The organism is Sphingobium sp. JS3065 (assembly GCF_026427355.1).
Classification (GTDB): domain Bacteria; phylum Pseudomonadota; class Alphaproteobacteria; order Sphingomonadales; family Sphingomonadaceae; genus Sphingobium.
Genome location: NZ_CP102664.1, coordinates 794,930 through 851,420, shown reverse-complemented (window position 1 = coordinate 851,420; position 56,491 = coordinate 794,930). Strand labels below are relative to the sequence as shown.

Genomic DNA, 56,491 nt, shown 5'->3' with positions numbered 1-56,491 from the left:
GATCGCGACCTTGTTTTCCAACTCCATGTCCTGCTCCTGAAATGTCGTGCTAGAAATTGCGGGTGTTGAACGGCACATAATTGTCCGAAAGGCACTGGCGGCTGATAATCAGCTTCATGATTTCGGAACTGCCGGCGTAGATCGTAGCGATGCGTGCATCGGTGAACTGGCGGCTGATGGGATATTCATCCATGTAGCCGGCACCGCCGTGAAGCTGCACGCCGAGATCGGCGGATTCCACCGCAAGCTCGCTCGTGGTCAGCTTGGCGCGCGCGGCGTCCTCGGTGGAGAGGACGCCGGCATTGAACGACCTGACGCACTGATCGACATAGATCTGCGCGATGTCGAGACGCGTGCGCATTTCGGCCATCTTGAACTGCGTGTTCTGCATATCCGACAGCGGCTGGCCGAAGACCTTGCGGTCCTTGACGAAATCCCTGGTCAGATCCCACGACAGCTGCGCGGTCGAAAGATAGCCCACCGACCCGATCAGCCGTTCCTCGGCAAGTCCGTGCATGAGATGCTTGAAGCCTTTGCCGACCTCGCCGAGCACATTCTCTTTGGGAACCTTCACGTCGTTGAAGTAGAGTTCCGCCGTATCCTGGGCCATCTTGCCCATCTTCTTGAGCTTGCGGCCGCGCTCGAAGCCTTCCATGCCGCGTTCGACCACGAACAGCGTCATGTTGTGACGCTCCTCGGGCCCTCCCGTTTTTGCGGCGACGATCACGACATCGGCATTGATGCCGTTGGATATATAGGTCTTCGCTCCGTTGAGGAGCCAGTGATCGCCCTTGTCCACAGCGCGGGTCTTGATGCCGGCAAGATCACTACCGGCGGCCGGTTCGGACATGGCAATCGCAAGAATTTTCCTACCGGCGACGAAATCGGGGAAGAAGCGGTCGATCAGCTCCTGGTTGCCGAACCGCGTGAAATAGGGTGCTGCAAGGCGCGAATGCAGCGTGCAATACCAGTCGCTTGTTCGGGCATAGGCATTTTCTTCGATGATGATCTGCTCAAAGCGAAAATCGCTGTCGCCGATGCCGCCATATTTCTCGTCCGGCCAGACCATCAGCAGGCCCTGCTCGCCGGCCTTCAGAAATGCGGCGCGATCGACAATCCCCTCTTCGCGCCAGGCTTCCATGTGCGGCACGATCTCGGCGGCCAGAAAGCGTCGATATGTCTCGCGGAACTGCTGATGTTCTTCCGTGAATTCGCGTGGCAGCATCTTTTGCCTCTCCCAATCTGCCGAGAATATCTGTTTGGCGGGCAGTATCGGCCAGTTGCCCTCCCCAACAACAGCCCTGGCTGACAAAAAAATGGGCTGCGGGCGACCGCGCGGCTCTCCAGCTGTCTGGGGAACATCGCATAAGAGCATCTTAAACAGGATTGCGACAAACGACAAGTATGGTATTTTGTCGCCGATTGATGATGCTGCAAAGGCGGCATGTTGGAGGATGACCTATGAATGCGATCACTCTGCCTCGCCCCGCCGGGCTCGATGTTCCGGCCGATCTGTGCCCCGGACGCGCCCTCGGCCGGACCGTCAATTATGAGGAAGCCATCAGCCGATTCGGCCGGGACGCGGTCGAGGTGATCGTGGAGGACTTCAAGACCGGCGACGAGCTGGGCTATGCGGCCTATAAGGCTCTGGTCGAGGGAGAGGGCGGAGCCGCCCGCGCCAAGGAAATTTTCGAGCAGGCGGTGAACCATGGAATCGGATCGGTGGACAATCCGCCAGCCGAGCTGATCGCGCTCTTCACGGATGTCGACAATCCCCCTTCATGGGTCGACTGGGATCAGCTTCATCGCGGGAGCATCGCCTACTGGCGGTCTGGTAAGCTGGTTGTCATGGCGTTGGCCTATGGTGCGATCGGAGCAGGCTTTCGCACCTATGGCGGATCCAGGCCCCTGGTGCTGAGCCGCCGTCTGATCGAGCGCAGCCAAGCCGGACAGCGCCTCGTCGAGACACTGCGCTGGGCGGCAAGCTCCTCCAAGCCCGACGGTATGCGCCGTAACGGCGACGGTTTCCGCATAACGATGAATGTGCGCTGGATCCATGCCGCGGTGCGCTACCATCTCTCGCGCAGCCCGCATTGGGACTGGGCGGACTGGGGAATGGTCGTCAGCAATACCGACTCCGTCTACACCATGGGCTGTCTGTTCTGCGAGGCGGTGGTGAACGCGCTCCGCAAGGTCGGCGTCGGCCTGAGCGCGCAGGAGATCGAAGACATCACCGCCCTATGGCGTTATATCGGGCATATCATGGGCATTCCCGAAGCAGCGAACTTCACCGATTGGCAGGACCTGCAAGCCAAGTCGGCACTGATCCGGCTGCTCGAGCATCCGGCGGACGAAGGGTGCCGCGCATTGATGAAGGCGTTGAGCGACTATATGTGCGAGGAGGAAATCGAGGGATATGAGGTTATTCCCGCATTCATCGCGAAGCACATGACCGTGAATCAGAAGAAGAGGCTCACCTATGGCCTGATGCGGGCCTGGGCCGGGGACGATATCTGCGAGCAGCTTGCGATACCCAATAACCGGCTGCGGTATCTCGTGCCGGCGGCGCGCCCCTTCGTCGCTCTGTTTGACCGGGCATCGCTCCTGACCGGGCGGAACGATGAGGAAAAGGCGTTGCGCGCGCTCGATGCCTTCGGGGCGGCGACCCGGCTGCGCAAGGGCGAGACGGAAGTTGCCGATCCGGAAGACGTCATCCACGGCATGAAGAAATTCGAATCCCGCGCGAAAGAGATTCTCGTCCACCCATGAGCCGGCAGATTACCACCCTTGTCGATCGATCGGTGCCCGAAACCTCCGGTAACGCCCCGGCGCTTCGGGCGCAGATGTGCGATCGGATCCTCCAGGCCGCATTGCCCGTAATCCAGCGCTTCACCGTCGCCAAATTCAGCATGGATGATGTCGCGCGGGCGGCGGGCATCGCGCGGCAGACCATCTACAAATATTTCCGCAGCAAGGATGCTCTCCTGGTCGGCGTCTATGTGCGTCATATCGAGCAGCTGCATCCCGACGCGATGCGCGAGGCTGTCGCCCGCGCGCCGTCCGCGGCTGTTCTCACCGACATCTTCATGGCACAGCTTCGCGCCGCCAGGTCGTTCCCGCTCTTCGATGAGGCCCTCGATCCCAGGGTCGCGCCCTATATGGCGGAACTCACCCTGAATTCTTCCGACCTCATCGCTACGCTGGAGGCGATCTGGATGCCGATCCTGGAGCGCTACCGCGATGCCGGAATCATACGTCCCGACCTGGAATTCCATGGCGCAGTGCGCTGGATTACCTATCAGCAATTCTGGCTACTAACGCATCCCAATGCGCTGGCCACCGACGATGCGCAACGTAGCGCCTATATCAGTGATTTCATGATTCCGGCGCTTCTCGCATGAGGCCAGCAGGCGACTGTGACCACCGCTTGCCCAACGACATGCCGTGTAAGTCAAGGTCGATGATTTTGTAATCGACAACGGTTGTTCCAACCTCCCTTGGTCGGCAGATCGACTTCAGATCGATAGCGCCACTCACTCGCTCTTTTGCAAAGCGACCGAAAGAATCGGCGGTGATCGACAGAAAGAGGAGAGGTTAAAATGCGCCACAATGTACGGATTGCGCTGCTCGCATCTGTGTTTTCGGTTTGCTGGAGCGGCTCGGCGGCGGCGCAGGACCAGGACGCCGGACACCCGGCCACCCCGGCAACCACTGCAGAAACCGATGGCGCAATAGCCGATATCATGGTGACCGCGCGGCGGCGCGACGAGAGCCTGTCACGCACCCCGGTCGCTGTCGCCGCAGTTTCCGGGGACACGCTCGCAAAGGCGAATATCGTTTCCGAATATGACCTGCGCCAGGCCACACCGGGGCTGCAGGTTCGCGGCGGCGTGTCGTCCAATCAGCTCTACTTCTCGCTGCGCGGGCAATCCCAGGATCCCTTCAGCAACAGCCGCCCGGGCGTCCTTCCTTATATCAATGAAGTGCAGATCGGCTCGCTCGCCGGGGCTTCGACTTTCTATGACCTGGCGTCGGTCCAGGTGCTCAAGGGGCCGCAAGGCACGCTGTTCGGCCGTAGTGCAACGGGCGGCGCCCTGCTCTATGCGACGCAGAAGCCGACGGACGAATTTGGTGGCTATGTCAGCGCGCTCTACGGCAACTATGATCAGTACAAGCTCGAAGGCGCGATCAACGCACCGCTATCAGCCGATCAAGTGATGCTGCGCGTGGCCGGCTTCTATCGCGGGCGTGACGGGTTCCAGCGCAACCTCCTGACCGGCGGCAGCGAAGGCGACCAGGAAAGCTATGGCTTCCGCCCCAGCCTCTCCATAAAGCTAGGTCCGAACATCACGAACGAACTCGTTGCCGATTACACGCATATCGACAGCGAGAATACCGAGGCGGTCATTTCCGGCCTGATGCCGTTCACGGGCACGGACGCACCCTTCATTCCCGCGCAGTTTCTCTATGCCGGCACCGCCAATCCGATCGCTGCCCTCACCGGCCAATGCACGCTCCAGGGTTTCGCCCAATTTCCCGGTGGCTGTCCGCCGGTCAATCCCATGGTCGCTTCCTTCTACAATGCCTATTTCGCCAATCCGGCGCATCCGGCTGGCGGAATCAGTCAGGTGCTCGCCGAACAAAACGCCCGCGGTCCCTTCAGGGTGGCGCAGGACGGCGCGAATTTCTATCGATCGCGCAATACGGTAGTCACCAACACCACGCGGTTCGATATCGCCGATGATATCGCGATCAAGAACATTATCGGTTACGTCAATATCAAGTCGAAGAATGCCACCGATTCCGATGGTACACCCTACGGCCTGTCGGTTACCGGATCGGAAGCCGCACCGCAGATAAGCGATATCGAGCAGTTCTCGGCGGAGATGCAGCTTCTCGGTAAAGCCCTCGAAGGGCGTCTCGAATATGTATTCGGCGGCTTTTACTCATATGAGTCTACCTATTTCGACCAGACCTCGACCTTCTTCGATGTCGTCTTCGGCGGCGTCCAGCAGCGCAACGCCACCAAGAACGCGAACCGTACCTATGCCGGATATGCCCAGGGCACCTACCATTTGGGAGAGAGCGGCATCGCGCTGACCGCCGGCGGACGCTATACGCGCGAAACCGCCGCCAAGCATGTCAAGCCGCAGGATTCCTTCCGAGTTGCGCTGGGCGATCCGGCCCCGGCCGGTTTCGACTATGACCAGAGCCGGACTTTCGAGAATTTCAGCTGGACCCTGGGCGTCCAGTATCAGGCGGACCCAAGCCTGCTGATCTATGCCAATAGCCGCAGGGCCTACAAAAGCGGCGGGTTCAACGCTGCCGTCGCTCCCATTGTCGGCAGCGCCCAGGTCGGCGGTGACAGCTATGACGCCGAGCGCGTGACAGATGCCGAGCTCGGCACCAAGTTCAATGGACGGATCGGCGGGCGGCCGGTTCGCGCCAGCCTTGCACTGTTCTACAACTGGATCGCGAACAGCCAGCGTGCGGGCTTCGCGCTCGTCAACAACGGCCCGGCAGCATTGACCGTCAATGTTCCCCAGGCGCGCACCTACGGAGCCGAGGTCGACGCGCAGGTCAAGCCGCTGCAGTGGCTCTCGCTTGGAGGCAGTTTCAACTACACTGAAGCGGAGTTCACCAACGGCAATGTGACCCTACTGGGCAGGCCTGTATTGTATGATCGCGTGCCCAACACGCCGAAATATAATGGATCGGCTTTTGCCGACGTGACCGTGCCCTTGGGCAGCAGCAACCTGGCGTTCACGCTGCATGGCGACGTCTATTACCAATCCGAAAGCTTTACCTCGCCCCGCTCGGCGAACTCGGCGGGCACGCGGATGGCTCCTTATACGCTCGCGAATTTCCGTGTCGGCGTGGAGGATGAAACCGCCGGCTGGTCGCTTACCGCAAACCTGAAGAACGCCTTCAACAAAGTCTATTATACCGGCGGGCTTCAGGTTGGCGAAATCTATCAGGTGAATACGCTGATCCCGGGAGATCCGCGCACCTATATGCTCGAGCTGCGCTATAAGTTCTGAGGAAGGACAAAACTTTGTCGTCCCGGGCGCGCGTTTCCCCATCGGCCTGAGACTCACGGCAAGGAATGGACGCATACGGACGAAAGAGTCCTCTTAATCAGCGGGTCCTAGGTTCGAGCCCTAGTGCGTCCACCACGATCACCCATAAATTCAAGCGGCGAGCGTTGCGGCGCGCCCCTCACCTCCCCTCCCCGCTTCGGTGGGAAAATGAGTTGCAGACCGCTACACCGGCAGGGCGGTAGTGAATTTCGTCATGGACAGGGCGAAGTGCGAGGCGGCCCCCGCAACCGAGGGGTGTCCCAGCAGGGTCATCATCAGGAAGCGGTTATAATCCGCGACATCCGCCACCACGACGCGCAGCAGATAGTCCCATTCCCCCGACATGGAGAAACATTCCACGATTTCCGGCCTGCCGTCGACGAACTGTTCGAAGGCGCGGCGGGCCTCCTGCGCGTGGCTGCGCATGCGGATGTTGCAAAGGACGTTGACCCCGCGCCCGACCTTTTCCGGATCGACCAGCCGGACCGTGCCAGCGAGGATGCCCGCCGCCTCCAGCGCCTTGATCCGGCGCCAGCAGGAGGCGCTGGAGGCCCCTACCCGCTCGCCCAGATCGGCATGGCTGAGCGTTGCATCCTCCTGCAAGGCCGCGATGATCTTTCGGTCGATCGTGTCGATCTGTCGATCCTGTTTCATGATCGGCAGGATATCATGCCAGGCATTTCATCCAAGCGCCTATTGGAATGATCCGCCCCCGGATGCTTTTGCCACAGCTGAATGCCCCAAATTGGCTTTCCTTTTCGGCCAGTCGAGCTATTCTGTCGACAGATCGCGTTGCGATGAGCGGGGTGAATAGATGATCGACCTTTCTCCCCAACCGCAAGACAAGGGCGGCGTTGCGAAAGTGCCGCCATCCGTCGCTCGCCCCGATCCGGTTCATCCGGAGCGGGGGAAGAAGGGCAATGGGCGGGTCCGCTGGAATTTTCCTCATGACGAAGCAGAAGTGGCGATCCAGCGGATATCGCGCTGGGCAGGGCCTGTTGCGCTTCTCCTGGCGCTTTGTTTGCTGGGCTGGTGGATAATTCGCTGATCCCGCTCATGATTCGGGGCGTGCAGGCCGGCCAGAGATCGATCCACGCTGCGGTTGCGGCACAGTGACTTTTCAGGTCGTCTCAAATCTGGGGCGGAACGTCCTTCAGGACAAACGGATCATCGGAAAAGCGGGTCCGCGCACCCCAGGCCCGATTGTAAGCCCTCCGCATTTATGTCCTGTTGCCATGCAGCATAAAACAAAAGGCTGCGGATGTCTGATGGTTAACGCGCTGCCTGCAGGCGGCACCCCGTTTGACGTCAAGACATAAAAAGGGTTGCAGATGTCGAAAATTGATCTGGCGATCGAAGGTGTTCCCAGTCGCCAGCCTGCCACGGCCGCGGGGCAACGGAATGCGCGGCTTTGGCTGTGCCTGTTGTTGCTTGTCGCCGATCTGGTCGCGCTTGCTACAGGCTTTGCCTTCGGGTTGCGCGCGGCCGGCATGCCATGGCTGTCGGACGGGCAATGGCAGGCCCTGACGGGCGGCATGATCGTCTATGCGGTCCTGGCCTTCCACAATCAGGCCTATAATCCCCATTGCCTGACCCGCATGACGCAGTCCTGCCGCAGCGCGACCATGGCGTTCGCAGGTACATTACTGATCTTCCTGCTCGTACTGTTCTCTCTGAAGGCGACGGGACAATTGTCACGCCTGGGGATTTCGGGCGGAATCTTGTGCAGCGCGACTTTGCTCGTGCTGCAACGGTTGATGATCGTGCAGACGGTTCGCCGGAACTTTCCCGATGGGCTGTTCGCGCAGTTGCTGATCATCGACGACGGCGCCATTCCCCGCGACGTCAGTGGCATGGTGATCGTGGATGCAGGAGCCATCGGGCTTCGGGCGGATCTGGACGATCCCTATATGCTGCATCGGCTGGGGACGCTGCTGCGCGATTATGATCGCGCCGTCATCTCCTGCCCGGCGGAACGCAAGGCCGACTGGGCGCAAATGCTGAAAGGCGGCAATATATTGGGTGAGATCATCGTGCCGGAACTGGACCCGATGGCGCCGCTCGCCGTGCAGACCTATCGCGGGACGCCGACCCTGGTGGTGTCGCGGGGCCCGCTGAACCTGGCCAACCGGGCGAAGAAGCGGCTGCTGGACATCGCCCTGACGGTTCCGGTGCTGATCGCGCTGGCCCCGCTGATGGCGGTGGTGGCGATCCTGATCAAGCTGGACTCGCCGGGACCGATCTTTTTCCGGCAGGAAAGGATCGGGCGCGGCAACATGCTGTTCCATATCCTGAAATTCCGCAGCATGAAGGTGGAGCAATGCGACGCCGCGGGGGCCACATCCACCCAGCGGGACGACAACCGGATCACGCGGATCGGCGCCTTCATCCGCAAGACCAGCATCGATGAACTGCCGCAACTGATCAACGTCCTGCTGGGCGAGATGAGCCTGGTCGGGCCACGCCCCCATGCACTGGGTTCGACGGCGGAGGAGCAGCTCTTCTGGCAGGTCGACCGCCAATATTGGCATCGCCATGCGTTGAAGCCGGGAATTACCGGGCTGGCGCAAATCCGCGGCTTTCGCGGCGCGACGGAAACGCGGCGGGATATATTGAACCGTGTCGAGGCCGATCTGGAATATCTGCACGGATGGAGCCTGATGCGGGATATCGCGATCCTGTTCGGGACGCTCAACGTGCTGGTGCATAGAAATGCTTATTGAGGCTGGCGCCGATGTCGGTGCGTATTTCCACCGCCCCGACCGTCGATGGAAGGACTTGGGAAAGGACGACTCGGAAGGGCCGCTAACACTCCGAGGAAGAAAAAAGGTTCCCCGCTGAAAACCAAATTTGCGATGAACCGTTGATTTCCGATGGCCGGCCGCACAATTCGGCGCATATTCGCCGTCATATGCGACAAACAGAGGCCCGCGGCCCCCTCGCCCCAACTATTTGTTAACCGCAAAATCGGATATTAGCGTCGTTCACAAATCGGGCGGCGGGAATATCGACGTGGCGGAAGAATTTGCAGCAGTTGCAGGCGCACCTTCGTTAATCGAAACGGCGGAAACCCGTCGTGACGTTCCGGCCTATGCCGGGTCCGTCACCATGGCCGATCGGGCCGAACGCGGTGTGCAGTTCGTCTCGCGCTGGGCGGGCATATTGGCCTTTGTCGGCGCGGTGGCGGCGATTGCCTGGCTGATCGTCTGAGCGGAATCGCTCTACCTTAAGCTTTCTCTCAGATTAACGGCTTCAGGGCGCGGCAGGATGACCTGCCGCGCCCTCTTTTGCGATGAACTGAGTCGTTGTTTTGGCGCGACAAGCTGTTTTTCAGGCAGTGGTGTTACGGCGAAATCCTACTAGCATGCCCTGATTGCTGCAATGCAATAAGGGTCGATAAGATTGATAATATGCAATGAACCGCGCTTATGGGGCCGCTTTCGTGCGTCCTGCAAAGATGAATTCCAATGGTCGCGCGTCATGATGATCATGATGTTGGGCGGCGTATCAGTTGTCGTGACCACGCCTGACGTCCTTCATGCGCAGGAAAATAATGGCATGACGGGCCAAAAGCGAGTTCAGTCCGCCGATGAGCAAAAGCGCCTTCGGGAATATGGGCTTCACCTGACGGCTGGGCTTGATCTTTTGTATGACGACAATGTCTATCGTGTCGATGACAGGGTCGAAAATCCGAAAGACGATCTGATCGTCACGCCATCGCTGGAGGCGACTTACGGCATGCCCGTTGGACGCCACGACATCCTTCTGCGCGGCAAGATAGGCTATGACCGTTTCGTCTCCGAAAACCAGCGCAGCAAACTGCGGCTGGACACGGCGGCGAAGGCGAATATCCGCTTCGGCGCGACCTGCCTCATCACGCCTCATGCGGCCTATCGCCAGCAGCGGGCCGATTATGGCGACCTCAATTCGGCCACCGAAAACCTTCAGAAATTCGGCACTCTCGGCGCGGATTTCACTTGCGAGCGGCCGGGGCTGTTCCCGGTGGCGAGCTATGAGCGGAACACCACGCGCAACGCCGACCAGTTCGATTATGCCGACCAGACTAGCGACAGCTTCATGGGTGGCGTGGGCTATAGCAAGCCCAGCCTGGGTACGTTGACCGCCTATTATGAGCGGGTGAACAGCAAGCGCGACGCGCTGGGGATAGAGAACCGCATCAACAGCTATGGCCTGCGTTTCCAGCGGTCCGTCAGCCCGATCACGCAGATCGACGCCGATGTCCGCTGGCTGGACGTGAGCAGCGACAGCGCGGCGGTGGGCGAATATAACGGCCTGGGATGGAAGGTTGCGCTTTCGACCACCGCCATTCCGCGCCTGAAGCTGACCGCGATGACGGAGCGGGCCATCATCAACGACAGCCTGATCGCGAGCGGTTTCGCGATAGACACCAGTTATCGCATCCAGGGCGAATTCTCGATCTCCGATCTGACATCCGCGGGACTTTATGCGGAGTGGGACCGGCGCAAGTTTCGGCAGGACGCGGCGCTTCGTCCCTATTCGATCACGGCTGATCGCAATCGTCGCTTTGGCGCACTGGTGACCAGGAAACTTTCGGACCGTTTCGATCTTTCGCTCGATGTCCAGCATTATATCCGCAGAACCGATACCGGCGTCTCCAACTATAGCGGCACGCAAGTGACGTTGGGTACGGCCCTGCATTTTTGATCCTCACAATTTTGGGAGCCAATGGCTGTGAAAGCTGCAACTCTCTTCAAAAGTCTGTCCGCCCTGCTGATGATTGCAGGCCCGGTGGCCGCGACTGCACAGAATGCCGCGGGCGCCGCCTCGACGACTGGCTATCAACTCGGTCCGAACGATGAACTGAAGATATCCGTCTTCGGTCAGCCCGACCTGTCGACCACCACCCGCATCAAGGAGGACGGCACCGTCGTCCTGGCGCTGGTCGGTCCCATGCCGGCAAAGGGCAAGACGACATCGCAACTCGCGCAGGATATAGAGGCGGGTTATGCCAGCGGCGGTTACCTCACCAAACCATCCGTCAGCGTGGAAGTCAGTAATTATGTCAGCCGTTTCGTCACGGTCCTGGGCAATGTGCCGGAGGCGGGCAATTATCCGCTCGACCGCGACTATACGGTGGCGTCGATGCTCGCCAAGGCGGGCGGGTCGACCAAGGATGGCGCCAACGCCGTCATCCTGACCCCCGCAGACGGCAGCGGACCGGTGCGCATTTCGCTGGCCGACATGGCGGCGGGCGCGATGCGGCCGCTGAAGGCGGGCGACACGCTGTTCGTGCCGCCGGCGGAGAAAGTCTATGTCTACGGCCAGGTCCAGCAGCCCGGCGCCTTTTCCTATGTGCCGGGGCAAAGCTTCCGGCAGGCATTGGCGCTGGCTGGCGGACCGACGCTGGCGGGTTCGACCAAAAGGATAAAAGTCCGGCGGGAGGGGAAGGAAATACAGGCCAATCTGGACGATCCGGTGAAGCCTGAAGATGTCCTCATCATCCGGGAGAAGCTCTTTTGACGACACTCGATCAAGGCTTCACGCAGCAACGATCCGGACTTTTCGACCGGTTCCTGTCCCTGACGCGAAGCAATGAGAAGCGCAACGAGCGCGTCATTCCCGACGAAGTGCCGCTCTATCTCGACACGCCGGTTCTGCCGGGTTTTCGGCAGGAAGCAGCCGAAAGCCCGGCGCCCCGTCCGCTGTCGATGAGCGCCATGGCTGCGCCGGTCAAGCCGATCAGCCTGCGTCGCGACAGTATCTATGCCGCCTTCAACACCGCCATGCCGGTGACGGACCGCCACGGGCTGGCCGGGCGCAACAGCGAGTTGGAAAAGCTGGTCGAGGCGATCGTCGTGCAGCGCAAGCATGCGGTGATCTTCGGCACGCGGGGGTCGGGCAAGACCTCCCTCGCCCGCGTGTTCGGCGATCTGGCGGATGAGGCGGGCTGCATCGCCCTCTATGCCTCCGCCAATGGAGAGGCGGATTTCGATTCCCTCTTCCGCCCCTTCCTGACCGAATTGCCGATGAGCGGCGCGGGGCAGGAACGGGCGCGCAAAATGATCAGCGAGCCGCTGGACGTGTCCCGCCTGTCCGCCCTGCTGGTGGAGGAGGTGCGGGAACGCTCCATTCTGATCATCGACGAATATGACCGGGTGCAGTCCGAAACCGCCAAGCAGGACGTGGCGACGCTGCTGAAACTGCTGACCGACATCCATTCGCCGGTGCAGGTCGTGCTGGTCGGCATCGCCAGCGACATAGACGGGCTGATCGCGGCCCATCCCTCGCTGCGCCGCCACCTCGCGCCGCAACGGGTTGCGCCGATCCCCAAGCCGGAACTGGAGCGGTTGTTGCTGAGCTGCGCCAATAATGCGCGCCTCGCCATCGATGACGACGCGCTGGACATGCTGGCGAGCGCGGCCATGGGGTCGCCCTATCATGCCCGGCTGTTCGGCATGCAGGCGGCGCTGGTGACGGAAGCCGCCGGGCGCGACCGCATGACCCTTTCCGATATCGAGCAGGGGCTGGCCTCCGCGCTGGAGGATTGGGAGGAGATGAGCGGCCAGACCCATGCGTTGTTCCGGCGCATCCTGTGGGAGGCCGGATCGTCGCGCCGGATGATTGCGTTGTCCGCCATAGTGGCATCGCAAATGTCGGCGATCAGCTACGAACGGCTGGTGAATCTGGGCCGTGACGTGCTGGGCGGCGGGTCGATCAACGAAAGCCAGGCGCGCGACGCCATGGCGCGGCTGCAACCCGCCCTGGTCGCGACCCCCAATGGCGAACTGTGGATGTTCGAAGATACGCTGGCGCCGCAGTTCCTGCTGCTGATGGCGAAGCAGCCGGTGCAGATCGCACCGCCTGTCCAGACGCCCGCGGAGGAAATGCGCGCCCTGCTCAAGGGAGTGGACGGGTTATGAGCATGAACCCCATCGATTTGCTGGCCTCGCTTCAGGCGCGCTGGCGCACGGCGGCGATGATCGGGGGCATATTGTTCCTGGTTGTAGCGATCGCCGCCTTCCTCCAGCCACGGCTCTATATGGGCACGGCGTCGCTGCTGCTGGACCTGTCGCAGACGGACCCGACCGACACCAATGCGGCGCAGGGAACGAAGCCGGACACGGACTCCATCCTGGGCACCCAGACGGACATCATCCGCAGCGCCAAGGTGTTGAACGCCGTCGCCAGGGAAGCGGGCTTCGTCGACGCCATGCCGGTGGATATGCCGGCCGATGCACGGCTGCAAAATGCCGCCGCCATGGTGGGCAAGAACATGACCGTCACCACCGGGCGGCAGAGCAACGTGCTCCAGATCCAATATCTGTCGCCAGATCCGCAGGTCGCGGCGAAGGTCGCCAATCTGATCGCCAAAATCTACATGCGGGAACAGGTGGAATTGCGCGCGTCCCCGGCACGCGGTTCAGCCAAATGGTTCGACGAGCAGACGCAGGAAGTGCGCCGCCGCTATGAACTGGCGCAGAAGAAGCTGTCGGATTTCCAGCGGGCGCACGACATTATCGGCATCAACCGCATGGACCTTGAGGCGGAGAAGCTCAAGAACATGTCCTATCAGTTGACGCAGGCGCAGGCGGAAGCCGCCGCTGCCCGGTCGAAGGCTGGCGCGGGTTCGGTGTCCGATATCGAAGGGTCGCTGATCGTCCAGAATTTGCAGCAGCAGGTGGCCGAACAATCGGCCAGGGTTTCCGAACTGCAAAAGACGCTTGGCCCCAATCATCCGACCATGGCGGCGGCAAGCGCGCAATTGTCGGAGCTTCAGTCGAAGCTGGCGGCAGCGCGGTCCAGCCAGGCCGGGGCGGTCAGCGCCAACAGCGTGGCGGCCAACCGTCGCGAAGGCGATCTCAAATCCAATATGGCGGGCCAGGAAGACCGCATGATCCGCATGTCCGACGTGCAGGACCAGTTGATGGTCCTCCAGCGCGACGTCGACGCGGCCCGGCAAACCTACGACACGGTGCGCCAGCGTTTCAACGAGGCGGTTCTGAAGAGCCAGATATCCCAGCCCAACGCCAGCCCGCTGGACGAGGCGACGGTGCCCCTGCTGCCCGCCAAGCCCAATATCATGCTCTGGCTGATCGGCGGGATCGCGCTGGGTCTGGTCGGCGGCACCGCTGCCGTCATCCTCATGGAAATCATCCATCCCCGCGTTCGCTCGGCCGCTGGCGTGGCCCGCGCGACCGAAGTGGACGTTATCACCGAACTGACGCCGGTCCCCGTTCGCCAGGCGAAGTTCTTCAAGCAGCAGGAGGCCGCATGAGACTGCGTTCCACGGCGGGCGCCCCGCCTCAACTCGCGTCGGGCGGCATCGGAGGCGGCGGCGCGAGCACGCTGCGCCCCCGCGCCCGCGACAGCCATAATTTCGCTCGGCTCGCGGTGGAGCATGGCTTTCTGGCCGAAGCCGATGTGCACAAGGTAGAGGCCCATGCCCGCTCGCAAGGTCTGGCGCTGCATGACGCGGCGGTAGATCTGGGGCTGTTGAACCCGGAGGATGCGGGGATACTCGCGGCCCTGCAGGGCGGCTTCGCCTTGCTGCAGGAGGGCGACCAGCGGGTCGATCCGCTGGTGGTCGCCGCTTTCGACCCCGCCAATGCCTATGCCGCCAAGGTGCGGACGATCCGCGCCAAGATGCGCGCCGTGGCCAAGGAAGGCGATCCCGCATCCCTGCGGCTGGCGGTGCTGGCCATAGAGGCGGGCGACGAAGCGGCGATCATGGCCGCCAATCTGGCGGTCGTGCTGGCGCAGATGGATGGGCAGACGATGCTGATCGACGTCGACATGGGGCGGCCATCGCTGGACCGGCTGTTCCGCATCGCCAACAAGGCCGGCCTTGCCGAACAATTGATGGGCAGCGCGGCGTTGCTGCCCGCCGCCAAAACGGCGGTGGAGGGATTGTGGCTGATGACGGCGGGCCGGGCTTCCGGCAGCGCGGCGAGCCTCATCACCCGCGGCCCGCTGGCTGAAACGGCCAATGGCTGGGGGCTGCGCGACACGTCGATGCTGTTCTACCTGGCCGAGCGCAAGGGCGAGCAGACGCCCTATGGCAGCATATTGGCGGGCTTCGACGCGGTGGTCATCGTGGCGCGGCGCGGCGATACGGCGATTGCCGACATGCGGCGCGTGATCGACGATCTCGACCGCCATGGCGTGCCCATCGCCGGGACGGTGATCGCATGAGCGCCGAACAAGCGCTGGCGCGTCACCAGCCCCTGCCGTCGCCCGGCGTAGAGCATGAAGCGCCCGTCGCTCATGTCGGCGGCCTGCCCGTCTCCACCCTGTCGCTGGATGCGCTGATCGACAAGATGCTGGTCGAAGCGCCGCTTCGGCGAAGCTTGAACCATCCGCCCCAACTGATCTTCGACGCCAATGGGCAGGGCCTGTCGATGAATGCCAGCGACCCGGATTTCCGGGCCAATCTGGCGCAGGCGGACCTGATCCATGCCGATGGGCAGATCATCGTCATGGCGTCCCGCTGGTTCGGCGGGCCGCATATCGCCGACCGGTCCAGCACAACGGACATGTTCACCGACAGCCTGAAACGCGCGGCGGACGCGGGCGTGAGCTACTATCTGCTCGGTGCCGAGGAGAAAGTGAACTCCGCCTGCGCCACGGAAATATTGAGGCTGGCGCCCGGATTGCAACTGGCCGGACGCCGCAACGGATTCTGGAAGCCGGAAGAGGAGGACGCGGTGATCGACGCGATCAATGCGGCCGCGCCCGACGTCCTCTGGGTCGGCACCGGCAAGCCCCGCGAGCAGGCCTTTTGCGTGCGGAACCGGCACCGGATCAAGGCGGGGTGGATCGTCACCTGCGGCGGCCTGTTCAACTATATTACCGGCGATTATCCGCGTGCGCCCATGTGGATGCAGAAATCGGGTTTCGAATGGCTGCACCGGATGGCGACGCGGCCCAAGGAACTGGCCTGGCGCTATATCACCACCAATCCGCATGCGCTGTGGCTGATCTGGAAACACCGCCATGGCTGAGGCCCAGGCGGCTGAACACCCTCCGGTGACGGGCCGCGTCCAGCGGCTTGGCAGCCTGTTCAGCCGCTTTGGGCTGGCCAGCCTGTCGTCGGCCATCGTCTCTATCAGCCATTTGCTGGTCCAGATCTTCTCGATCCACCATCTGGGGACGGCGGCCATCGGCACGCTGGCCTTCCTGCTGGTGATCATCCAGTTCGGCTACAGCCTGTCCAATGCCTTGGTGTCTACGCCCTACACCATCGCGGTGAACCAGGGCGATGGGCAGGACGACGGGACGGAGAAGAAAAGCTTCGACTTCTTCTTCCCCGTCAATCTGATGCTGGCGGCCAGCCAGGGCCTGATCTGCGCGGCGATTGCATGGGCGACAGCCTCTCCCATGGCGGCTTTGCTGTTCGGGCTGGCGGGAACGCTGTCGCTGATCCGTTGGTTCGGGCGGTCCAACGCCTATGCACATCATACCCCGGCGCGGGCCGCCCGGTCGGACATAGCCTATGCCGGCACGATCCTGGCCGGGCTGCTGATCGCGATGCGGACGGGGGCGGACCTGCCCACCATCGGCGGCCTGCTGGTCGGCGCAAGCCTCGTGGGACTGCTGCCCTTCGGCATCACCTATCTGCGGCGGCATTTCGCCATGGGGCCGGGCCGCGCTATTGGCGCCTATCGCCCTGTGTGGAGGGAACAATCGGCCTGGACGCTGGTGGGCGTGCTGTCGACCGAAGCCACCTCCAACTCGCACAGCTATATCGTGACGCTGCTCGCCGGGCCGACCGCCTTCGCGCCGATTGCGGTGGGGATGTTGTTCTTCCGCCCCGTCAATGTCTGCATCACCGCCCTCACCCAGTTGGAGCGCCCCCGCATGACCCGCGCCGTCGCGCAGGGCGATCATGGCGCGGCGATCCGGTCGGAACGGCTGTTCATGGGCGCGCTCCTCATGCTGTGGCTGGCGACCTGCGCGGTGTCGGCGATCGCGCTCGGCTTCTTTCCGGGACTGATCCTGAAACCCACGCTGGACCACCAATTGGTCATGATCGCGGTGGGTCTTTGCGCCCTTCTCTCCCTCGTCCAGTGCGTGCAGACGCCGATGAGCGTCATGACGCAGGCCCGGCGCGCCTTCCGCCCGCTCGCCGCGCAGAGCATGCGCAGTTGCGTCGTCGGCCTGATCGCCGTGACGCTGCTGGTGCTGGGCGCCCCGCCCGTCTTTTCCGTCGGCGGCGTCGTGCTGTCCCAACTCGTCATGATGCTGGGCATCTGGCGGCTCGACCGCCAATGGCGGCGCGACCGGCGGGAGGCCGCCTGACCATGGCGACAAGCTGGCATCGCGGCGGATTCGCTGCCCCGGCCACCGGGGCGGACAGCGGCAGTTCAAAGCTCGTCTGGGTGGCGCAGGTCTTCTACTTCGTCTTCCTGATGATGGTCTTCATCGGGCAGCAGCCTTTCGCGTCGCGCACGCAGGAAGAACTGGTGGCGATGGCCGAAGCCAATGACGGATCGGACCTTTTCAAACAGGCCCTGTTCATTGGCTTCGCCCTGCTGCTGACCGCCGTGCAGGTGATGCGGAAGGAGCCGCTGAAATACCGGTTCACCTTCTGGCCGCTGGCGATCATGCTGGTCTGGTTCTTCATCACCTGCACCTGGGGCGTCGCGCCGTTCGTGTCCTTCAAGCGGGCGATGCAGCAGTTGATCGTGATCTACATCACCTTCTGCGCTCTGTCGCTGATCGGGCCGGAACGGCTGTTCAATTCCCTGCGCGCCGCGCTGATCGTGTCGCTGATCATCTGCTGGGTGTCGTTGCCGCTGACGCCCGCGGCGGTCCACCCGCCCACGGAAAGCGACAAGGCGTTGATCGGGGCGTGGCGCGGTTTCTTCTTCCACAAGAATATCGCCGGGGCCGTCATGGCGCTGTGCTTCATCGTCTGCGGCAATAGCTGGATCGACAAGCGCAAATGGTATTACATCCTGTTCGCGATCCTGGCCTTCGTCTTCGTGATAGGGACCAAGAGCAAGACTTCGCTCGCCCTGTGCGTCGGCATGCTGGCGATCAGCAACATCTATCGCGCATTGAGCGACAATACCCAGAAACGCGCGATATTGCTGTTGATGCTGGGTTTCGGCATGGTCGGGTTCCTGGGCCTCTACATCGCCTATCAACCGGCCATAGAAAGGCTGTTCGCCGACCCCACATCCTTCACCGGGCGCGTGTCGATCTGGCGGGTGCCGCTGGATTATCTGGCGGACCACCCCTATCTGGGCGCGGGTTTCGGGGGATTTTGGCAAGTGGGCGCCAACAGCCCCGCCTTCGACTATCTGAACCAGCAATTCCAGATGCTGACGGCGCATTCGCATGACGGCTATCTGGAAATCTGGGTGACGACCGGACCGCTGGGCCTGGTCCTGCTGCTGATCAGCTTCCTGGTCCTGCCCGCCTACTGGTTCCTGACCGGCTCCACCAGGGAGAACCAGGCGCTGATGGTCCCGGCCTTCGCGATCTGGGTCTTCGTCATGTACCAGAATCTGCTGGAAACCAGCTTCTTCGACAAGGATCGCCAGGTCTGGGTGATCTTCCTCGCAGCGGTCGCGACCGCGCATGCAACCTTCAAGGCCAAGCCGCGCCCGATCTGGAGCCGGCGGCATCTGAAACAGGCGGAGACCGTGAATGGCTAGGATCATCGTCTGCATCGCAACGTGCAACCGGCCGCAGGGTTTGCGGCGGACGTTGGAGTCCCTCGCCGCGCAGCAGACGCGGCACGATCTGGACATATTGGTGGCCGACAATGACGCGGACCGGCAGGAAGGCATGGCGGTTGTCGAGCGGCTGGCGGCGCAGGGCTATCGCTGGCCGATAGAGGCGCTGCTGGTGGCGGAGCGCGGCATTCCGCTGGTGCGCAACGCGCTGGTCGCCGCCGCGCTGGCCCGGCCCGGCGTGACCCATGTCGCCATGCTGGACGATGACGAGTCCGCCTCCCCCGGCTGGATCGACGCCATGATGGACACGGCGCTTCGTCATCAGGCCGATGTGGTCGGCGGCGCAGTGCTGCGGGAGATGGACAGCGCCATCGCGCCATGGGCCGCCCGCCATCCCCTGCTCGCCCCCAAGCGGCGTGGACAGTCGGGGCCGGTCGCGCTGGTCGACAGTACCGCCAATGTGCTGATGACGGCGGCGGCCCTCCGCGCCATGGGGGATCGTCCGTTCGACGAGCGGATGGCGTTGACCGGCGGGTCGGACAAGCAGCTCTTCACCCGCATGCGGCGCAAGGGCTTCCGCTTCGCCTGGTCGGAGGAGGCGGTCGTCACCGAATTGATCCCGGCCAGCCGCGTCACCGCCAAGTGGCTGCTGATGCGCGGCTATCGCGTCGGCATGACCGACATGATGGTGGAGCGTTTCCACAAGGGCCGCCTGCGTACCCTGCTGAGCGAAGCGCCGCGCATCGTCGCGGGCTTCCTGGTCGGTTCGCTGGGCGCGGTCACGACGCTCGACCGGGGCAAGCGGGTCGAGCGCCTGGGCAAGCTTTACCGCGCCGCCGGCAAGATCGCCGGTCTCGCGGGCGTTCATTATGAAGAATATCGAAAGGTGCATGGCGCATGAGCGATGCCGCTCCCCTGAACAGGCAGCCCTTTTTCTCCGTCGTCATCCCGCTCTACAACCGGGCGGATATCGTCGGTGCCACCATCCGCTCCGTCCTGGCGCAGGACTGGCAGGATTTCGAGATCGTCGTCGTCGATGACGGTTCCCGCGACAATCCCGGCCCGGCCATCGACGCCATAGGCGACCCCCGCGTCCGCTATATCAGGCAGGACAATGCGGGCGGCGGCGCGGCGCGCAACCGGGGCATATTGGCGGCGGAAGGACGCTATATCGCCTTCCTCGATTCCGACGACCTGTTCCTGCCGGGCAAGCTTTCCATCATGGCGAAGGCGCTGGCCGGGGACGACGGCAGCACCGTGCTCTATTCCCGCATGAAGGTGGACCGGGGCGTCGACCGCTATTGGATACGCCCGGATCGCGGCATTCGCGAGGGTGAGGATGTGGGCGAATATCTGTTCTGCGCCAATCAGTTCATGCAGACCAGCACCATGATCGTGCCCACGGCGATGGCGCAGGAGGTTCTCTTCGACCCGGCCCTGAAAAAGGGGCAGGATCTCGACTTCTGCGTCCGGCTTCAGGGCGCGGGGGCGCGGTTCCGGATGATCGACCAGCCGCTGACGGTGTGGCTGGACGCGACGGAGGCGGGACGGACTTCCTATGTGAAGGGCTATGAGACCTCGCTCGACTGGCTCGACCGGTGCGGCCATATGCTGACCAACCGGGCGCGGCGGGGCTATCGCGCCACGGTGCTGGCCTATCATATGGCCCCGATCAAACCGGTCGTCGCGATCAAGGATCTGGCCGTCGGCATGGTGGCGGGCGGCGTTCCGCCCCGCGTGATCGCCCGGCAGGTGCTGCGTTCCTACCTGCCCAAGCCGCTTTACAGATCGCTGGTCAACGGTTTCGTCCTGCGGTTCGGCAAGGCGGAAGCGGCCCATGGCGGAGCAGGTTCGTGATGACCGCATGGCAACCTCCTTCCAGCTTGCGGGCTACCGCCGCCACGCCTCTTTTTTCCGTGGTGATCCCGACCTATCAGCGGCGCGACGCTGTGGTGGCGGCAGTCATGTCCGCGCTGGAACAGACCATCGCGATCATAGAGGTGATCGTGGTGGTCGACGGATCGACCGACGGGACGGAGGTTGCGCTGGGCGCGATCAACGACCCGCGCCTGAAGATCATCGTCCAGGAAAATCGCGGCGCGGCGGCCGCCCGGAACAAGGGCATAGACCATGCGCGGGGGCGCTATATCGCCTTCCTCGATTGCGACGACCGTTTCCTGCCGCATCATCTGGCCGACCTGCTGCCGCTGGTGCAGGAAAGTGAGGATGTGGTCGCCTATGGCCAGGTGCTGGCCGACCGGGGCGAAGGGCGCAATTTCCTGAAGCCCCCCCGCGCCATCGCCAGCGGCGAGACGATGGACCGCTATCTGATGTGCGACCGGGGCTTCATCCAGACCAGCAGCATGGCGCTGGGCCGGGGGCTGGCGAAGCGGGTGCGCTATCGGGAGGATGTGAAATTCGGCGACGATACCGATTTCGCGATGCGCCTGTCGCTCGCCGGTGCGCGCTTCGTGATGACGGAACGGCCCGGCACGATCTGGGCCGACCGGGATTCCGACGACCGGCTTTCGCAGGTGCGCGGCAGCATCGGCAGCCTGACCTGGCTCCGGGATCTGCGCCCGCATATCAGCCCCCGCGCCTTTTCCGCCTATATGGGCTGGCATGCCGCGAAGAGCATCTGGCCGACCAGCAGGCGGCAGGCGATGCGCTATTATCTGGGCGCGGTCTGCCGGGGCGCCTTCGGACCACGGCTGGCGGCGACGGTGCTGTTGCAGATCGTCATGCCCGATCCCGTCTACCGCCGCATTTCCGACCGCTGGATCGATTTTTCCCATATGCTGGCGGGCAAGGGGCAACGGCTGTGAAGCGGCGCGAATTCCTGGCCGGGGCATTGGCGCTGGGCGCCTGTTCGCCCGTGCCGTCCAGCCGGGCGGAGGCGCGTATCTCATCCGAGGGTCTTGCCGCCCATGCCCGCCGGTCTGGCCGCAATTTCGGCGCGGCGATCAAGTCCCGGCAATTGCGCGAAGACCCCGATTTCACCGCCGCCGTCGCCCGCGAATGCGACATGGTGGTCCAGGAATATGAACTGAAGCGCGGCACCACCGAGCCCAAGCCCGGCAAATATGATTTCAGTGGCGCCGACCAGATCATCGCCTTCGCGCAGAAGCATGGAATGGGCGCCAGGGGCCATGCGCTGGTCTGGTATGCGGCCCAGCCCAAATGGCTGGAACCGGCGCTGAAAATCGCCGACAAGGCGGGGCGCGAAAAGCTGATGACCAGCTATATCGACGTCGCCATGCCCCGCTATGCCGGCAGGATCGGCGAATGGGACGTGGTCAACGAAGCCGTCGAACCCAAGGAAGGCCGTGCCGACGGCATGCGCGCCAACAGCATGTGGATGCAGGCGCTGGGTGAGGATTATATCGACATCGCCTTCCACCATGCACGGGCGACGGACCCCAAGGCGACGCTGTTCCTGACCGATTTCGGGCTGGAGCATGACTCCCCCCGGTGCGAGCGGCGGCGGACGGCGATGCTGAAACTGCTCGACCGGTTGATGGCGCGGAAAGTGCCGGTCGACGCGGTCGGCATCCAGGGCCATTTGAAACCTTATAATGAGCGGTTCGACCAGGCGCTTTTCGCCCGCTTCCTGAACGATCTGAGCGGTTATGGCCTGGCGCTGTCGGTGACGGAATTCGACGTCGCGGACAGGGGCGGACCACCCAGTCCCGACAAGCGCGACAGTGAAATCGCCGCCGTGGCCAAGGCGTTTCTGGACGTGGCGCTGGACAATCCGGCGATGCGCTCCGTCCTCTGCTGGGGCCTGTCGGACCGCTATAGCTGGCTGTCCAACTATCCCGATTACAAATGGCCCGATGGCCAGCTTTCCCGCGTGCTGCCGCTGGACGACGCCATGCGCCGCAAGCCGCTGTGGGACGCCATCGCCGCCGCATTCGACGCCGCACCGCCCATGGGGAGAAGCCGCGCATGAGAATTTCCTCCCTCACCGGCCTGCGCGGCGTCGCGGCTGTTTCAGTGCTGCTGTACCATATTCCGCATAATCCGGCGTTCGAAGCCTTTCGGATGCCGCTTTTCTCGCGGGCCTATCTGGCGGTCGATCTATTCTTCATCCTGAGCGGCTTCGTCATTTCCTTTGGTTATCACGACCGGGTGGTGAACCATCCGGGGCGGGCGAGCTATGTCGACTTCCTGTTCAACCGCATGGCGCGGGTGTGGCCGCTGCACCTGATCGTGACTTTGGTGTTCATGGCGCGGATCATCCTGAACGTGTCGGGCAATCAGGCCATCGACCTCAACCTGCCCAATGTCGCCACCAATTTGCTGATGATACAAAGCTGGGGCTGGGGCACGGAGCCGATTGCGGGAAATAGCTGGTCTGTCAGCACGGAAGTCGCCGCCTATCTGATCTATCCGCTGATCGCGATCATCGCCTTTTCCCGATGGGCATGGTTGCAGGGCCTGCTGTGCGTAGGGATATTGGCGCTGGTCGCGGGGTCGGGCCTGGGCGCCAGCGGGCCGCTGGACGTCAATGACAGCGATACGGTTTGGACATTGGCGCGCTGCATTGCCGGTTTCTCGCTGGGCGTGCTCAGCTATCGCTGCGCGGAAAAACCGTGGTGCAGGCGGCTGATCGATCGGAGAGGCGGCTTCGCGGCCGTCTGCGGGCTGATCGCGCTGGCGCTGCTGCTGCCTGGAGAGGCTGACGTGCTGGCGGTGTGCCTGATGCCGCTGCTGGTGCTGAGCTGCTATTATAACGGCGCGGCGGCGCGGGCGGTCATGGCCAATCCGGTCAGCTTTCATCTGGGCCTCATCAGCTATTCCATCTACCTCTGGCATCCGCTGGTGCGCGACGTGTTCGCGCGCGGCATGGGGGTCGCGCACAGGCATGGGATCACCGGTTTCGACGGGCTGATCATCGCCGCCATGCTGGTGGCGACGTGGCTCCTCTGCTGGGCGAGCTATGCGCTGGTCGAGGTGCGCGGGCACCAATTCATCAAATGGCTCCAGCGTGGCGGCCGCAACCGCAAGCCCGCCGTGGAGGCAGCCGCCTGATGCCTGCCGTCTGGATCGCCATTCCAACCTTCCGCCGCCCCGCGCAGCTTCGCCATCTGCTGGAAACGCTGCCCGGCATAGCCGACCGCCATGACGTGATGGTGCTGGTGGCCGACAACGACCCCATCGGCCAGGAGGGGGCCGCCGTCGTCCGCACCCTGCTGACGGAGGGATACGGGCTGCCGGTGACGCTGCTGACAGTGGCGGAGCCAGGGCTTTGCGCGGTGCGCAACGCCATCGCCGTGGCCGCGCTGGACGATCCGGCGATGCGCTTCCTGGCCATGATCGACGATGATGAATGGCCGCAGCCGGGCTGGCTGGATGCGTTGCTGATCTGTCAGGCGCAGGTCGGCGCGGATGTCGTCGCCGGGCCGGTGGACAGCCGTTTCGTAGGCCAGCCGCCGCGATGGGCACGGGAAACATTGGTGTTCCGGGCGGAGGATCGGCCATGGGGCGCCACCGGCATGCTGTGGGCCAGCAACAATCTGCTGGTCAGCCGCCGCGCCTTCGCGATGATCGCCGCGCCCTTCTTCGATCCGCGCTTCAACCACAGCGGCGGGGAGGATCTGGATTTCCTGGCCCGGCTGCGCGATGCGGGGGCGCGTTTCGGCTGGTCGCCCGATGCGCGGGTCAGCGAATGGGTGCCAGCGGAACGCGCGCGCCTTTCCTGGGTGCTGAAACGCATGTGGCGCATCGGCTGCACGGAGACGATGGCGCGGCGCAGGGTCCTGCCCGGCCGGATCGGCACGGCGAAACTGCTGGTCCGATCCATCGCCATATTGGCATTGCGGACGGCCGGGCTGGCCGCCCTGCTGCTGCCCGGCGCGCGCCGCGTCGACATCGCCGGGCAGTGGGTGAAAAGCTGGGGGCGCCTCTATGCCCTCGCGGGAGGCGCCCAGAGCCATTATGGCGCGCGGTAGATTTCGAAGCTCTTGATGATCATGTCGCCAGAACCATCGTCATAGGCGCTGTTGGTCTTCACCGCGACGTCCATGATCGGATAGAATCGGAAACCCCTGAACGGATTGACCGACTGATAGGTTTCCACGCCATCCACGAACCAGGTGATATAGTCGCGCTGGATATCCACGGCGAAACGATGGAAGCCCTGGCTATAGCCGCTGAGGCCATAGGCCTGCTGCGTCTGGATGGTGACGCCCCGCGCATCATATCGGGTGCTGTTGGCCCCGACATGGAGGGTATGGGCGACATGACGATCGAAATCCCAATAGCTTTGATAACCGAAGCCCTCATAGACATCGATTTCCGGCGGCCAGCCGCTGGTGGAAATCAGCCAGAAGGCAGGCCATGAACCGCGGCGATCGGGCATCCTGGCTTCCCACACATATTGGCCATAGCCGATCTGCGACGCCAGGAAGTTGCGCCCGTCCAGCACTGTCGCGCCATAATACCAGGTCCGCCCGCCATAGCTGATTGGCGTCTTGAGCTTCTGGCTGTGCAGCACCAGTCCGCTCGATCCCCAATAGACCGGGCCTTCGATGCCGGGGAAAATGCTGGAATCGAGGTACAGCCCGGTTTCGCCATTGGCGAGCTGCATCCGGCCATTGGCGAGCGAGGTCGCCCAGCGGTCCCACCCGCCATCGGGCGAGCGTTTGTGCGTTTCCTTGCGGAGTTCGAATTGAAGCGTGCCGGTCGCCGCGAAGGTACGCGGCTGGCGGAAGGTACCGGTCGCCTTGGCGGTGGCCTGCGCGGCGCTGGACGCCGTGACGGTCGCCGTCGATTGTCCCTGGAGCCCGCCCCAAGGGACTTCACGCAGCTTGAGCTGGAACTGCTGTCCCTCGGTAGCGGCGATGACCGGCACTGCGACGGTCTGCACCAGCGGATCGCCCGGACGGAAGATCACGACCGTGTCGACGGTCTGGTAATTATAGCCGGAAATGGCGCGATAGGTGCCCGAGCCGTTGACCGTGGTGATCCGCGCAATCACCGTATTGGGCGTCGGCCGATCCAGCGTCACCGGCACATAGGCGACATTGGCCCCCGGCTGAAACGTGGCGTTGACCAGCGAAAGCGTCGCCTTTCCCGGCAGCTTCGTCCCATTGGCGAAGTCGAAGCTGGAAAAGTCCGAAGTCGTGCTCGCCGTCGTGGAACCACCGGTCGTCGATGTCGTTAATGTCGCACTCGCGCTGGTATATGACGGCGAAGTGTTGGTTGTCGTCGACATGCTATTGGATGTCGGCTCATTAGTGATGATCGTGGCAGCAGCAGCCGCGACGACGCACAGCACGGATATTCCGGCTCCAAAAATGGAGCCAGTCATTTTGACAGGCATATTTGCGACCCCCGAAGTTAACCCCAGTAGGGTCTCTCATGAAGGTTAACAAAAATTTCCCGTCAATATCGATTCGTCGCAATCTTTCTGAATTTGCGATGAACGGTTTCTTGTCTTGGCGAAACGATACAAGGAAAACGGCTCTTCTTTCAGAACCGGTATGATGGGAACTGAAATCAAGTTGAAGATTTGCGCTTCCCCCTCCGGCAAGTGGGAGGGGAAAGCGGCTGGCGGCTATTCCGCTGCCTGGACCAATTCTTCGAACTCTGGCGTCGCGCCGCGACCGACGCTGACATAAGAGAAGCCCGCGGCTTCCGCCACCTCCGGCCGGTATATGTTGCGCAGGTCGACCAGCCCGTCGCCGCTCATGATGCCCTTCAGGCGCGGCAGGTCGAGCGCCCGCAGCGCATCCCATTCGGTGACGATGACGACCGCCTCCGCCCCTTCGGCCGCGCTATAGGGGTTTTGGCAGAATTCGACGTTCGACAACAACGCGCGGGCAGCGTCCATACCCTCCGGATCATAGGCCCGCACCTGCGCGCCGCCGTCCTGCAAGGCCTGGATGATGGAGAGCGAGGGCGCATCGCGCATGTCGTCCGTATTGGGCTTGAAGGTCAGGCCCAGTACCGCGATCGTCTTGCCGCGCACGGAACCGTTGCACACGGCGACTACCTTGCGCGCCATCGCTCGCTTGCGGCTTTCGTTGATCGCCACGGTGGTTTCGATGAGGCGGATCGGCGCGCCCGCATCCTCCGCTGTCTTGACCAGCGCCAGCGTATCCTTCGGGAAGCAGGAGCCGCCATAGCCCGGCCCGGCATGAAGGAATTTCGAACCGATCCGGTTATCCAGGCCAATGCCCCGCGCCACCTGCTGAACGTCCGCGCCGACATTTTCGCACAGGTCGGCCATCTCGTTGATATAGGTGATCTTCATCGCCAGGAATGCGTTGGCGGCATATTTGATCAGTTCGCTGGTCCGCCGCCCGGTGAACTGGATCGGCGCCTGGTTGAGATAGAGCGGGCGATACACCTCCTCCATCACCGGGCGGGCGCGTTCGTCTTCAATGCCCACGACGATGCGGTCGGGGCGCTTGAAATCCTGGATCGCCGCGCCTTCGCGCAGGAATTCGGGGTTGGAGGCTACGGCGAACTGCGCATCGGGATTGGCTTCGCGGATGATGCGGTCGACCTCATCGCCTGTGCCGACCGGGACGGTGGACTTGGTGACGATGACGGTGAAGCCGCTCAGGTTGGATGCGATTTCCTGCGCGGCGGCATAGACATAGCTGAGGTCGGCATGACCGTCGCCCCGCCGGGCGGGCGTACCGACGGCAATGAACACCACCTCCGCTTGGGCGACCGATCCGGCCAGATCGGTGGTGAAGGTCAGCCGCCCCGCCTTCGCATTGCGGGCGATCAGGTCGGCCAGGCCCGGTTCATAGATCGGCACGCCACCGCCCTGGAGCAGTTCGATCTTGCGCGCATCCTTGTCCACGCAGATGACATCATGGCCGAAATCCGCGAGACACGCGCCAGAGACCAGGCCGACATAGCCCGATCCGGTCATAACGATCCGCATCTTCATTCTCCTTCTTCAAACAGCTTACCGCCAGCGGCCAACCGATGATCGAAGGGCGCAAAAGTCCGTTCCGGAAAACCGGATGCACGGACCCTCATCCTTCATCATGGGTTAGCCCCAGGCGACCCAGCCCGACGACCCCTTTATGCCGGAACAAGCCGGCTGTTGACGCAGCGCAGCATACCGCCGGGCGCAGCATGGATGCAACGCAGCCTGCCGCTTCCCAAACACATATGGGCGCGGATCAGAGGTTTAGCGGAGGAATGGAGAGGGGCGTCGGCGCGCCCGTGGGACAGAAATGCGCGGCATTGGGAAGCGCCTTCGCAGCGCCGTCAGATCCCCCCGGTCACCACCGGCCAGCCACCCTGCTCCAGCGCGGCGCTCAAATCGGCCACGCACCCGTCCAGCACAGCCGCATCGACCGAGCGGATCACGAAATTCGCCCCGGTCCTCCCCTCGCGAAAAAAGGGATAGCTGCCGATCTGGCACCCCTCATGCGCCCGTTCCGTCGCGCCGAGCAGGTCCGCGATCTCGCTTTCCGCCACCCAGCAGCCGATGGTGGCCGACAGCACCGGCAGACCGCCCTCCAGCTTTCCGGTCAGGCTGTCCAGCATCCCCGCGGTGATATGCGGCACGCCCGCCATGATGAAGATATTGCCGTGCCGAATGCCCGGAGCGCCCGACATCCGGTTCTCGATCAGGGTCGATCCGGCGGGCGCCCGCGCCATGCGCAGCCGCGCCTCGGTCAATCCCCCGCGCGACTCATAATAGCCCGACAGCATCGCCCGCGCCTCTGCATGGATCTCCACCTCCACGCCCAGCGCCGCGGCGATGGCGTCGACGGTGATGTCGTCATGAGTCGGCCCGATGCCGCCCGTCGTGAACAGATAATCGTTCCGCGCGCGCAGCGTGTTCACCGCTTCCACGATCGCGTCGCTGTCATCCGCGACCACCCGGACTTCGCGCAGGCGGATACCCTGCACGTTCAGCCAGGTCGCGATCTGGGACACATTCCTGTCCTGCGTCCTGCCCGAGAGAATCTCGTCGCCTATCACGATCAGCGCTGCGGTCCATATGCGGGTGGGGTCGGCCATGGGCTGGCCATAGCCTCTGCAGTGGGCCATGCCTAGCCGCCCCCTCGCATTATGCCGCATCCTTGCCTATAATCGCCTCCATGACCGAATATATGACGATGACGGCGGACGCGCCGATTTCCCGCTCGACCGCGATCAAGCTCTATGACGCGGCCGGTTTCGAAGGCATGCGCAAGGCGGGGCGGCTGGCGGCGGAAATATTGGACGCGCTGGTACCCCACGTCGTTCCGGGCGTTACCACAGGCGAACTGGACGACATCGTCCGCCGCATGACTCTGGACGGCGGCGGCGTGCCGGCGACTCTGGGCTATCGCGGCTATACGCATAGCTGCTGCATATCGCTCAACAACGTCATCTGCCATGGCATTCCGGGCGATCAGAAGCTGAAGGACGGCGATATCCTGAATATCGACGTGACCCCGCTGGTCGACGGCTGGCATGGCGACACCAGCCGCATGTATATCTGCGGCGAAGCGCCGATCAAGGCGCGCCGCCTGGTCGAGGTCACCTATGAATGCCTGATGCTGGGCATCGAGCAGGCCAGGCCGGGCAACACGCTGGGCGACATCGGTCACGCCATTCAGCGCCATGCCGAAAAGCATCGTTATGGCGTCGTCCGCGATTTCTGCGGCCATGGCCTGGGCCGCGTGTTCCACGACAGTCCGGAAGTGGTGCATGTCGGCCGCCCCGGCACCGGCCCGGAACTGAAACCCGGCATGTTCTTCACCATCGAACCGATGATCAACATCGGCAAGCCGGGCGTGAAGATGCTGGAGGACGGCTGGACGGCGGTGACGCGAGACCGCACCCTTTCGGCCCAATTCGAACACAGCATCGGCATCACCGAAACCGGCTGCGAGATATTCACCAGGAGTCCGGCGGGTCTCGACGCGCCGCCTTACAAGCTCTGATCGTGGTTACCATGCTCAAAAATTGGGCAGCACGCCCCGGCATTGCCCTGAATCCGGGCAATATGGACAAAAGTTGCTGCATCGCGGAAAGCAGTTTCCAGCGATTCGCTATTTGGCACGGTAATTGATTGGGAAAAGAGGCGGCTCGTGCCTTCGGGGGGCATGGTGATCGTCACTCGGATTGAACGAAAGGCGGGGTCATACCCGCCATTTGGCGCGCGTTGAGTTGGGATATCTAAAGATGAAGAAGATCGAGGCGATCATCAAACCGTTCAAGCTCGATGAAGTGAAGGAAGCCCTTCACGAAGTCGGCGTTTCGGGCATCACTGTCACGGAGGCCAAGGGCTTTGGCCGCCAGAAGGGCCATACGGAGCTGTATCGCGGCGCCGAATATGTCGTGGATTTCCTGCCCAAGGTGAAGCTGGAGGTCGTCGTCGACGACTCGCTCGCTGAACGAGTGGTGGAGGCGATTTCGGCCGCCGCGCAGACCGGCCGCATCGGCGACGGCAAGATCTTCATTTCCAACATCGAAGGCGCGGTCCGCATCCGCACCGGCGAACGCGACAGCGACGCCATCTGATTTTCCAACAGGTTCTCGCCGGCTTGCTGAAGCCTGGCGGACGCATATCAACCGGCCCCTTCGGGGGGGTATTTGAAAGAAGGGCAAGTTCACATGGCCAACACGCCTAAAGACATCCTGAAGATGATCGAAGAAAAGGAGATCGAATGGGTCGATGTCCGTTTCACCGATCCCAAGGGCAAGTGGCAGCACCTGACCATGGTCGCTTCGGTGCTGGGCGAGGATGAACTGACCCAGGGCCTGATGTTCGACGGTTCTTCCATCGAAGGCTGGAAGACGATCAACGAATCGGACATGATCCTGAAGCCCGACCTGGACGCCGTCTATGTCGATCCGTTCAGCGCCACCCCGATGCTGATCCTGTTCTGCGACATCGTGGAACCCGACACCGGCGAACTCTACACCCGCGACCCGCGCTCGACCGCCAAGCGCGCCGAAGCGTTCGTGAAGTCGGCCGGCTTCGGCGACACCGTCTATGTCGGTCCGGAAGCCGAATTTTTCATGTTCGACGATGTGCGCTTCGAGAGCGACTATTCGCAGAGCTATTTCAAGATCGACGACATCGAACTGCCGACCAACACCGGCAAGGAATATGAAGGCGGCAACCTGGGTCACCGTCCGCGCGCCAAGGGCGGTTATTTCCCGGTCGCTCCGGTCGATCCGGCCACCGACATCCGCGCCGAGATGGTTTCCACCATGCTCGAAATGGGCCTGCCCTGCGACAAGCACCACCATGAAGTGGCTGCTGCCCAGCACGAGCTCGGCCTGACCTTCGGCACGCTGGTGCAAACTGCCGACCGCATGCAGATCTACAAATATGTCGTGTGGAACGTCGCCCAGGCCTATGGCAAGACCGCGACCTTCATGCCCAAGCCGATCGCACAGGACAATGGTTCGGGCATGCACACCCATATGTCGATCTGGGATGGTGGCAAGCCGCTGTTCGCGGGCGAAGGCTATGCCGGCCTGTCCGACATGTGCCTTTACTTCATCGGCGGCGTCATCAAGCACGCCAAGGCCCTGAACGCCTTCACCAACCCGACCACCAACAGCTACAAGCGCTTGGTGCCGGGCTTCGAAGCGCCGGTTCTGCTGGCCTATTCGGCCCGCAACCGTTCGGCCTCCTGCCGTATTCCCTACGGCGCGGGCGCCAAGGCGAAGCGGGTGGAATTCCGCTTCCCCGACGCGATGGCCAATCCGTACCTCTGCTATTCGGCGCTGCTGATGGCGGGCCTCGACGGCATCGAGAACAAGATTCATCCGGGCGCCGCGATGGACAAGAATCTCTATGATCTGCCGCCGGAGGAACTGAGCCAGGTGCCGACCGTCTGCGCTTCGCTGCGTGAAGCGCTCAACAGCCTGGAGGCCGATCACGACTTCCTGCTGAAGGGCGACGTGTTCACCAAGGACCAGATCGAAGCCTATATCGAACTGAAGTGGCCCGAAGTGTACCGCTGGGAAATGGCTCCCTCGCCGGTCGAATTCGACATGTATTACAGCGCCTGATCCTTTCGGGACTGTTCGGAAAAGAGGCCCGGTCGCGAAAGCGGCCGGGCCTTTTCCTTGCTCCGGACTGGAAGAAACAAGCCTTCGATCCCAAACCGCTTCACCGCATGGGAAGCAAGGCAAAGCGGGAAGGCCCGCCTACCCCATCGCTTATGATGCTGGGAAAAGCCCTGAACGGCGCAGTAAATGCCAAGGGCGAAGGCAATGGCCCGGCCCCTTGCCCGCCGCCGCTATCATAGCCCTGCTGGCAGAGGAATTGCGGGAAACCGCTTAATATGCGTCCGGAATGGATGCCCCGAACAGCAGTACCGGCTCGCCAGTCGGCGACAACGCGACATCGCCGCCCGCGCTCGTCACCAGCGCTCGCACCATCCAGGCCGCAGACGTCCGCGAAGCCAGCCCTTCCGGCGGCAATGTCCCCGCCAGCGCCGCCCGCAAATCGGGATCGAGCACCAGCTTCGGCCCCTCCGCCCGCACCACGATTTCCGTGACGCCCGGCCGCTTTTCCGCGCCAATGTCGAGTTGCCCGCCCCGCACCAGCGCATCGCCCGCGATCAGCGCCAGGTTCAGCAGCACCTTCACCGGCAGCTTGTCGAGCATATCGTCCTCGACCAGCCAGCCGATCTTCACCCGGCCGGAAGCGGCGAACATGCCCTCTATCGCGACACGCGCCTCATGCGTGGGCACGGCGTCCCCGAAACCGCCCGCCGATCCGAAGGCCAGGCGGAAGAATTTCAGCTTGTTGGCCGAAGTCTTTGCGCTGTCCGCCAGCAGATCCAGGCAGCGCTGGCGCATTTCCGGGTCCGTCTCATCCGCCATCAACTCAAGCCCGTTGTTGAGCGCACCCACGGGGCTGAGCAGGTCATGGCACAGCCGCGAACAGAGCAGGCTGGCAAATTCGATGCTGCCGGTATCGATACTGCCAGAAGCGATACTGTCTGTCGGATGGGTCATGAAGTTTCACTGCCGCCGGAAAAAAATCAGGAAGGGAATGAAAGGCTAATGCGCTGCCCCGCCGCATGATGCAAGCCCGGCCCACCGCCTTTCGCTCACATGATAACCAGCGAAGCCTCAACAAAGCGTGCATTTTCATGCTCGCCCGCGGAAACCCAGAGTCGCGCCGCGCCGCCCCCGACGATCAGCCACAAACTGCCGTCCGCGACGGCGCAGGCCGCATCGGTGACGGACGGAACCGGCACACCCCCCGGATGCGAATGATAATGTCCCACGATCCGCGCCCCGCCCGCCCGTGCCGCCCGGTGCGCCGCGATCAGCGCCGCCGGATCCAGTTCGAAATGCCGCGCCGCATCGGGCGCTACATTGGCGGCGGGCCGGATCGCGTCGATCCGCCCCGGCTCGCCCAGCAGCAGGCCGCAAACCTCATTCGGCTCCGCCGCCGCTTCGGACATGATTTGTTCCAAAAGGACTCTTGCAATCCTGACCTTCATTCCTACATCCCTACGCAATGGTTCCGGGGGTTTCCATCATTGAAGCGACGATCGGCGAGGCGCAGGACGGCATGCGGCTCGACAAGGCGCTTGCCGAGCTGGTGCCCGACCTGTCGCGCGAACGGCTGAAGGCTCTGATCGTAGAGGGTCAGGTGTCAAGCGCAGGCCCCACCCCCAATCCCTCGTTAAAAGTGGCGATGGGGCAAGCCTTCGCCATCACCCTCCCTCCCCCGGTCGCGGCGGAGGCGATCGCGCAGGATATTCCGCTCGCCATCGTCCATGAAGACGCCGACCTGATCGTCATAGACAAGCCTGCAGGCCTGGTCGTCCATCCGGCGGCGGGCAATCTGGACGGTACGCTGGTCAATGCGCTGCTCCATCATTGCCAGGGCCAATTGTCCGGCATCGGCGGCGTGGCGCGGCCAGGCATCGTCCATCGCATCGACAAGGATACGTCCGGCCTGCTGGTCGTCGCCAAGTCGGATCGTGCCCATGAAGGGCTGGCGCAGCAATTCGCCGCCCATTCGATCGACCGGCTTTATGCCGCGATCGTCTATGGCGTGCCTCAACCGGGCGCCGGCACGGTCGACACATGGATCGGCCGTTCCGACGCTGATCGAAAGAAGATGGCGGTTTGTCGGGAAGGACGCGGCAAACATGCCGTGACCCATTACCGGACATTGCAGAAGCTGCGTGGCGCGGCTTTGGTCGAATGCAAGCTGGAAACCGGGCGGACGCATCAGGTTCGCGTCCATATGACGCATCTGGGACACCCCTTGATCGGCGACCCGGTTTACGGTAGAGAGAGGAAAGGTTTCAAATCGATACTGGAAACGCTGAGTTTCAAAAGGCAGGCATTGCACGCGAAAAGGCTGGGGTTCATACATCCTGTAACGGGTGAGGCACTCAGCTTCGACAGCGAACTCCCTGCCGATATGCAGGAACTGTTAAGCGAGCTTCACGTATAGATTTGGATAAGTTTGCGACGGCGCTTCGAACGCCTCTTCTGGGTTCCGCCGCGCATGAAAGGGAAAGGTGACGACATGGCCGGAAAGACCAATGTCCCCGCGGTTCCAGCGCTGGGCGGTGAAGCCAGCCTCAACCGCTATCTGTCGGAAATCCGCAAATTTCCGATTCTGACGCCCGAGCAGGAATATATGCTCGCGAAGCGCTATGCCGAGCATGCCGATTCGGAAGCGGCCGCGCAGCTCGTGACGTCGCATCTGCGCCTGGTGGCGAAGATCGCCATGGGCTATCGCGGATACGGCCTGCCGGTCAGCGAACTGATCAGCGAGGGCAATATCGGCCTGATGCAGGGCGTGAAGAAGTTCGAGCCGGATCGCGGTTTCCGCCTGGCGACCTACGCCATGTGGTGGATTCGCGCCTCGATCCAGGAATTCATCCTGCGGTCCTGGTCGCTGGTGAAGATGGGCACGACCGCCGCGCAGAAGAAGCTTTTCTTCAACCTGCGCCGGATGAAGAACAATATCGAAGCCTTCGAGGATGGTGACCTGCATCCCGACGACGTCAAGAAGATCGCGACCGATCTGGGCGTCACGGAGGAGGATGTCATATCCATGAACCGCCGCATGGCGATGGGCGGCGACACGTCGCTCAACGTGCCGATGCGCGAGGATGGCGAGGGGCAGTGGCAGGACTGGCTGGCCGACACCGATCCGTTGCAGGACGAGCGTGTCGCCGCCCAGCAGGAAAGCGAACTGCGCCACGACATGCTGGTGGAGGCGATGGACGACCTCAACGAGCGGGAGAAGCATATTCTTGCCGAACGCCGCCTGGCCGAAGAACCCAAGACGCTGGAGGAACTGTCCCAGGTCTATGGCGTATCGCGGGAGCGTGTCCGCCAGATCGAGGTACGGGCCTTCGAAAAGCTGCAAAAGGCGATGATGCGGATCGCAGGCGACAAGCTGGGCAAGATCACCCGTCTCGCCACTGCCTGAGTTCCTCCACAGAGAAAAAAATGGCCCCGGAGCGATCCGGGGCTTTTTTATGATCACAGAAACGGTGCTCGTCCCACCACCCGCATCGCCCTGTATCCGCCCAAAAGCGAGGACTTGAACCGTCCGGCAATCACGTTACCACGACGTTATGACCGCCCCAAAATCCGCCTCCCCCAGACGCCGTTCGCGCTGGCTCCGCCTCGCCTTCAAAATCCTCGGCGGGTTTGTCGCCCTGTCTCTGCTGATGGTGGTGATCTACCGTTTCATCCCGCCGCCAGTGACATGGACGATGATCTTCGATCCCCATGGCATCACCAAAGACTGGATGAGCCTGGACGAGATGGACCCGGACATGGCCCGCGCCGCCATAGCCGCCGAAGACAGCCGCTTTTGCAGCCATCACGGCTTCGACGCCGTCGCCATCGCCCAGGCCATGCGCCACAATGCCAGCGGCGGCCGTATCCGGGGCGGCTCCACCATCAGCCAGCAGACGGCGAAGAATGTCTTCCTGTTCCAGGGCGGCGGCTTCATCCGCAAGGGTCTGGAGGCCTGGTTCACCCTCCTGATCGAAGCGATCTGGGGCAAGCGCCGGATCATGGAGGTCTATCTCAACGTCGCGGAAACCGGCATCGGCACCTATGGCGCCCAGGCCGGCGCGATCCGCTATTTCCGTCACGGCGCCCAGCACCTGACCCGCGCCGAAGCGGCCCGTTTGGCCGCCGTCCTGCCGCTTCCAAAGAAGCGCAAGGCCATCGATCCGCACGGCTTCACCCGCCGCTACGGCAACAGCATCCGCGCCCGCATCGGCATCGTCCAGCGCGACGGGCTGGATAGCTGCCTGAAATAGGAAAGGGCGCGGATTTCTCCACGCCCTTCCTTTTCACACCGGAACGGTCGTTCAGAAACCGAACACCACCGAGCCGATGAAGGTGCGCGGCGAACCGATCTGCACGAAGGGCAGATTGTTGGCCGCGACAAAGCCCGCATCGAGACGCCCGTCAAACCCGCCATAATAGAGCTTGTCGAACACATTGCTGACATTGAGCTGCAAATAGGTCTTGTCGCCCATCCCCAGCGGCGCAAGGCTGAGGCGCGCGTCCAGATCGACCAAAGTATATGCCGGAGCCTTGGCGTCCATGACCTGCGTGCCGCCGCTGACAGCCACGCCACCGATGATGGTGCCGCCCAGGGTGAACGGACGGTTGAGATCGTTGACATAGCGCGGGCCTGTCCGCTTCACCTGCACGCCCAGTTCGACCGGACCCAGCGTCGCCTGCGCCCGACCGCCGATGGAGTAGACCGGCGCACCAGATTCCCGCTTGCCACTGGTCTGGGCATAGATCGGATCACCCGCCGCCGCGCAACCCGCAATACCCGCCAAGACGTTTGCGGCAGTGCATTCGCCGTACAACACGTCATCCTTGATCTTCGACTTCAGATAGGAACCGAAGGCATAGAAGATCAGTTCCGGGATCGGACGATAGGACAGGCTGCCGTCGATGCCATATTTGTCGACGCGCCCCAAATTCCGGTACAGTGTGCGATCCGTCTCCGGGTCATAGGCCGACGCCAGACGGTTCTGGTAGATGGTGTACCAGAGCGATAGCTGCGCCTGAACCTTGCTGCTGCGATACCGCACGCCCAGGTCGAAATTGTCCGTTGTTTCGGGCGACGGCTTGGCCGATGCTGTGTTCGGCGCGAAGAAGAAGCTGTTGTACAGATTGTCCGTACCGGGAACCTGCAAGCCCTTCGAATAGTTGCCGAACACACCCAGCGCATCGGTCACGTCATAGGTCAGGCCGATGTTCGGCAGAACCTTGTCATATTTGAAGACGCGGCGCTGCGGCCCCTGAACGGTCGGGTTGAGCGCCGCATATTGCGCCGCGCCCGCGCTGTTCGTGCCGAAACATTCGACAAAGCCGGTGGCGCTGGACGTCGCGCAGTAATTGTTGAGGTCGCGTTTGAAGAAAGGCGCGCGCACGCCAGCCGTGACCGTCAGCGCGTCGAACTTGCCGCGATATTCCCCGGCAAGCTGGTTCAGGATCGCCTTGGAGAAGCGATCGCGCTTCTGCAAGATAGAGCCCGTCGCATCCTTGAGCGGATTGCCCTCTTCCGGGAAAGCGTGCAGCGGCTGGCCGTCATTGCGCAGGAATTCGGTCTCGCCGGTCTGGCGATGCCGCGCATAATCAAGGCTGTAGGCAATGCGGACTGACTGATCCTCGGAGAAATTATAGCGCAGCGAAGCGATCAGGCCGTAGCGGCGGGTGTTGGTTTCGCTGGGCGCGAGCACGCGGATCGAGTCCAGCAGATCGCCGTCCCCATTGACGTCATAGCCGAAATAAGGGTTGCCGCCGAGGTAACCGACCGCATTGGTGACGCCGCTGCCCGAATCGATGTCGCGGAACCCTTCACGCGCAGTCGCCGTACCCCCGCCATTGGCACGAACATATTGGAAGCTGGGATCGACTGTCAGGATCAGGTCGTCGGCCAGCGTGAAGCGGGAATTGATGCGGATATTGCCGGTCTTCGACGGATTGACGCGCTCGTCGAAGGTCGAACCGCAATTGGTGGCGGCATCCGGAACGCCTGCGATCGCCGGCATCTGCGTGGTGCAATAGGGGATCACATAGTCGCGCTCGTCGCGAGCGTTCGGGAAGCGGCTGGGAACGGTGCCAACGCCGTCATTGCGGAACGTCACCGAACCGAAACGGTTATTATAGGCTTCGTTATAATGCGCCGCGACGGAGATGAAATCGCCATTGTCGCCAATCGGCTGATAGATTTTGGCATTATATTGCTGCTTGCTGATCTCGCCACGGCTATTGAAAATCGTGTCGTTGGTCGCCTTGCTGGCGGCGAAGAAGGCCTTGGTGCCCCAGGGCGTGAACACGCCGGTATCGATCGATCCGAACATGCGGAAGAAGGAAGAATCGCCGGCCGATCCGACCACCTTCACGCTGAAATCATCGGTGGGGTTGCGGGTGCGGTAGTTGACCGTCGATCCCGTCGCCGCGGCTGTGGGGCTGTCCACATCGGTCGTGCCCAGGTTGACGTTGACCTGCTCGATCAGTTCAGAATCAAGCTGCTGGCTGGAATAGATCGAATAACCGCCGGAATCGTTCAGCGGAACGCCGTCGAATGTCTGCGAGATGCGGGTATTGTCGAAGCCGCGAATATACATGGTGCCGCCAGCCGAACCGAAGGGATCGTTGTTCTGGAAACTGACGCCGGGCAGCAGGTTGATGATGTCGTTGACCGATTGCCCCGGAATCTGGCGCTCGATGATTTCCTGGTTCAGAACGCCACGGGCCTTGCTCGTTTCGGGCAATTCAACGCCGGCCAGCCCTTTCGGGGTCGTCGCGCCGGTCACGATGATCTCATTCTCAAAGTCAATCGAACCAGTCGACTGCGCAAATGCGGCAATAGGCGCAGCGACGACGACAAGCGCGGCGCTACACATAAGAAGCTGTTTCATCTGAACATTGTCCCTTTGAAAGTTTGGCGTGTCGCGCCGGCCCTATTTTGCTTTTTGGCGCTGGCGTCGCCTGTGGCGGCCGATGGCGACGGTCCTGTGATGCTCCGATTGCAGTTTTACGACAATATAATTGCCGCAAGCCATCAGACGCCTCTGCCAGACCAATCAACATCCAAGGGATCTAAATTATTCCGAATAAATTATTGATATTAAACAATTTAATCTGGTTTCACCGTCATAGTTTGACAGTGGTGCAATTTTGCAACGCAACAAGAATTTTTGTGCACTTGCGATACAGGCGATGAAAAAGGGGCCGGCGAAGCATCGCCGACCCCCAATTTCAAACCGTCAATGGATCGATTCAGGCCGCGTCTTCGGCCCGCTTGTCCTTCTCGCTGAACACGCGAATCGGTTCCTTGCTGCCCGCGACCACATCCTTGTCGACCACCACTTCCCCAACGCCTTCCATCGAAGGCAGGTCGAACATGGTGTCGAGCAGGATCGCCTCCAGGATCGAGCGAAGCCCGCGTGCGCCAGTCTTCCGTTCGATCGCCTTTTTGGCGATGGCGGTCAGCGCATCGTCGGTGAAGCTGAGTTCAACATTCTCCATGTCGAACAGCTTGGCATATTGCTTCACCAGCGCGTTCTTCGGTTCGACCAGGATCTTGACCAGAGCGGCCACGTCCAGATCTTCCAGCGTCGCGATGACCGGCAGTCGGCCGACGAATTCGGGGATAAGGCCGAATTTCAGCAGATCCTCCGGCTCGCTCTGGCGCAGCAATTCGCCGGTCTTGCGTTCTTCGGGGGCCGCCACATGGGCGCCGAAGCCGATCGACTTGGCTTCCAGACGATCACCGATGATCTTTTCCAGACCCGCGAACGCGCCGCCGCAGATGAACAGGATATTGGTGGTGTCGACCTGAAGGAATTCCTGCTGCGGATGTTTGCGGCCACCCTGCGGCGGAACCGACGCGGTCGTGCCTTCCATCAGCTTGAGCAGCGCCTGCTGCACACCCTCGCCCGACACGTCGCGGGTGATCGAAGGATTTTCCGCCTTCCGGCTGATCTTGTCGATTTCGTCGATATAGACGATGCCGCGCTGCGCCTTCTCAACATTATAGTCGGAGGCCTGGAGCAGCTTCAGGATGATGTTCTCCACATCCTCACCGACATAGCCCGCCTCGGTCAGCGTCGTGGCGTCGGCCATGGTGAAGGGCACGTCGAACGTCTTGGCCAGCGTCTGGGCGAGCAACGTCTTGCCGCAACCGGTCGGACCGACGAGCAGGATGTTGGATTTGGCCAGTTCCACCTCGCCCGGCTTGGTGCCGTGGTTCAGGCGCTTGTAATGGTTGTGGACGGCGACCGACAGAACGCGCTTCGCCCGGTTCTGGCCGATCACATAATCGTCCAGCACATCGCAGATTTCCTGCGGGGTCGGCACGCCGCCATCCTTCTTGCCGACGAGACCGCCCTTGGTCTCCTCGCGGATGATGTCGTTGCACAGCTCCACGCACTCGTCGCAGATGAACACGGTCGGCCCCGCGATCAGCTTACGCACCTCATGCTGCGACTTGCCGCAGAAGGAGCAGTAAAGCGTGCTTTTAGAATCGGAGCCCGTAAGCTTAGTCATTCGCCAATCTCTCTTCCCTCTTTCAGGCGGACTGCCGCCTCAAGCGAGGGATATGGTGGTCCCAGGATCATCCTAGACCGCGACGCGCCCGTTTCACAAGGGGAGAAAAGGGCGCGTGCGGCAAACTTGGTTTTTAACCTTCGGCCGTGTCCGCGATGGCTGGACGGCGGTCGAACACTTCGTCGACCAGGCCGAACGCCTTGGCCTCCTGCGCCTCCAGGAAGGTGTCGCGGTCCATCGCCCGTTCCACTTCCTCCAGCGACCGGCCGGTATATTCCACATAGAGATTATTCAGGCGGCTGCGGATTCGTAGGATTTCCTTGGCCTGGATCTCGATGTCCGACGCCATGCCCTGCGCGCCGCCGGACGGCTGGTGCACCATGATGCGGGCATTGCTGAGCGCGATGCGCTTGCCCGGCTCACCGGCGGCGAGCAGGAAGCTGCCCATGGAGGCGGCCTGACCGATGCAGACGGTGCCGACCTGGGGCCGGATATATTTCATCGTGTCGTGGATCGCCATACCCGACGTCACCACGCCGCCGGGCGAGTTGATGTACATCCAGATGTCCTTCTTCGGATTTTCCGACTCAAGGAACAGCAACTGCGCCACGATCAGCGAGGCCATATGATCCTCTACCTGACCGGTGACGAAGATGATCCGTTCACGCAGAAGGCGCGAAAAAATATCGAAGCTGCGCTCGCCCCGGTTGGACTGTTCGATAACGATGGGGACCAGAGCGGCCATGGGATCGGACATGATATCGGTCATTTTGCTCTTTCAGGGTGATTGCTTTTGCCCGTCCACTACATCGGGACAAAATGCAGACTGTTCAAGGGGGCGCGTGCAACGCAGATTGATCGTCAGTCGCGGCGGGCGAAATCCGACGGCGCCTTGAAGGCGAGATAGGCCAGCCGTCGCACCTCCCGCCGCCCGCGCACGACGGTATCGAGGATGAGGCCGCACATGCCCGACAAGGTGGCGAGAATCATGAGGCCCGTCACCAATATGGCGGTGGGAAAGCGCGGCACAAGGCCGGTCTTCGCATAAGTGAGGATCAGCGGCGCCGCCAGAATAAGCCCCGTAGCCGCCAGCAGCGCGGCGATGATCCCGAAGAAGAGGACCGGCCGTTCGATGCGATAAAGCGTGATGATCGTCCGCAATATGCGCCACCCGTCGCGATAGGTGGAAAGCTTGCTCACGGACCCTTCCGGCCGCGCGCCATAGGCGGTGACCACCTCCGCCACCGGCATGGCGAGTTCCAGCGCATGGACGCTGATTTCCGTCTCGATCTCGAAACCGGCGGACAGAACCGGGAAACTCTTCACGAACCGGCGGGAAAAAACGCGGTAGCCCGAAAGAATATCGGTGAAGCTGCGTCCGAAAAGCTGTTTCAAGAGGCTGGTGAGCGCCCAATTGCCGAAGCGATGGCCCCGGCGATAGGCTTCCTCCATCTCGCTCCGGCGCGAGCCGACGACCATGTCGAGATTATCCTCCAGCATCGCCGCAACCATCTTCGGCGCGGCGGCAGCCTCATAGGTCGCGTCGCCATCGGCCATGATGTAGATATCCGCATCCACATCCGCGAACATGCGGCGCACCACATGGCCCTTGCCCTGCTGAGCGACGCGGCGGACGATGGCCCCTGCCCCGGCCGCCAGTTCACGGCTGCCGTCGCTGCTATTATTGTCGAACACGTAGATTTCAGCGGAAGGCAGTGCGCGACGGAAATCCTCCACCGTCTGCACGATGGCACCTGCCTCATTATAGCAAGGCAGGATGACGGCGATCCGTGGGCTTGCGATCCCCTGCTCGCTGTCCACTGCCGGAAATTCCTTCATCAACCCACAAACCTTTTTTGCCCTTGCCCCGCCCCGGAAACCTGTCGTGCTTTGGCCAACCCTCGCTGAGATGACGGAATGTCATTAACATTTCACCTGCCATGTCGCGGCACAAATGAAAAGCGCCCGCGCTTCCTAGCGAAGCCGGGCGCTTATTCAGTCAGACTGAAACGGCCTTATTCAGCCTTGGCGGCGGCCTTCTTGGCAGGAGCCTTCTTGGCCTTGGGCTTTTCCTCGGCAGCGGATTCCTCAACCACGGCCTCGTCCTTCTTGGCAGCAGCCTTCTTCGCCGGAGCCTTCTTTGCAGGGGCTTCGTCAGCAGCCTCAGCAGCCGGAGCCTCTTCGGCCTCAGCAGCCTTCTTCTTCGGAGCTGCCTTCTTCGCCTTGGGCTTCTCGCCATGATCATGGTCATGGCCGCAATCCGGACCATGGACATGCGGCTTCAGATCGCCGTCTTCGGCTTCGATCGCGGCTTCCAATTCCTCACGGCTGACAGCGCGGTCCGTGATCTCGGCCTTTTCGAACAGGAAGTCGACCACCTTGTCTTCATAGAGCGGGGCGCGAAGCTGGGCGGCGGCCATCGGATCCTGCCGCACATATTGCACAAAACGCTCGCGATCCTGCGGGCTGTATTGCTGCGCGGCCTGCATGATCAGACGGTTCATTTCCTGATCGTTGACGACCACGCCGTTGGCCTGACCGATTTCGGACAGCAACAGGCCCAGGCGGACGCGACGCACGGCGATGCCGCGATAGTCTTCCTTCTCCGCTTCCATCTCGGCCAGGGCGGCTTCCGGATCTTCCTCATGGGTCGCTTCATGCTGAAGCTGCGCCCAAATCTGGTTGAATTCGGCTTCCACCATGCTCGGCGGCACGTCGAAATCGTGCGAAGCGGCGAGCTGGTCGAGCAGCTTGCGCTTCATATAGGTGCGGGTCAGGCTGTTATGTTCCTGCTCGATCTGGCCCTTCAACAGTTCCTTGAGCTGTTCCAGACCTTCCAGACCCAGCGACTTGGCGAAATCGTCGTCCAGCTTGGGCTTATCCGCGTCCAGGATCGACTTGACCGTGATGTCGAAGGTCGCTTCCTTGCCCGCCAGATGCGCCGCGCCATAATCTTCGGGGAAGGTGACGGAGATGGTCTTCTCGTCGCCCTTCTTCACGCCGGCCAACTGCTCCTCGAAGCCCGGAATGAACTGGCCCGAACCGATCTTCAGCTTCACATCCTCGGCCGAACCGCCTTCAAAGGCCTCACCGTCGATCTTGCCGACGAAATCGATGGTCAGCGTGTCGCCGTCCTTCGCCTTGTGGCTGGCGGCATGTTCTTCCAGCGCGCCCTGCTGGGTCGCGATGCGGCCTGCGGCCTCCTCGACCTGCGCATCGGCGACTTCGACGGTCAGGCGCTCCAGCTTCAAACCTTCGACGCTCGGCGCGGCGATTTCCGGCAGCACTTCCAGCGCGACCTTGACTTCCGCGTCCTTGCCGAACTCGAAATTCTCGTCCAGCTCGACGGAGGGCTGCATCGCCGGACGCAGTTTCTGGTCCGCGATCAGCTTCTGGATGCTGTCCTGGATCGAATTGTTGAGCGCGTCGCGCTGCAACGATTCGCCGTGCATCTTCTTGACGAGATTGGCAGGCACCTTGCCGGGGCGGAAGCCGGGCATGCGGACCTGTGGCGCGATGGCCGCCACTTCCTTTTCCACGCGGGCGTCGATGTCCTTCGACGTGATGGTCACGGTGTAGGCGCGCTTCAGGCCCTCGTTCAACGTCTCGACAGTCTGCATCTCTTCTCTCAAACGCTTTCTTAAAGCTGAAATTCGTTGGCGCCTGGCGCTGGTCCACGTTCTGGCGCACTGGTGCGGGCGAAGGGACTCGAACCCCCACATCTTGCGATACCAGAACCTAAATCTGGCGCGTCTACCAATTTCGCCACGCCCGCATCGGTCGCCGGTCGGCGCGGCATAGAGAAAAGAGTCTCGGGAAGCAAGGCCCAGAGGTCACGCCTGTGGATAACCGGTGGATAAGTCGGTCAGGAACCCACGGGATGGCCAAACGTATCCTTCAAGAAGGAGATACGGTCATGGCCACCCAACCCGATCCCACCCCGGACGGCGTCCCGCCGCCCGACATCATCGAACCGCAATCGCCCCCGGAAACGCCCGCGCCGGACACGCCGGATGAGACACCCGCCGGGCAGCCGCCGGAAATCGTTCCGGAAGGACCGGATTTCGACCAGCCGGACCGCGCCCCGCCGGAAATCCCGCCAGGCTGATCGACGCATTTCTGCAACAGAGGGTCAGTTTTCCACAGAAACGGGAAATAATGCCAGCGCAATCGCTGGACAGGCCCCTGCATCCATGATTGAACTATGACAAATAGGTGAAAAAACGGGAGAGGCGCGGCTGACATCAAGGGGGTCAACGTGCACACGGTTCGCGCTAAACTAAATTGGTTCAAGACAGTGATCCTACCACAGGAAGCTGCTCTACGTGGGCGCCTCCGGAGGATACTTCCTGCCAATCAGGAACTGGAAGACATGGTCGCGGAGGTTCTGACCCGCGCCTATGCCACTGAAAACTGGGAAAATGTCACCACGGGCCGGGCCTATCTCTTCACCATAGCCCGCAATCTGGTGATCGACACCGCCCGCCGGAACAAGGTGGTCAGTTTCGAAACCATCGCCGATCTGGAACTGCTGCAGGGCGAAAATAATGTGGAGGCGCAACTCCACGCCCGCGAAGCGCTGCGCCAGGTCGAGACAATCGTCGATTCGCTTCCGACACAATGCCGCCGGGTCTTCATTCTTCGCCGCATCCACGAAAAATCGATGCTGGAAATAGCGGAGGAAATGTCTCTATCCGTTTCTACAGTTGAAAAACATCTGGCCAAAGCGATCGCAATAGTTATGCGGGCCTGGGCGGAACGTGAGGAAACGGATTTCGAACGTGCAGGCGTCGGGACCAAATTCGGGCTACGAAAGCAGGGACAAGATCGAGGCGGAAGCCGCGTTCCTGCTGGCAAGGCTTAATAGCGGTCCCAGTCCGCAGGACGAAGCCGATATTTGCCGTTGGGTCGAATCGGACCCGCGCCATGCCGTAGCCTTCGCCCGCGCCGAAGCGGCCTGGGAAGCGGCTGAACGGCTCAAAAGCGCCGCCGCTGAAGTCAACCTGCCCCCGCTGGAAGCCATCGTCAGCGAAGAGCAGCAGCGCCGCCTGTCCCGCAACATCATGATCGCCGCCGCAGTCGCGGTAATGCTGTTCATCGTCGCCGCCATCGTCACCGTCCGCACCTTCAGCGGCGTCGACCATTATGAAACCGGCATCGGCCAGATCAGCGATATCGCGCTGGACGACGGTTCCACCCTGCACCTCAACAGCGACAGCGCCGCCGAGGTCCGCTTCACCGATCACGGCCGCAAGGTCCGCATCCTGAAAGGCGAAGCCTCGTTCGACGTCGCGCACGACCGTTCCCGTCCGTTCGACGTGGAGGCCCGGTCCGCCGTCATCCGCGCCGTCGGCACCGCCTTCAATGTGCGCCTGCGCCCTTCCATGGTCGAACTGACGGTCACGCAGGGCATCGTTACCGTCCATTCCGGCAACAAGCTGGCCCAGCAGATCAGCGCAGGCAGCGGCGCGGTCATCCAGCCACGCAGCGTTTCGCTGACCCATCTCGATTCGCGCCTGATCGGCCAGCGTACCGCCTGGCGCGAGCAGATGGTGGAACTGGACGGCGAAACAATCGAACAGGCCACCACCGAGTTCAACCGCTACCGCGCTGCGCCGATCCTGATCGGGGACACGCGGGTTTCCTCACTACGCATCGGCGGTCGCTTCCGCATCACCGACAGCAAGGAATTCCTCTCCGCCCTGCAACTCAGCTTGCCGATCCGGGTGGTCGCCGGACAGGACGGCTCGGTGATGCTGCTTTATCAGGATGAGCCGGAACCAATCGAAAACGCGACAGGCGCCTAAGTCCCCTCGCCTCGCTCCACTCCCTTTTCTCCAAGGGAAAAGCTTACCCCAACAACTCCGACACCAATTCCGGCACCAGCACACTGGCCGCGCCCATCCGGCTTTCCTCGAAATAAAAGCTCCCCGCCGACGGCTCCAGATTCAGCTCCAGCGTCCGGGCCCCGACATGGCGCGCTGTCTGCACGAAGCCCGCCGCCGGATAGACCGCCCCGGAAGTCCCCACCGAAACGAACAGATCGGCCCGCCGCAGCGCCTCATCGATCCCCTCCATTTCATAAGGCATTTCGCCGAAGAACACGATGTCAGGCCGCAAAAGCGGCTGCCCGCAACCGTCGCATGCCGATGCTGGCGGCAATGCCTCCGTCCAGGGCTTCGCCTTTCTGCATCCCGCACAAAGTGCCGACCGCAACTCCCCATGCATATGAAGGAGCCGCTTCGCCCCGGCCCGCTCATGCAGATCGTCCACATTCTGCGTGACGATCAACAGTTCGCCCGGCCATTGCGCATCCAGCGCCGCCAGGGCCTCATGCGCGGCATTAGGCTTCACCTCCGCCAGTTTCGCGCGCCGTTCGTCATAGAAGCGATGCACCAGCGCCGCATTGCGCGCCAGAGCTTCGGGCGTGCATACATCCTCCACCCGATGCCCTTCCCACAACCCGTCCGGCCCGCGAAAGGTGGCAAGACCGCTCTCGGCGGAAATCCCGGCACCGGTCAGGATCACGATATTGCGAATGTCGTCCATTTCTTCTTCCTGTACTGCGGGCGCGGGAGAACGCCATGCTGCATGCGATCCGGATGCGACACATGTCCCTATGGCACCCATTTCCTGTTGCAAAGGCCGATAGCAAAGGGATGACAAGACCCGCCCATTCTGGCATCCGCCACGCGACCTTTTAAGGAATGACAGTGATGACCAGCATCGGGATTTTCGGAGCGGCCGGCCGCATGGGACGCGCCATCGCGCAGATCGCCCAGGAAGCCGGGCTGACCATCGCCGGAGGCACCGACCGCAGCGGCGAAGGGGAGCTCGCCCCCGGCATCGCCATCACCACCGATTCCCTCGCGCTGGCGCAGCAGAGCGACGTGCTGATCGACTTTTCCGTGCCCGGCGCCCTGTCCGCCCATCTCGACGCCTGCAGCGCGGCAAAGAAGCCGATCCTCATCGGCACCACCGGGCTGGAAGCCGCGCATCACGCGCTGATCGACGAAGCGGCAAAGCAAATTCCGCTGCTCCAGACCGGAAACACTTCGCTGGGCGTCAATCTGCTGGCAGCGCTGGTCGAACAGGCCGCGGCCCGCCTCGGCGACGATTGGGACATAGAGATCGTCGAAATGCACCACCGCCACAAGGTCGATGCCCCATCCGGCACCGCCCTGTTGCTGGGCGAAGCCGCCGCACGCGGGCGCACCATCAGTCTGGCCGACCATAGCGAGCGTGGCCGCGACGGCATCACCGGCGCGCGGGCCAAGGGCGCGATCGGTTTCGCGGCCCTGCGCGGCGGCTCCGTGGCGGGCGACCATCAGGTCATCTTCGCCACTGAAGGCGAGCGGATCGAGATCGGCCATCGCGCCGAAAGCCGCGCCATCTTCGCCCGCGGCGCGGTGAAGGGCGCGCAATGGCTGATCGGTCGGCCCACGGGGCGCTATGACATGAAGGGCGTGCTGGGCCTGTAAACGTGAACAAGGCCCAGATATTCGACTTTTTCAGCCGCCTCGCGGAGGCCAATCCGGCCCCCCGCACGGAACTGGAATATGGCAATGACTATCAGCTTCTGGTGGCGGTGGTCCTGTCAGCCCAGGCCACGGACGTCGGCGTCAACAAGGCGACCCGCGCCCTCTTCCGCGAAGTCCACACGCCGCAACAAATGGTCGATCTGGGCGAAGAGGGGCTGAAGACCCACATCAAGACCATCGGCCTGTTCAATGCGAAGGCGAAGAATGTCATCGCCCTGTCGGAAATACTGGTCCGCGATTTTGGCGGAGAAGTGCCGCAGGACCGCGACATCCTGACCACCCTGCCCGGCGTCGGGCGCAAGACGGCCAATGTCGTCATGAACACCGCCTTCGGGCAGGAGACGTTCGCGGTCGACACCCATATCTTCCGCGTCGGCAACCGCACCGGACTGGCGACTGGCAAAACGCCGCTGGCCGTCGAACTGAAGCTGGAAAAGGGCGTCCCCGGCCCCTTCCGCCGCGACGCGCATCACTGGCTGATCCTGCACGGCCGCTATGTCTGCAAGGCGCGAAAGCCCGAATGCTGGCGCTGCATCGTCGCCGACCTCTGCCGCTTCAAGCCCAAGACGCCTGCGCCCGGAAGCCCGAACTGATTATCGCGCCGTTCAGCCGAAAGATGCTAGAACACGCGGAATAACGGATGAAGCGTTAGCGCGCCGTCATTCCTGTAGTCACAAGGAGAGACACGTCATGTCCGCTTATCTCACCCACCGGCTGGCTCTGGCGGCGGCACTAGCCTGCGCCGCCGCCCCGGCCCTGGCCAAGACCGCCCCCGACAATCTGGTGCCCGTCGGCAAGGCGGTCGATTGCGTACAGATCAGGTCGATCAGCACCACCCAGGTCCGCGACGACCGCACGATCGACTTCATCATGAACGGCAAGAAAATCTATCGGAACACCCTGCCCAATAGCTGCCCCAGCCTGGGATTCGAAAAGCGCTTCCTCTACAAGACCAGCCTGTCCCAGCTCTGTTCGGTGGACATCATCACCGTGCTTTACCAGGGCGGCGGATTGCAGCAGGGGGCAAGCTGCGGCCTGGGCAAATTCCAGCCGATGCAGAAAATGGCGAAATAACTTTGGCCTGGGACGATTTTGGTGCTGGCGCGAGCGATGGGCCTTTGCTAAGCGGCCCTTCGCACCAGCGACACGCACCCATAGCTCAGCTGGATAGAGCGCTGCCCTCCGAAGGCAGAGGTCAGAGGTTCGAATCCTCTTGGGTGCACCATTCTTCGCATTTATGCGCCCTTTTCCAATAGGTTATCACTTTCAATGGCTAACCTTTTGCGAAGGTTAGCCATCAACATCTCTCCAGCTTCGTCCGAAAGCGTCCGTTGATCGGCCGCCGCCGTGTATCGCGCGACCTCACTATCCGTCGTGTGGCCGGTCCATGATTTTATCTGCTGATTGCTGCATCCCGCTTCAGCGAAGCGACGCGCGGCGGCCTTCCTCAACCCATGTGCACTACACTCTGACAAGCCAGCCACATCGCACCAGTCGCGGAATTTGTTGCCGAAGCCTTTCCGGGTGAATGGCCGGCCATGCCCATTGACGATGAATACCATCGCGCGGGAGGGAGTAGCCAAAATTGAAGCTGCGAGAGGGGGCAGGACCGGGAGGCTGACGGTCACGCCCGTCTTTTCCTGTGTGAGCGTGATCCGCTTGTCGCGGACATGCCCCGGTCCTAACAGGCGCACATCCCCTCCCCTCTGCCCTGTGAACAGCAAAAGATCGAAAGCGAGCCGCGCCATCGTGCCGAGCTGGTGCTTGGCCTCATAAGCGGCGATCTCATTTTCGGTCCAGGTGTGGAAACCTGTCCCCTCGACCTTGAACGGCCGGGTTGGGTCGACGGGATTGGTCTTAGCCATCCCCTGTCTGATAGCGAACTGCATAAGCGCCTTCAGACGCTTCCTGAGCATATTGGCGGCCGTCCGATGCGGCAGCATGTCCGCCATCATCTTTTCGACGTGTCGCGGCTCCAGATCGCGCACCATGGCTTCACCATAGCGCTTTCCCTTGCCGGGCTTGCTCTGCCTCCACCGCTCGATAACGCCGCGATAAACCACGCGCGTTCGCTCGCTCGGATTTAGGAAGTCGGGAGAGCGATAATAGCGGGAGATGAGATCATCAAAGCTGCCGGGCTGCGCACGATCAGCCCCGGCCTCGATCGACGGCGCCGCCACCCCGTCAAGGCAGGCCTGATATTCTTGGCGGAACGCCTCTGTGCCAGGTGCCGCCTTGAACGTGTAAACAGCAAAGCCCTTCCGGCGAAACCTGTAGCGGGGCTTCCCGTGACGATCGCGATATTCGCTCACCCATTCAGGAAGCCAGCGCCGCTTCATAGGCCTTGGATTTCATCGAAAGAGTTGGACGGCCGTGCGCCCGCATCGCCAAACATGACGACGATCGCGCCACCGGGATCGATCCGATAGCCAGTCGGCTTCAATCCAGCAGCGGCCGCCGCCCTCAAAGCGCGGGTCGCGTCCGCTTGCTTGAAGGAGGCTCGCCGCGCCCCCATCAGTCATAGTCTCGCTCTTCAAGCCCCAGCGCATTGAACACGCGGGAACGAAGATCATTGAGATTGATGATGATCGCAGACGAAGCGACGCTACCTTCTGGCGCAATGATTAGCTCAACCGCATCTCGAATGTCGGCGGTAGCTATGCACTGACCGCGCTGCGCGCCGGGGCAATAGACGTAGAGCGTATAGCCCTGCTCCCGGTCAAAGACACCTCCCGGCTGGCGCGTCAGCTCCGTTCCCGGCAACGGTCCGGCAGCGATATGAGCAAAGTCGAACATAGCCAGTTCGAACGCGAGCTTCGGCTCAACACCCCGCGTCACGAGCTGGTGCGCAAGGGCGAACCCGACCGCGTCATAGATCGTGAACAGATGCCCTTTGCCAAACACCTCCGCAGGCTGAGCCTCCCCGATGATACGCCAGTTGCCGCGTGCCAGATGCGCGCGGAAATTGGACGCTGTCATGCCGGCGGCATGAGCGACCTGCGAGCTGGAGAAAACGGGATCGTAAATATTCATATTGCGGCCACCTGACACTTGTGCGTCAGGGTTCCTACCAGACACTTTAGTGTCAGGCAAGGGGAAGAGTTTTCCCGCCCTCTCCCCGCCGCAGGCGGGGAGACTAGCCATCCTCCCACAGGCTGCTGACGCTCCCGCGATCATGCCGCGCGCCTCGCATCGCCCAGCGCAGCCAGCAATCGTAGGTCGCGCGTGATGAGCCGCTCATTCTCTTCGCTCCGCTCATACAGCGGATCATCCCACATGATTTCGAGCTTCATCAGGACCGCCGCCGCGTCGGGGGCAGGCGTCAGCATCAAGCGATCCCGCGCCTCATCGACGCAGGCATAGAGCCGCTTATCCTCGTCATCGACGGCATCGAAGCCGAACTGGTCCTTGGTCCGGGCATCGCGCTCGTGCCACTCGGCCCATTCGGCAGTCAGCTTCTCGCCCGCTGCGCGGCCGGCGACGGTTGGATGCCACATCCATGCATCCGGCTGCGCGGGCCGATAGACGAAAGTATCCGGGCGACCGTTCGGCCGCTCGATCGTCACCGATAAGGAGGGAGGAGGGCCACAGCGCTTTTCAACCTTCTCCAGAAGCGGGTACCAGACGTTCGCCAAATGACCATGATAGGCCGCCTCAGCGGCGCGGTATGCGCGAACAGCCAGCGTCCAGTTATCGGGCGCGGCCTGCGCCGGGAGGGTGCCGGCGACTGCGACCGCAGGGACGACAGCTAGGGCGGTCAGCGCCGCGCGGCGGGAGACGGCAGAATGGTCAGATTTGCCGGGTGCAAAAATTGTATCGCCCGTGATACGGGCGGCATTAGCCTGAGACATGGGTAAGCTCCGTGCCGATGGTTAGAGCCGGGTGGGAAGCGCCAACTTCCCCTCGGCTCGAAACTCTGGTAGCAGGGTTTCTATGGCTGGTCAAGAAACCGTGCAACCAAAGAAACGAGGGCCGAAACCCACGGGGGTCGGCTTGCCTATTCAAGTGCGCCTCCAGCCCCATCAGCTCGCTGCCCTCGACCAATGGATTGAAGGCCAGGAAGAGCCACGCCCCTCCCGGCCTGAAGCAATCCGCCAGCTGATCGACAAGGCATTGGCTTAGCAGCTCAGGGGCATATTTTTGCCCCCACTCTATCCGGCCAGGTGTGCAGCCGCTGCCGCGTCATTCCCTTCTGAGTGATCGTCACCATTTCCGCGAAGCCGCCGACGATATGCTGCGCCGTCATGTTGGTGAAATTGTAGGCGGTTGCGCGCTGGCGCTGCAAGAGGGCCAGCATCGCCTTGCCCGGATCGAGCGCCTGCACGTCAGCAAAGGTGGGCCTGTCAGGCAGTCCTAGCAGCGCGTTCACATCCTGCCCGGCGTTCGGGCCGAAGTCTGACACCCCAATGTAGCGCGGCACATAGGGCTCATAGTCGGCATATTGCCCGCCGCTCTCATTGTCTGCCGTGGATGCCACATACCAGCCTTCGAGCCTTTCGCGCTCATGCGACCAGCCCGCCAGCTTGATCTCGAAGTGGTGCAGATGGGCAGGAACATCGACCGCGCTCCTTGCTGCCATCACGAGGATGTCGTGCAGCACGTCACCCACCAGGCCCAGCACACCGTCCAGGTCGGGCTGGCTCTCCAGCATCTTGCGGATGATATATTCGCAGCCGCCCGTTGCGCCGCGCTGCACATAGGCCACGCCCTGCGCCGGGAGTGTGCGAATCTTCGATCCAAACGAAAGCACCGTGCCGTCGTCTAGGTAGGTGGCCCCATCGGCCGACAAATGAACCGCCTCGCCCTGGTGAAGGAAGTTCGACGCGCTCATGCCAGCTCGATCCGCGATGCCCCGCCCCCTGCGAAGGTGCCGCCCATCCTCAGCAGGCCGCCCAGAATGCCACCCGATCCACCGCCCCCGCCGCCGGAGAACATACGCGCCAGGGCATTGCCGATGCTGTCGATCGCCGTCTGGAGGCCGCGCGCCGCCGTGTCGGCAATCCAGCTTTTGAAGAGCCCTTTCAAATCACCATTGAGCGCCGCGTGAATGCCGTCGCTGAAGGCGCCGCGGAAATTGTCCCGGAAGCGATCCTGCATCTCCTGATCGACTTGCATCTGATCGCCGATCCCTTGCGTCGTCCGCTGCACACTGGCCCAGGCGTCATCGAGCGCGCCCGGTGACTTTTCCAGCGTTCCGCCGAGCTGCTCCTGCCGCGACCGATCAGCCGCATCCGCGACGATCTGGCGCTGCCGCATCAGCGCGGGAAGAGGCGTCTTGCGGTCGGATTCCAGAACGGCCAGCTTTTCGAGCTCGCCGCGAAGCGCCGCAGTCTCGGGATAGAGGCCGTCCATGATCCCGCTGATCTCGCCTGCCATGTCCCGGAATTTTTCAGCCGTGGTCTTCGTGGTCTTCTCGGCCGGGTCGACCATCTCATGCTGAAGCCGTCGCATGTGGTCGCCAATCTCATCAACCATATCGGGAATGTAGCTGTGCCCGACAACGGCATCATAGAGATTGAAGAACCACTGCCCCACGGCCTTCAACTTGCCATCGAGCCAGGTCCAGACCGCGCCCAGCTTATCGACTATCCAGGTCTTCACGCCATTGTAGAGGTTGGCGGCGATCGCGGTGATCTTGTCCCAATTCTTCCAAGCCAGATAGACCGCGCCAACGGCGACCGCGATTCCGGTGATGACGGCGCCGACAGGCGTCAGGGCGAACGCGGCCATCGCCTTGACCACAGTGAGGATCACCGGCGCAAGGCTGCTCAACAGCGGGATTGCCTTGCCCACGCCGGTTGCCAGCCCACCGATTGCCAGCAGCGCAGGTCCGAACGCGGCAGCGATTCCGCCGCCGATGACGACGGTTTGTTGCATCTCTGGCGAGAGCGCCGTGAACGCGTCCAGCGCCTTGCCGATCGCTTCGGTCACCACAGGGATGATCGGCACAAGCTTTTCGCCGATAACATCGCCAGCCTGCCCTAGCTTCACCATGACCTCCCGCATGGGATCGGCCTTTGCCGCCGCCTCTGCCGCTCCACCGAACTGTTTGTTGAGCTCGCCCAACATGATCGCCTGCGCTCCGGCAATGTTGCCACCCTCCTGCATGGCCTTTATCTGGGCCTTTTGTTGCTCGGTAAACTGGATGCCCGCGCGTGACAGTGCGGTCAGGCCCTTGACCGGATCATTGAGTGCCTTGCCGACCATGATCGTCGCCCCCTGGAGGTCGCCGCCCATGCGGGTTGCCAGGTCCACCGCTGCCTGCTGCGCCTTCAGGAACGTGTCGCCTGCTATATTGCCGAAGGTCAGAAGATTGGCCGTCGATGATTTGAGGATCTCATCGGCATCGAACAGGCTCTTGAGCTCAAGCTGATCCGCGAAGCTTGAAAGCGCGTCGCCCGATAGCTTCGCCTGGTTGCCCATCGATGTGATCGCCGCCTCGACCTGCGCCATCGCGGCGGCCTGAGACTGCGCACCTTGCACGGCGGCGACTGCGAGCCCTGCGATCGGCAGGGTGATGCCGGCTGTGATCTTCTTGCCCCAGTCCGCAGTCTTGGAGCCGATGGCTTCGAACTTCCCGCCGACCTTTGCGAGATTGCGCTGCACGTCGGTCATGGCCTTGTCGAACTGCGCGCTGTCGGCACCGATGTCGATACGCATCGCCCCGATCTTGGTGGATGCCATTACGATGTTCCTTTCTTTGCGAGGCGGGCCGTCCTGCGGGCTTCGCGCACGGCTACCTTTTCCAGCTCGTTTGTCAGGGTGCCGACAAAGCGGCGGATCGTCGGCTCCGCTTCGCTGTCATAGGCTGGGCGCAGGAAAGGATGGGGCGGCTGATTGGCCGATCCGAACTCCTCGAAATGCGCTTTCGCGTCGCGGGTGCCGACATAGATTTCCACGAAGCTCTTTCCCGCCTTGCGCGCTTGGCCCGCCTGCCGCTTCGTGAGCCGATCCCCTATTTGGACGAGGGCTTGTGTCGTCCCAGGCTGGCGCACCCGGCGATTGTCGCCCTTGCCGTAGGTGATGACCTCGTTCGGATCGGCGCGGCCTGGTGCGGCTTCCTGCGCCTGCTGGTGCATTGGCTTGGCCGCTTCGATGAGGGCGCGCTTGATTACGCCTCGTGCCATTGCTTTGGTGCGCAACTGTCCCAGGGCGGCGTCCAGTTCCTTCAGGCCCTGGACTTTGATCTTCATCCGCCAAGCACCCGCGAAACTTGCTCGGCAGTGCTGGTAGCAACGGCCTGAGGTGGTGCCGTCTTCTTGGACAGTTTGGCGGTTAAGTTAAGCTCATTCCGGTTGTCGTTCATGCCGCCATTTGGGTGATCAAATCATGGGGGGCATGCCCCCCATGATTTGAAGCGCCGATTTGCCCATATGCCTCGCCTGGGGTTTTGCCCGCAAGGCGTGAATGAGGACGATGGTTGTCATAATAGGCGAACCATCGGCCAAGGCCGGCACGCAGTTCAGATCCGGTCTCGAAGGCGTGCAGATAGACGCATTCGTACTTCACAGACCGCCAGAGCCGTTCGATGAAGACATTGTCCATCCAGCGTCCCCGGCCGTCCATGCTGATCCTGATCTCGGCTGCGCGCAGCACACCGGTGAAGGCATTGCTGGTGAATTGGCTGCCCTGATCGGTATTGAAGATATCGGGCTTACCAAAACGGGCCAGCGCCTCCTCCAGGGCCTCGACGCAAAAGCCGGCATCCATGGTGTTCGATAGCCGCCAGGCCAGCACCTTGCGGCTTGCCCAGTCCATGATGGCGACCAAATACAGGAAGCCCCGGCGCATGGGCAGATAGGTCACGTCCGCGCACCAGACGTGGTTGGGGCGCGTGATTTCCAGATTGCGCAGCAGATAGGGATAAATCCGATGCTCGGGATGCGGATCGCTCGTGCGAGGGCGCTGGTAAATTGCCGCCAGCCCCATCTTCGCCATCAGCCGCCGGACCCGGCGACGGCCGATCGCATGGCCCAGACGCCGTAAATGCCGCGCCATCTGCCGGCTACCGTACCACGGGCATTCCATGAACGTCTCGTCGATCACCGTCATCAGCGCCAGCGTCTCGTCGGTTTCCGGCACCGGCGTGTAGTAATAGGACGACCGACTGATCGACAGCAGGCGGCACTGCATCGCGATCGACAGGTGCTGGTGTGCTGGCTCGATCTTCGATCGCCTCCAGGCCACGCTCATCGACCGGAGGCTTTCGCCAAAAAATCCCTTTCCACCAGCAATTGCCCGATTTTGGCATGCAACTTCTCGATTTCCGCCTCACTGGCAGCCTTCGAGCTCTGATCGCCATTATCGAACAGGCTGGCCATCCCATCCATCGCCTGTCGCTTCCATGCCCCGATCATCGTGTGGTGGATGCCATGCTTCGCTGCCAGTTCGGCCAGCGTCAGATCGCCCCGGATCGCCTCCATCGCAACCTTCGCCTTGAACTCTGCGCTGTAGCGCTTTCTCGTCGTCTTCATTCCCGTCCATTCCTTCAGGTCGGGATGAGCTTAACACCCTGTCCGAATTTCCGGCACCACCTCAGCCTTCACGCCCGCACCGGTGAGAAAGGCTCGCACCGTCGCTTCGTCGGCCGCGTTGCCCTCGCTGTCCCGCAGGCCCGCTTTTAGGATGGCCGCCATCATGCTGATCGAAAGATCGCCCTGCATCTCACGGAGCATCGCGCCGACGCCCTTGCCTAGCG

At 62.3% G+C, this 56,491-nt stretch carries 54 protein-coding genes and 3 tRNA genes (2 of these 57 cut by a window edge); 34 read left to right on the top strand and 23 right to left on the bottom strand.

The window, feature by feature from the left end; translation table 11 throughout:
- Both NUH86_RS04175 and NUH86_RS04170 read right to left on the bottom strand, forming a co-directional pair.
- Nucleotides 1–27, bottom strand: the beginning of a protein-coding gene (locus NUH86_RS04175; protein WP_267251423.1) for an SDR family NAD(P)-dependent oxidoreductase. Its footprint begins 741 nt before the window's first position; the window shows 27 of its 768 coding nt (coding positions 1–27); the start codon lies at nt 25–27; the stop codon falls past the left edge of the window.
- A gap of 22 nt (nt 28–49) precedes the next feature.
- Nucleotides 50–1,402, bottom strand: a complete 1,353-nt coding sequence (locus NUH86_RS04170) for an acyl-CoA dehydrogenase family protein (RefSeq protein WP_267251422.1) — start codon at nt 1,400–1,402, stop codon at nt 50–52.
- Between the two features lie 59 nt (nt 1,403–1,461).
- On the opposite strand from NUH86_RS04170, the gene NUH86_RS04165 reads away from it, so the two are divergent.
- From NUH86_RS04165 to NUH86_RS04150, 4 genes are all read left to right on the top strand, one after another.
- Nucleotides 1,462–2,769, top strand: coding sequence for an oxygenase MpaB family protein (locus NUH86_RS04165; protein ID WP_267251421.1), 1,308 nt, complete (start codon nt 1,462–1,464; stop codon nt 2,767–2,769).
- A complete protein-coding gene (locus NUH86_RS04160; RefSeq protein ID WP_267251420.1) occupies nt 2,766–3,401 on the top strand; it encodes a TetR/AcrR family transcriptional regulator in 636 nt (211 codons plus the stop codon). The genes NUH86_RS04165 and NUH86_RS04160 overlap by 4 nt, the downstream gene beginning before the upstream one ends.
- Before the next feature lie 198 nt (nt 3,402–3,599).
- Nucleotides 3,600–6,041 carry a TonB-dependent receptor gene (locus NUH86_RS04155; RefSeq protein ID WP_267251419.1) on the top strand — a complete coding sequence of 814 codons (2,442 nt, stop codon included), beginning with the start codon at nt 3,600–3,602 and terminating at the stop codon, nt 6,039–6,041.
- Between the two features lie 67 nt (nt 6,042–6,108).
- Nucleotides 6,109–6,176: transfer RNA gene (locus tag NUH86_RS04150), tRNA-OTHER, on the top strand.
- 87 nt (nt 6,177–6,263) lie between these two features.
- Here the strand turns inward: NUH86_RS04150 and NUH86_RS04145 are convergent.
- Nucleotides 6,264–6,734, bottom strand: a complete 471-nt coding sequence (locus NUH86_RS04145; protein WP_267251418.1) for an Lrp/AsnC family transcriptional regulator — start codon at nt 6,732–6,734, stop codon at nt 6,264–6,266.
- A 160-nt stretch (nt 6,735–6,894) separates the two neighbouring features.
- On the opposite strand from NUH86_RS04145, the gene NUH86_RS04140 reads away from it, so the two are divergent.
- The 17 genes from NUH86_RS04140 (at nt 6,895) to NUH86_RS04060 (ending at nt 24,699) form a co-directional block, all read left to right on the top strand.
- Nucleotides 6,895–7,128 carry a hypothetical protein gene (locus tag NUH86_RS04140; protein WP_267251417.1) on the top strand — a complete coding sequence of 78 codons (234 nt, stop codon included), beginning with the start codon at nt 6,895–6,897 and terminating at the stop codon, nt 7,126–7,128.
- Between the two features lie 283 nt (nt 7,129–7,411).
- Entirely contained in the window at nt 7,412–8,803 is a 1,392-nt protein-coding gene (locus NUH86_RS04135) for a sugar transferase (protein ID WP_267251416.1), read from the top strand.
- Nucleotides 8,804–9,092: 289 nt separating this feature from the next.
- A complete protein-coding gene (locus tag NUH86_RS04130) occupies nt 9,093–9,290 on the top strand; it encodes a hypothetical protein (RefSeq protein ID WP_267251415.1) in 198 nt (65 codons plus the stop codon).
- A 348-nt stretch (nt 9,291–9,638) separates the two neighbouring features.
- Nucleotides 9,639–10,766, top strand: coding sequence for a hypothetical protein (locus tag NUH86_RS04125; protein WP_267251413.1), 1,128 nt, complete (start codon nt 9,639–9,641; stop codon nt 10,764–10,766).
- 27 nt (nt 10,767–10,793) lie between these two features.
- Entirely contained in the window at nt 10,794–11,582 is a 789-nt protein-coding gene (locus NUH86_RS04120) for a polysaccharide biosynthesis/export family protein (RefSeq protein ID WP_323749012.1), read from the top strand.
- Nucleotides 11,579–12,982, top strand: coding sequence for an AAA family ATPase (locus NUH86_RS04115; RefSeq protein WP_267251411.1), 1,404 nt, complete (start codon nt 11,579–11,581; stop codon nt 12,980–12,982). The genes NUH86_RS04120 and NUH86_RS04115 overlap by 4 nt, the downstream gene beginning before the upstream one ends.
- Before the next feature lie 2 nt (nt 12,983–12,984).
- On the top strand, nt 12,985–14,337 hold the full coding sequence (locus NUH86_RS04110; RefSeq protein ID WP_267251410.1) for a GNVR domain-containing protein: 1,353 nt from the start codon (nt 12,985–12,987) through the stop codon (nt 14,335–14,337).
- On the top strand, nt 14,334–15,254 hold the full coding sequence (locus tag NUH86_RS04105) for a capsular biosynthesis protein (protein WP_267251409.1): 921 nt from the start codon (nt 14,334–14,336) through the stop codon (nt 15,252–15,254). Before NUH86_RS04110 ends, NUH86_RS04105 begins: the two co-directional genes overlap by 4 nt.
- Entirely contained in the window at nt 15,251–16,063 is an 813-nt protein-coding gene (locus tag NUH86_RS04100; protein ID WP_267251408.1) for a WecB/TagA/CpsF family glycosyltransferase, read from the top strand. Before NUH86_RS04105 ends, NUH86_RS04100 begins: the two co-directional genes overlap by 4 nt.
- Nucleotides 16,056–17,360 carry a polysaccharide biosynthesis protein gene (locus tag NUH86_RS04095; RefSeq protein WP_267251407.1) on the top strand — a complete coding sequence of 435 codons (1,305 nt, stop codon included), beginning with the start codon at nt 16,056–16,058 and terminating at the stop codon, nt 17,358–17,360. The genes NUH86_RS04100 and NUH86_RS04095 overlap by 8 nt, the downstream gene beginning before the upstream one ends.
- Entirely contained in the window at nt 17,330–18,724 is a 1,395-nt protein-coding gene (locus NUH86_RS04090) for an O-antigen ligase family protein (protein WP_416365340.1), read from the top strand. Before NUH86_RS04095 ends, NUH86_RS04090 begins: the two co-directional genes overlap by 31 nt.
- Nucleotides 18,717–19,646 (top strand): glycosyltransferase family 2 protein, encoded by a 930-nt coding sequence (locus NUH86_RS04085; protein ID WP_267251405.1) that lies wholly within the window; start codon nt 18,717–18,719, stop codon nt 19,644–19,646. Before NUH86_RS04090 ends, NUH86_RS04085 begins: the two co-directional genes overlap by 8 nt.
- Complete coding sequence (locus tag NUH86_RS04080) at nt 19,643–20,602, top strand: glycosyltransferase family 2 protein (protein WP_267251404.1); 960 nt, start codon at nt 19,643–19,645, stop codon at nt 20,600–20,602. The genes NUH86_RS04085 and NUH86_RS04080 overlap by 4 nt, the downstream gene beginning before the upstream one ends.
- Nucleotides 20,602–21,570 carry a glycosyltransferase family 2 protein gene (locus NUH86_RS04075; protein WP_267251403.1) on the top strand — a complete coding sequence of 323 codons (969 nt, stop codon included), beginning with the start codon at nt 20,602–20,604 and terminating at the stop codon, nt 21,568–21,570. The genes NUH86_RS04080 and NUH86_RS04075 overlap by 1 nt, the downstream gene beginning before the upstream one ends.
- Nucleotides 21,567–22,697 (top strand): endo-1,4-beta-xylanase, encoded by a 1,131-nt coding sequence (locus NUH86_RS04070; RefSeq protein ID WP_267251402.1) that lies wholly within the window; start codon nt 21,567–21,569, stop codon nt 22,695–22,697. Before NUH86_RS04075 ends, NUH86_RS04070 begins: the two co-directional genes overlap by 4 nt.
- A complete protein-coding gene (locus NUH86_RS04065) occupies nt 22,694–23,779 on the top strand; it encodes an acyltransferase family protein (protein WP_267251401.1) in 1,086 nt (361 codons plus the stop codon). Before NUH86_RS04070 ends, NUH86_RS04065 begins: the two co-directional genes overlap by 4 nt.
- Nucleotides 23,779–24,699 (top strand): glycosyltransferase family 2 protein, encoded by a 921-nt coding sequence (locus tag NUH86_RS04060; protein ID WP_267251400.1) that lies wholly within the window; start codon nt 23,779–23,781, stop codon nt 24,697–24,699. The genes NUH86_RS04065 and NUH86_RS04060 overlap by 1 nt, the downstream gene beginning before the upstream one ends.
- Here the strand turns inward: NUH86_RS04060 and NUH86_RS04055 are convergent.
- The 3 genes from NUH86_RS04055 to NUH86_RS04045 form a co-directional block, all read right to left on the bottom strand.
- Nucleotides 24,684–25,829, bottom strand: coding sequence for a family 16 glycosylhydrolase (locus NUH86_RS04055; RefSeq protein ID WP_267252029.1), 1,146 nt, complete (start codon nt 25,827–25,829; stop codon nt 24,684–24,686). The genes NUH86_RS04060 and NUH86_RS04055 overlap by 16 nt on opposite strands.
- 477 nt (nt 25,830–26,306) lie before the next feature.
- Nucleotides 26,307–27,650, bottom strand: a complete 1,344-nt coding sequence (locus NUH86_RS04050) for a UDP-glucose dehydrogenase family protein (RefSeq protein WP_267251399.1) — start codon at nt 27,648–27,650, stop codon at nt 26,307–26,309.
- Between the two features lie 332 nt (nt 27,651–27,982).
- A complete protein-coding gene (locus NUH86_RS04045) occupies nt 27,983–28,744 on the bottom strand; it encodes a competence/damage-inducible protein A (RefSeq protein WP_267252028.1) in 762 nt (253 codons plus the stop codon).
- A gap of 80 nt (nt 28,745–28,824) precedes the next feature.
- Here NUH86_RS04045 and map point away from each other — a divergent pair, with 80 nt between their 5' ends.
- The 3 genes from map to glnA all read left to right on the top strand — a co-directional run bounded on the left by map (nt 28,825) and on the right by glnA (nt 31,741).
- Nucleotides 28,825–29,655 carry a type I methionyl aminopeptidase gene (gene map, locus NUH86_RS04040; RefSeq protein WP_267251398.1) on the top strand — a complete coding sequence of 277 codons (831 nt, stop codon included), beginning with the start codon at nt 28,825–28,827 and terminating at the stop codon, nt 29,653–29,655.
- Nucleotides 29,656–29,896: 241 nt separating this feature from the next.
- Nucleotides 29,897–30,235, top strand: coding sequence for a P-II family nitrogen regulator (locus tag NUH86_RS04035; protein WP_007685085.1), 339 nt, complete (start codon nt 29,897–29,899; stop codon nt 30,233–30,235).
- Nucleotides 30,236–30,328: 93 nt separating this feature from the next.
- Nucleotides 30,329–31,741 carry a type I glutamate--ammonia ligase gene (glnA, locus tag NUH86_RS04030; protein ID WP_267251397.1) on the top strand — a complete coding sequence of 471 codons (1,413 nt, stop codon included), beginning with the start codon at nt 30,329–30,331 and terminating at the stop codon, nt 31,739–31,741.
- A gap of 270 nt (nt 31,742–32,011) precedes the next feature.
- Here glnA and NUH86_RS04025 read toward each other — a convergent pair whose 3' ends face one another.
- Together NUH86_RS04025 and NUH86_RS04020 are read right to left on the bottom strand one after the other, a co-directional pair.
- On the bottom strand, nt 32,012–32,695 hold the full coding sequence (locus tag NUH86_RS04025) for a histidine phosphotransferase family protein (protein ID WP_267251396.1): 684 nt from the start codon (nt 32,693–32,695) through the stop codon (nt 32,012–32,014).
- A gap of 95 nt (nt 32,696–32,790) precedes the next feature.
- Nucleotides 32,791–33,189: a M67 family metallopeptidase gene (locus tag NUH86_RS04020; RefSeq protein WP_267251395.1), complete on the bottom strand. Its 399-nt coding sequence runs from the start codon at nt 33,187–33,189 to the stop codon at nt 32,791–32,793.
- A gap of 17 nt (nt 33,190–33,206) precedes the next feature.
- On the opposite strand from NUH86_RS04020, the gene NUH86_RS04015 reads away from it, so the two are divergent.
- The 3 genes from NUH86_RS04015 to mtgA all read left to right on the top strand — a co-directional run bounded on the left by NUH86_RS04015 (nt 33,207) and on the right by mtgA (nt 35,994).
- Nucleotides 33,207–34,157 (top strand): RluA family pseudouridine synthase, encoded by a 951-nt coding sequence (locus NUH86_RS04015; protein WP_267251394.1) that lies wholly within the window; start codon nt 33,207–33,209, stop codon nt 34,155–34,157.
- 75 nt (nt 34,158–34,232) lie between these two features.
- Nucleotides 34,233–35,147, top strand: a complete 915-nt coding sequence (gene rpoH, locus NUH86_RS04010; RefSeq protein WP_267251393.1) for an RNA polymerase sigma factor RpoH — start codon at nt 34,233–34,235, stop codon at nt 35,145–35,147.
- 148 nt (nt 35,148–35,295) lie between these two features.
- A complete protein-coding gene (mtgA, locus tag NUH86_RS04005; RefSeq protein WP_267251392.1) occupies nt 35,296–35,994 on the top strand; it encodes a monofunctional biosynthetic peptidoglycan transglycosylase in 699 nt (232 codons plus the stop codon).
- Between the two features lie 51 nt (nt 35,995–36,045).
- Here mtgA and NUH86_RS04000 read toward each other — a convergent pair whose 3' ends face one another.
- From NUH86_RS04000 to NUH86_RS03975, 6 genes are all read right to left on the bottom strand, one after another.
- Nucleotides 36,046–38,622, bottom strand: a complete 2,577-nt coding sequence (locus NUH86_RS04000; RefSeq protein WP_267251391.1) for a TonB-dependent receptor — start codon at nt 38,620–38,622, stop codon at nt 36,046–36,048.
- A 361-nt stretch (nt 38,623–38,983) separates the two neighbouring features.
- Nucleotides 38,984–40,252, bottom strand: coding sequence for an ATP-dependent Clp protease ATP-binding subunit ClpX (gene clpX / locus NUH86_RS03995; RefSeq protein WP_007685071.1), 1,269 nt, complete (start codon nt 40,250–40,252; stop codon nt 38,984–38,986).
- A 133-nt stretch (nt 40,253–40,385) separates the two neighbouring features.
- Nucleotides 40,386–41,021, bottom strand: a complete 636-nt coding sequence (clpP, locus tag NUH86_RS03990; protein ID WP_267251390.1) for an ATP-dependent Clp endopeptidase proteolytic subunit ClpP — start codon at nt 41,019–41,021, stop codon at nt 40,386–40,388.
- Between the two features lie 92 nt (nt 41,022–41,113).
- Nucleotides 41,114–42,091, bottom strand: a complete 978-nt coding sequence (locus tag NUH86_RS03985; RefSeq protein ID WP_267251389.1) for a glycosyltransferase family 2 protein — start codon at nt 42,089–42,091, stop codon at nt 41,114–41,116.
- 176 nt (nt 42,092–42,267) lie between these two features.
- The gene (gene tig, locus NUH86_RS03980; protein WP_267251388.1) at nt 42,268–43,872 is read right to left on the bottom strand and encodes a trigger factor; all 1,605 of its coding nucleotides are present in this window, start codon (nt 43,870–43,872) and stop codon (nt 42,268–42,270) included.
- A 70-nt stretch (nt 43,873–43,942) separates the two neighbouring features.
- Nucleotides 43,943–44,027: transfer RNA gene (locus tag NUH86_RS03975), tRNA-Leu, on the bottom strand.
- 141 nt (nt 44,028–44,168) lie between these two features.
- Here NUH86_RS03975 and NUH86_RS03970 point away from each other — a divergent pair.
- The 3 genes from NUH86_RS03970 to NUH86_RS03960 all read left to right on the top strand — a co-directional run bounded on the left by NUH86_RS03970 (nt 44,169) and on the right by NUH86_RS03960 (nt 46,059).
- Complete coding sequence (locus NUH86_RS03970) at nt 44,169–44,360, top strand: hypothetical protein (protein WP_267251387.1); 192 nt, start codon at nt 44,169–44,171, stop codon at nt 44,358–44,360.
- A gap of 150 nt (nt 44,361–44,510) precedes the next feature.
- Complete coding sequence (locus NUH86_RS03965) at nt 44,511–45,116, top strand: sigma-70 family RNA polymerase sigma factor (RefSeq protein WP_267251386.1); 606 nt, start codon at nt 44,511–44,513, stop codon at nt 45,114–45,116.
- Nucleotides 45,034–46,059: a FecR family protein gene (locus NUH86_RS03960; protein ID WP_267251385.1), complete on the top strand. Its 1,026-nt coding sequence runs from the start codon at nt 45,034–45,036 to the stop codon at nt 46,057–46,059. The genes NUH86_RS03965 and NUH86_RS03960 overlap by 83 nt, the downstream gene beginning before the upstream one ends.
- A 43-nt stretch (nt 46,060–46,102) precedes the next feature.
- Here NUH86_RS03960 and NUH86_RS03955 read toward each other — a convergent pair whose 3' ends face one another.
- The gene (locus NUH86_RS03955) at nt 46,103–46,801 is read right to left on the bottom strand and encodes an NAD-dependent deacylase (protein WP_267251384.1); all 699 of its coding nucleotides are present in this window, start codon (nt 46,799–46,801) and stop codon (nt 46,103–46,105) included.
- 167 nt (nt 46,802–46,968) lie between these two features.
- Between NUH86_RS03955 and dapB the strand changes: the two genes are divergently transcribed.
- The 4 genes from dapB to NUH86_RS03935 all read left to right on the top strand — a co-directional run bounded on the left by dapB (nt 46,969) and on the right by NUH86_RS03935 (nt 49,018).
- On the top strand, nt 46,969–47,733 hold the full coding sequence (gene dapB / locus NUH86_RS03950) for a 4-hydroxy-tetrahydrodipicolinate reductase (RefSeq protein WP_267251383.1): 765 nt from the start codon (nt 46,969–46,971) through the stop codon (nt 47,731–47,733).
- Between the two features lie 2 nt (nt 47,734–47,735).
- Nucleotides 47,736–48,386: an endonuclease III gene (nth, locus tag NUH86_RS03945; protein WP_267251381.1), complete on the top strand. Its 651-nt coding sequence runs from the start codon at nt 47,736–47,738 to the stop codon at nt 48,384–48,386.
- Between the two features lie 97 nt (nt 48,387–48,483).
- Complete coding sequence (locus NUH86_RS03940; protein ID WP_267251380.1) at nt 48,484–48,867, top strand: hypothetical protein; 384 nt, start codon at nt 48,484–48,486, stop codon at nt 48,865–48,867.
- Between the two features lie 74 nt (nt 48,868–48,941).
- Nucleotides 48,942–49,018: transfer RNA gene (locus NUH86_RS03935), tRNA-Arg, on the top strand.
- Nucleotides 49,019–49,028: 10 nt separating this feature from the next.
- Here NUH86_RS03935 and NUH86_RS03930 read toward each other — a convergent pair.
- The 8 genes from NUH86_RS03930 to NUH86_RS03895 all read right to left on the bottom strand — a co-directional run.
- On the bottom strand, nt 49,029–50,132 hold the full coding sequence (locus NUH86_RS03930) for a tyrosine-type recombinase/integrase (protein WP_267251379.1): 1,104 nt from the start codon (nt 50,130–50,132) through the stop codon (nt 49,029–49,031).
- Between the two features lie 175 nt (nt 50,133–50,307).
- Nucleotides 50,308–50,844: a hypothetical protein gene (locus NUH86_RS03925; RefSeq protein ID WP_267251378.1), complete on the bottom strand. Its 537-nt coding sequence runs from the start codon at nt 50,842–50,844 to the stop codon at nt 50,308–50,310.
- Nucleotides 50,845–50,966: 122 nt separating this feature from the next.
- Nucleotides 50,967–51,644: a hypothetical protein gene (locus NUH86_RS03920; protein ID WP_267251377.1), complete on the bottom strand. Its 678-nt coding sequence runs from the start codon at nt 51,642–51,644 to the stop codon at nt 50,967–50,969.
- A gap of 275 nt (nt 51,645–51,919) precedes the next feature.
- Nucleotides 51,920–52,624, bottom strand: coding sequence for a hypothetical protein (locus tag NUH86_RS03915; RefSeq protein WP_267251376.1), 705 nt, complete (start codon nt 52,622–52,624; stop codon nt 51,920–51,922).
- A complete protein-coding gene (locus NUH86_RS03910; protein WP_267251375.1) occupies nt 52,621–54,477 on the bottom strand; it encodes a hypothetical protein in 1,857 nt (618 codons plus the stop codon). Before NUH86_RS03910 ends, NUH86_RS03915 begins: the two co-directional genes overlap by 4 nt.
- Nucleotides 54,477–54,986, bottom strand: a complete 510-nt coding sequence (locus NUH86_RS03905; RefSeq protein WP_267251373.1) for an HK97-gp10 family putative phage morphogenesis protein — start codon at nt 54,984–54,986, stop codon at nt 54,477–54,479. Before NUH86_RS03905 ends, NUH86_RS03910 begins: the two co-directional genes overlap by 1 nt.
- A 109-nt stretch (nt 54,987–55,095) precedes the next feature.
- A protein-coding gene (locus NUH86_RS03900) for an IS3 family transposase (RefSeq protein ID WP_267249175.1) occupies nt 55,096–56,267 on the bottom strand; the annotation gives its coding sequence in 2 pieces (ribosomal slippage) (nt 55,096–56,003 and nt 56,003–56,267; 1,173 coding nt in all).
- A 30-nt stretch (nt 56,268–56,297) separates the two neighbouring features.
- Nucleotides 56,298–56,491 carry the 3' portion of a GTA-gp10 family protein gene (locus NUH86_RS03895; protein ID WP_267251372.1) on the bottom strand. Its footprint extends 76 nt past the window's final position, so only the last 194 of its 270 coding nucleotides appear in the window; its start codon lies off the right edge, out of view; its stop codon occupies nt 56,298–56,300.

What these genes read in the sequence shown, in the direction of transcription:
- NUH86_RS04165 (WP_267251421.1), top strand. Translation starts at nt 1,462, where the DNA reads ATGAATGCGATCACTCTGCCTCGCCCCGCCGGGCTCGATGTTCCGGCC.
- NUH86_RS04160 (WP_267251420.1), top strand. Translation starts at nt 2,766, where the DNA reads ATGAGCCGGCAGATTACCACCCTTGTCGATCGATCGGTGCCCGAAACC.
- NUH86_RS04155 (WP_267251419.1), top strand. Translation starts at nt 3,600, where the DNA reads ATGCGCCACAATGTACGGATTGCGCTGCTCGCATCTGTGTTTTCGGTT.
- NUH86_RS04145 (WP_267251418.1), bottom strand. Translation starts at nt 6,734, where the DNA reads ATGAAACAGGATCGACAGATCGACACGATCGACCGAAAGATCATCGCG.
- NUH86_RS04140 (WP_267251417.1), top strand. Translation starts at nt 6,895, where the DNA reads ATGATCGACCTTTCTCCCCAACCGCAAGACAAGGGCGGCGTTGCGAAA.
- NUH86_RS04135 (WP_267251416.1), top strand. Translation starts at nt 7,412, where the DNA reads ATGTCGAAAATTGATCTGGCGATCGAAGGTGTTCCCAGTCGCCAGCCT.
- NUH86_RS04125 (WP_267251413.1), top strand. Translation starts at nt 9,639, where the DNA reads ATGACGGGCCAAAAGCGAGTTCAGTCCGCCGATGAGCAAAAGCGCCTT.
- NUH86_RS04110 (WP_267251410.1), top strand. Translation starts at nt 12,985, where the DNA reads ATGAACCCCATCGATTTGCTGGCCTCGCTTCAGGCGCGCTGGCGCACG.
- NUH86_RS04105 (WP_267251409.1), top strand. Translation starts at nt 14,334, where the DNA reads ATGAGACTGCGTTCCACGGCGGGCGCCCCGCCTCAACTCGCGTCGGGC.
- NUH86_RS04100 (WP_267251408.1), top strand. Translation starts at nt 15,251, where the DNA reads ATGAGCGCCGAACAAGCGCTGGCGCGTCACCAGCCCCTGCCGTCGCCC.
- NUH86_RS04095 (WP_267251407.1), top strand. Translation starts at nt 16,056, where the DNA reads ATGGCTGAGGCCCAGGCGGCTGAACACCCTCCGGTGACGGGCCGCGTC.
- NUH86_RS04090 (WP_416365340.1), top strand. Translation starts at nt 17,330, where the DNA reads ATGGCGGCGCGACCGGCGGGAGGCCGCCTGACCATGGCGACAAGCTGG.
- NUH86_RS04085 (WP_267251405.1), top strand. Translation starts at nt 18,717, where the DNA reads ATGGCTAGGATCATCGTCTGCATCGCAACGTGCAACCGGCCGCAGGGT.
- NUH86_RS04080 (WP_267251404.1), top strand. Translation starts at nt 19,643, where the DNA reads ATGAGCGATGCCGCTCCCCTGAACAGGCAGCCCTTTTTCTCCGTCGTC.
- NUH86_RS04075 (WP_267251403.1), top strand. Translation starts at nt 20,602, where the DNA reads ATGACCGCATGGCAACCTCCTTCCAGCTTGCGGGCTACCGCCGCCACG.
- NUH86_RS04065 (WP_267251401.1), top strand. Translation starts at nt 22,694, where the DNA reads ATGAGAATTTCCTCCCTCACCGGCCTGCGCGGCGTCGCGGCTGTTTCA.
- NUH86_RS04060 (WP_267251400.1), top strand. Translation starts at nt 23,779, where the DNA reads ATGCCTGCCGTCTGGATCGCCATTCCAACCTTCCGCCGCCCCGCGCAG.
- NUH86_RS04050 (WP_267251399.1), bottom strand. Translation starts at nt 27,650, where the DNA reads ATGCGGATCGTTATGACCGGATCGGGCTATGTCGGCCTGGTCTCTGGC.
- NUH86_RS04045 (WP_267252028.1), bottom strand. Translation starts at nt 28,744, where the DNA reads ATGGCCGACCCCACCCGCATATGGACCGCAGCGCTGATCGTGATAGGC.
- map (WP_267251398.1), top strand. Translation starts at nt 28,825, where the DNA reads ATGACCGAATATATGACGATGACGGCGGACGCGCCGATTTCCCGCTCG.
- NUH86_RS04035 (WP_007685085.1), top strand. Translation starts at nt 29,897, where the DNA reads ATGAAGAAGATCGAGGCGATCATCAAACCGTTCAAGCTCGATGAAGTG.
- glnA (WP_267251397.1), top strand. Translation starts at nt 30,329, where the DNA reads ATGGCCAACACGCCTAAAGACATCCTGAAGATGATCGAAGAAAAGGAG.
- NUH86_RS04025 (WP_267251396.1), bottom strand. Translation starts at nt 32,695, where the DNA reads ATGACCCATCCGACAGACAGTATCGCTTCTGGCAGTATCGATACCGGC.
- NUH86_RS04020 (WP_267251395.1), bottom strand. Translation starts at nt 33,189, where the DNA reads ATGAAGGTCAGGATTGCAAGAGTCCTTTTGGAACAAATCATGTCCGAA.
- NUH86_RS04015 (WP_267251394.1), top strand. Translation starts at nt 33,207, where the DNA reads ATGGTTCCGGGGGTTTCCATCATTGAAGCGACGATCGGCGAGGCGCAG.
- rpoH (WP_267251393.1), top strand. Translation starts at nt 34,233, where the DNA reads ATGGCCGGAAAGACCAATGTCCCCGCGGTTCCAGCGCTGGGCGGTGAA.
- mtgA (WP_267251392.1), top strand. Translation starts at nt 35,296, where the DNA reads ATGACCGCCCCAAAATCCGCCTCCCCCAGACGCCGTTCGCGCTGGCTC.
- NUH86_RS04000 (WP_267251391.1), bottom strand. Translation starts at nt 38,622, where the DNA reads ATGAAACAGCTTCTTATGTGTAGCGCCGCGCTTGTCGTCGTCGCTGCG.
- clpX (WP_007685071.1), bottom strand. Translation starts at nt 40,252, where the DNA reads ATGACTAAGCTTACGGGCTCCGATTCTAAAAGCACGCTTTACTGCTCC.
- clpP (WP_267251390.1), bottom strand. Translation starts at nt 41,021, where the DNA reads ATGACCGATATCATGTCCGATCCCATGGCCGCTCTGGTCCCCATCGTT.
- NUH86_RS03985 (WP_267251389.1), bottom strand. Translation starts at nt 42,091, where the DNA reads ATGAAGGAATTTCCGGCAGTGGACAGCGAGCAGGGGATCGCAAGCCCA.
- tig (WP_267251388.1), bottom strand. Translation starts at nt 43,872, where the DNA reads ATGCAGACTGTCGAGACGTTGAACGAGGGCCTGAAGCGCGCCTACACC.
- NUH86_RS03970 (WP_267251387.1), top strand. Translation starts at nt 44,169, where the DNA reads ATGGCCACCCAACCCGATCCCACCCCGGACGGCGTCCCGCCGCCCGAC.
- NUH86_RS03955 (WP_267251384.1), bottom strand. Translation starts at nt 46,801, where the DNA reads ATGGACGACATTCGCAATATCGTGATCCTGACCGGTGCCGGGATTTCC.
- dapB (WP_267251383.1), top strand. Translation starts at nt 46,969, where the DNA reads ATGACCAGCATCGGGATTTTCGGAGCGGCCGGCCGCATGGGACGCGCC.
- NUH86_RS03940 (WP_267251380.1), top strand. Translation starts at nt 48,484, where the DNA reads ATGTCCGCTTATCTCACCCACCGGCTGGCTCTGGCGGCGGCACTAGCC.
- NUH86_RS03930 (WP_267251379.1), bottom strand. Translation starts at nt 50,132, where the DNA reads ATGAAGCGGCGCTGGCTTCCTGAATGGGTGAGCGAATATCGCGATCGT.
- NUH86_RS03920 (WP_267251377.1), bottom strand. Translation starts at nt 51,644, where the DNA reads ATGTCTCAGGCTAATGCCGCCCGTATCACGGGCGATACAATTTTTGCA.
- NUH86_RS03915 (WP_267251376.1), bottom strand. Translation starts at nt 52,624, where the DNA reads ATGAGCGCGTCGAACTTCCTTCACCAGGGCGAGGCGGTTCATTTGTCG.
- NUH86_RS03910 (WP_267251375.1), bottom strand. Translation starts at nt 54,477, where the DNA reads ATGGCATCCACCAAGATCGGGGCGATGCGTATCGACATCGGTGCCGAC.
- NUH86_RS03905 (WP_267251373.1), bottom strand. Translation starts at nt 54,986, where the DNA reads ATGAAGATCAAAGTCCAGGGCCTGAAGGAACTGGACGCCGCCCTGGGA.